This is a genomic window from Flavobacterium sp., assembly GCF_017744675.1.
Classification (GTDB): Bacteria; Bacteroidota; Bacteroidia; order Flavobacteriales; family Flavobacteriaceae; genus Flavobacterium.
Window position 1 is genome coordinate 115,343 of sequence record NZ_JAGIAV010000008.1, and the last position, 57,671, is coordinate 173,013.

Below are 57,671 nucleotides of genomic sequence, written 5' to 3' on the forward strand. Positions count from 1 at the left end.
ACGTTAATATTATTTTTATTAATCGTGTTTGTGATGATTCAGTAAAGCAGTAAGTCCGCTGAATTTTATACCCATGTCAGCACGAAAAGCATTCAACGAATTAAAAGTTCTTTTGATTATTTATAAGTTTATTATTATATATTTGATAATGAATAAACCCTGACCCTTGTCAGACATATCTACCCAATTTTGGAATGATAAGTCTGATGTTGTCAGTAGTACATACAAGTTAGCCGTCATTTTACAACAAATCAACATTAAAATTATGAGATTTACATATTTGCCAAATTTAGGAATCGAAATCCTTTCTGAAAAAATTCTTTGGAACGAATCTCGTGAAAATATAAGATTGAAACTTAATCAAAGTCATAAGGATGATGATATGGAAATTGATAACTCTGATTTTTTTGATGGAGATACATCGTTCAATATAATTCAGAAAAGAGATATTTATCAGGACTTTGAAAATGAGGGAAATTTGTTTTTCTTTAATTATGATGACGAAAATAAACTTAGCGAAATTGAATTTCACATCGGAATAGAATTAACTATTGTAAATACAAAAATTGAGATAGGAGAAGATATAAATAGAGCTATTGAAAAATTAGAATATTCATACTCGGAAAATGATGATGGAAATTATTTTTTCACTGAACTAAAATTAAATATTGCGAATGATGAATATATGGGCGGTGATGGAAACAGTTTATCTTACATCTACTTAACAAAGGATGAATTAGAAAATGAATAAAAAACCGAACGGCTAACAGCTACTACAACAGATTTGGGTAATAGGCTTAATGGAAAAATGGTTTTGTATTTGAGTGATTTGGCAAATCCGAAGAATGAGCTTAATTTAATCCCAAACGCACCTTATTACCAGAACGTTAGCGGTCAGTTTACGAACTTAAAAAAAGAAGAACATTAGAAATGAAAAATTTAATTCTCATTGTTATAATTAACTTTGCTAATCTTTCATTTGGGCAAATTCCGAAAGGGACAATTCAATATAAGTATTATGAATATTGTAGCGAAAATTTAAGCAAATTAGAAAGGTCAGATGTTTATCCTTTTTTTCCAACCGAAGAATTATGCTCTATTAAAAAATGTTTTCGAGGAATCAGTTATCCAGAAATCAATGCAATAATTTACAAACGAATAGTTGAACTTGCTAAAGTAAACTTTGAGAAGAAAATATATTTGTTTTTAATTGAAGGAAAAGGAAGTGTTGAATTAGCTGAAAAGAAAAATAAAAACTTGGAAGACGATGATAATCTAATTTATATAAGTGTTGATGACTTTATAGACGCAAAAGAAATTACTAAAGGAAAAGAACTTTATAATTCTGAAACTACGAAACTGATGAATAAAAATAAAACCGAACCGTCAACAGCTATTACAAGAGATTAGGGGTTTTTAGGCTTAATTTAAAAATGGTTTTGTCCTTGGGAAATTTGTGTTTAAAGAGAAATATCTCTGTTTATTCCCAACCCTTATAGCGCCAAGCGAACGTTATGGAGAGGTTAAAAAATAGATATACGAACTTAAGCGTTCAAGTTGGAACTAAAATTTAATTTTAAAAGCAGAACGAGAATCTTAATTCGTAACAGATCCATGATGGGATTCGAACCAAAATCTCCTTTCAATATAGGCATTTTTAAAATTAGAAGAAAATCTTAAAATTTTTCGAACCACAAAAAAAGCCTGAGAATGCATATTCTCAGACTTTCAAAATTTTTAGTGACCCCGGAGGGGTTCGAACCCCCAACCCTCAGAGCCGAAATCTGATATTCTATCCAGTTGAACTACGAGGTCAGTTTTTTAAAATTTCAATTTTTTAAATTCCAAATTCCAAGCTTAGTATTGGAATTTGGAATTTCTTTTATTGGAATTTTATGATAATAATTTTTTCACAATTGTAGAAATGGTTTTTCCTTCAGCAGTTCCACCTAATTGAGCAGATGCTAATCCCATTACTTTACCCATTGAAGCAATTCCAGAAGCTCCTGTTTCAGCAATGATTTTTGCTACTACAGCTTCTACTTCTTCTTCGCTTAATTGAGCTGGTAAAAACTTCTCGATTACAGCAACTTGAGCCAATTCTGGTTCTGCTAAATCTGGACGGTTTTGCTCTGTAAAGATTCTAGCGCTTTCTTTACGAGTTTTAACTAATCTTTGAAGTAATTTAATTTCTTCGTCTTCAGATAAATCTTCTTTAGATCCAGAAGCTGTTGATGCTAATAATAATTCTGACTTAACAGCTCTTAAAGCCTCTAAAGCTACAGTATCTTTTGCTTTCATGGCGGTTTTAATTTCGTCCATGATTTGTGTTTGTAAACTCATGTTTATGTTTTATTTAAAATAAGCCTAAACTTATTAATTGATATATTAATTTGAAATTGTTCTCGACTATTTACTATAGTTTGTCAGCTAAGTCCATTCGGCTTCGCTCAGTATAAACTTAGTCGAAACCCATTCCGACAAGAAGCCCTTCGACTTCGCTCAGGGTGACAATATTGTTTTTAAAAGTACTATTTAAAAGTCAAATTTTGAAATTCTGTGCGAAGATAAAAAAAATAACCCGAAAATTAAATCCAATTTTCGGGTTACCTAATATTATGATTCTAAAAATTAATCTACGTTATCGTGCAAAAACGAATTGTTTGAACGTAATTGTAAATCATTATTACTGTCTGTTCCAACAGAGATTCTAGAATTAGTATTATTAGACTGAGAATTAGACAAATCTATTCCTAATCTTTTGTAAGCTGGCTCTTTTTCCAACTCATCAATTCTAGAAACATTGTTATGGAATTTATAGTTAAATTCTTTTAGTTTCTTTCTTCTTTCTTCAGCTCTTAAGCGTAAAGTTTCTTCGATAGTCAATTCTAAAGGAGAAACTTCAGAAGTTGTAGAAAAATCAGGCTGACTAGTAAAATCTGGTCTTGGTTTTAGCGTGATGTTTAATTCCTCTGGAATGGTATCCTCAACTATTTTTTCAACTGGTTTAGAAGTCAATAAATCATTTTCAACTTCCATATATTCTTCTAAAGAATATTTAATAATTCCGTTGTCTGAAACTTCCGTTACAGAAACAAATTGCACTGGATCATTTACTTTGATTTCGCGCGTTTCATTTGACAATTCAAATAAAACTCTATTATCTTCAACAACTGGCTCTCTTCTTATAGGCTCTTGTTTGAACAAAGGAAGATCAAAAGAGAAAGTTGTTTGTTCTTCTCTTTCAAATGTTCTTTGTTGCTGCACTGGCTGCTGCTGTACTTGCTGTACTTGTTGCACAACTGGCGCTTCTGGTGTAGAAATTGTAAAATCGATATCTGTAATTGGCGAAACAATTTCGAAAGTTACATCCAGATTTTTGATAAACTCAGACATAACTACTAACTCTTCCTGATTGATAGCTGGAGCAACAGCTTGCGGAGTTGGAGTAAATGTTTCATCGTCGTCGATTAAATCAAAAACAACTTTATCTTCTACTTTTGCTGCAGGTGTATCGACAGTCAAGTCGAAAGAAGCAAGCGGTTTATTCGTTAAATTATGAACACTTCTTTGCTCATCTTCTAACGTATGAATGATTTTCTTTGGTTCTGTATTTACAATTTCATTTTGCTGTTCAACATCAAAACCTGTAGCAATAATAGTTACAGCAATAGCCTCACCAAGAGTTTCGTCTTCACCAACTCCCATGATAATATTGGCATTGTAACCTGCTTCGGCTTGAATATGATCGTTGATTTCTCCAATTTCGTCAAGAGTAATCTCATTAGTTCCAGAAACGATAAGCAACAATACGTTTTTGGCACCCGTAATTTTATTGTCATTCAGCAAAGGAGAATCTAACGCTGAAACGATAGCATCTTTAGCTCTGTTTTCGCCTTCTGCTACAGAAGATCCCATGATCGCAGTTCCGCTGTTTGCCAAAACAGTTTTCGCGTCACGTAAATCGATATTCTGAGTATAGTGGTGCGTAATTACTTCAGCAATACCTCTAGAGGCTGTTGCCAAAACTTCATCCGCTTTTGAGAATCCTGCTTTAAAACCAAGATTTCCGTATACTTCTCTTAATTTATTGTTGTTGATTACAATTAAAGAATCGACTTGCTTACGCAATTTATCGATTCCAATAATAGCTTGCTCCTGACGCACTTTCCCTTCAAACTGAAAAGGAATCGTCACTATACCAACTGTTAATATTTCTCTTTCTTTTGCTAATTGTGCAATTACCGGAGCTGCACCAGTTCCTGTTCCTCCGCCCATACCAGCAGTAATAAATACCATCTTAGTATTTTTATCTAGCATTTTTTCGATATCCGAAATACTTTCGATAGCCGACTGCTGTCCAACGTCTGGATTTGCTCCTGCTCCTAACCCTTCTGTTAAATTAACTCCTAACTGAATCTTATTGGGTACTGAACTATTTTGAAGCGCTTGCGAATCGGTATTACAAACGATAAAATCTACGCCTTTAATACCTTGTTTGAACATGTGGTTAATTGCGTTACTTCCGCCTCCACCTACACCTATTACTTTGATTACATTTGATTGATTTTTTGGTAAATCAAATGAAATACTTCCAAATTCTGAGTTGCTCATCATCTTTTTGGTTTTTTGAAATTCTTATTAAGTACATTTTTTACTTCTTGACTTGGGGCAAGAAATAATCCTTCTCTTTTTATTATTCTGCGTTGTCTAAAAATTCTTTGATTTTGTCGACATATCGATCAAAAAATGATCTTCTTATTTTGGTTTCTGTAGATTCACTTTTAGGTGCCTTCTGACTTACAACTTCTCTTGGCTCTTCAATGGTTTCTACTCTTTCAACGTAGTTTTCTTCAACTTCGTATCGCTGTACTGGCGGAGCGGTTCTGTAAACAATTTTTGGCTGTTCTTGTACCATTTCCATTCTAACAGCGCTTTGCGAACTGTTTTCGATACTGTTCATTACCAATCCTACTGCTGTTGCATATAACGGGCTAGAAATTTCTTCTCCAGAGTTTCCTGCCAAATGCTCATTAGGATATCCAATTCTAGTATCCATTCCTGTAATGTATTCTACCAGCTGTTTAATGTGCTTTAATTGCGCACCTCCACCTGTCAATACAATTCCAGCGATTAGTTTCTTGCGAGGATCTTCGTGTCCGTAAGCTTTGATTTCTGCAAAAACTTGTTCTACGATTTCTACCACTCTTGCATGGATAATTTTTGATAAATTTTTAAGCGAAATTTCTTTTGGCTCTCTTCCTCTTAAACCAGGAATAGAAACGATCTCGTTATCTTTATTTTCGCCTGGCCAAGCAGATCCGAATTTTATTTTTAAAAGCTCAGCTTGTTTTTCGATAATCGAACAGCCTTCTTTGATATCATCTGTAATTACATTTCCTCCAAAAGGAATTACTGCAGTGTGACGAATGATACCATCCTTGAAAATAGCTAAATCTGTCGTTCCGCCACCGATATCGATAAGCGCAACACCAGCTTCTTTTTCTTCTTGACTTAAAACCGCATCAGCAGAAGCTAATGGCTCTAATGTCAATCCAGACAATTCAATTCCTGAACTCTGAATACATCTTCCAACGTTTCTAATAGAAGACGCTTGCCCCACTACAACGTGAAAACTAGATTCTAGTCTTCCTCCGTACATCCCGATTGGCTCTTTAATCTCAGATTGCCCATCGATTTTGAACTCTTGCGGTAAAACGTGAATAATTTCTTCTCCAGGCAACATCGCCAGTTTATTTACCTGATCGATTAGGAGCTGAATATCTTTTTCGCCAATTACTTCCTCAGGGTTATTTCTGCTGATGTAATCAGTATGCTGAATACTTCTTATGTGCTGTCCGGCAATACCTACCACCACATCTTTGATTTTGTATCCTGAATTATTTTCTGCTTCGATTATCGCTTGCTGTATCGATTGAATCGTCTGCGTAATGTTGTTTACTACTCCTCTGGCAACACCCAAACTTTTGGATTTGCCAATGCCCAAAATCTCCAACTTACCATATTCATTCTTTTTGCCAATCATGGCAACGATTTTGGTTGTTCCAATATCTAGACCTACTGCAATGTTATCTTTTTCCATTTTCTATTATTTAGTGCAAACTACTTGTTCCGTAAACCTAAGGTCAATTTTTTTGTATTTGTATAACGAACTATCTAAAACCGCTTTTTGAAAGAAGGCTTTATAGTTTCTAAATTTCTTATCAACATTCATCGTTCTTCCAAAATCTATGAAGTAATCATAGTTACGATTAAACATTTTTAAGCTTCCATTCGGCATAATCTCTATAGCAATGATGTTTTTTTTCAAAAACGCATCGTCATAAATTGTGCGAAATAAAGCTGCTAAATCTTCGTTATTTTTTGCATTTATTGCCCCTGAAACAAGAGGAACTCTCGCAGTGAAATTGTCTGATAAGGGCATTTTATTACCCTCATAGTCAATATAAAAAGAAGCGCCGCCATCATAAACTCTTGCTATGGGCGTCTTCTGTTTTACTACTGCTTTTAGAACTCCATCAATACTTACAAAAACATTTGACTTTTCAATCATCTCTTGCGTATCGAGGGTTTTCTCTATCTTATTCAAATCTAGTTCATCTTTTCTAATACTGGAAGCGTCTCTTTTATTTTCTATCAACAATTTATTAACCGTCTCTGGCTTCACAAAAAGCGTATTTTCTCCTACAAAAACAACCATCGATTTTTTCAGTTTTCGATCGCCATTTCGATGCTGAGCAAACGAATAAAGAAACAAAACCAATCCGAAAATTAGTACTAATCTGATATTAGCCCAATTAAATATTTTCATTTAAAATCTTTTTAATTGACGGAACCATTTCTCCCAGATCACCAGCTCCAATTGTTACAATAATAGGTGCATCACTGGCTTTGATTTCACCTAATAAATCTTCTTTTGCAACAATTTTTTTGTTCGAATTTGTCATTTTACCCAAAAGCCACTCAGAAGTCACTCCTTCCATCGGAAGCTCTCTTGCTGGGTAAATATCCATCAAAAACACTTCATCAAACTGAGATAAGCTTTCGGCAAATCCGTCAACAAAATCTCTTGTTCTGCTAAACAAATGCGGCTGGAAAATTGCCAATACTTTGCGTCCTGGATATAATTCTCTAACTGCTTGATGAACAGCATTTATTTCTGTCGGATGATGTGCATAATCATCAATATATACTAATTTTTCAGTCTTTATTTGATATGAAAAACGTCTTCTAATCCCGTTGAATGAAGCAATGGCTTTTGCAATAGAGTCGGTTGGGGTGCCATAAGTTTTAGCCATTGCAATAGCCATCAATCCATTCATTAAATTGTGCTTTCCAGGTAGTCCGAAACGCAAATCTTTCATAATTTCTGATGGTGTCTGCACATCAAAAACATAAGCCCCGTCTTCTATTCGAACATTATAAGCCTTGTATACAGCATCTTCGTTTATAGCGCATTGAACACCGTCTAAAGGCAATTCTTTGGTTATAAAGAGATTATTTTTATCTTCAACTTTAGAAGCAAATTCTCTAAAGGAAGCTTGAATCGCATCGCTAGTTCCGTAGATATCCAAATGATCGGCATCCATAGAAGTCACACAAGCAATATTTGGATGCAAATGCAAGAATGATCTATCAAACTCATCTGCTTCTACCACTGTTACCGTTTTACCGCTTCCAATCAGATTTGAATTGTAATTTTCTACGATTCCGCCAATAAAAGCCGTTACGTCTGCACCGCTTTGAAATAGAATATGCCCTAAAATGCTAGACGTTGTGGTTTTTCCGTGCGTTCCCGCAACCGCAAAACAGAAAGTATCTTTAGTAATGATTCCTAAAACTTCTGCACGTTTTTTAACCTCGTAATTTCTTTCAATAAAATAATTCCATTCTGAATGTGTTTTTGGAACCGCTGGCGTATAAATCACCAAGGTGTTCTCTACATAATAATCACTCGGAATTAAATTAATATTGTCTTCAAAATGAATATCAATACCACTTTCAATCAATTCATTAGTTAGCATAGAAGGCGTTTTATCGTAGCCTGAAACTTGTTTTCCAATAAACTTGAAATAACGAGCCAGGGCACTCATTCCGATACCTCCAATACCAATAAAATAAACGTTTTGTATTTGATTTAAATTCATTTCTTTTTTGCTTTAAGCATTAAGCTTTAGGCTATAAGCCTGCAACTTCATTTTATTTCTTAATTAACTTTATAATCTCTGCAACAATAGCTTGAGTTGCTTTTGGCATTGCCAATTTTTTAATATTATCACTCAACTGTTTTTGTTTTCCATGATCTTTCAGCAGCGCTTCAAAAACAATGCTAAACTGACTATCAAGCTCAGATTCTTTCAACAAAATCGCACCTTTTTCGTCTACAATTGCTTGCGCATTTTTAGTTTGGTGATCCTCAGCAACATTCGGAGACGGGATAAAAATCACCGGTTTTCCCACAATGCATAATTCTGACACCGACGAAGCACCTGCACGTGAAATTATGACATCTGCTGCTGCGTAAACAAAATCCATTCTTTCAATAAAATCAACCACTTTTACATTCGGCTGATTGTATTTTTTATAATCTTCAAAATATAATTTCCCGCATTGCCAGATAACTTGCACGTCTTGAGAAAGAAAATTTTGCAATTCTTTTTCGATTAGCTGATTGATTCTTCTCGCGCCTAAACTTCCTCCTAGAACCAATAATGTCTTTTTATTCGGATCTAAACCATAGAATGCAATTGCTTCGTCGCGTTTGCTTTCAATATCAATTAAATCCTGACGAACAGGGTTTCCCGTTAGAACAATTTTCTCTTTTGGGAAAAAGCGTTCCAAATTTTGATATGCCACACAAATTGCATTGGCTTTTTTGCTCAACAATTTATTTGTAATTCCTGGATAAGAATTCTGTTCCTGAACAACGGTTGGAATTCCTGCAGAACCCGCGGCTTGCAATAAAGGTCCGCTGGCGAAACCGCCCGTTCCAATTACCACATTTGGCTTGAACTTTTTAATAATTCTTTTTGACTCTAATAAACTGCTTGCCAACTTTAGCGGAAACATTAAATTCTGTAAAGTCAATTTTCGCTGTAAACCTGCAATCCAAAGGCCTTTTATTTCGTAACCTGCCTGAGGCACTTTTTGCATCTCCATTTTATCTTTGGCACCCACAAAAAGAAATTCTGCATCAGGAAATTGTAATTTTAATTCATTTGCAATTGCAATCGCAGGATAGATATGTCCTCCTGTTCCTCCTCCGCTAAGTATGAATTTATACTTTGTCATCTCTCTAAGAATTACAACTTTTTAAAAAATTATTATATATTAACTTTACTTGTTTAAAACCGCATTCATTGGGTTTCTTGAATTATCTTCTATTGAATAGGCTGGTTCTTCATCATAAATCTCTTGAGGAATCACATCGTCTTCTGCCAATTCTTTATCGATTAATCGCTGTAAAGCTTCTTTTCTTTTTTCTTTTTCTAATTTTTCTTCTGCGATTTCATCTTCCTTTTTAGTCACGCTAATGATGATCCCAAGCCCAAGGCAAGTCATCCAAATCGAACTACCTCCACTACTAATTAAAGGAAGCGTTTGCCCTGTAACCGGCAATAATTCTACTGCAACCGCCATATTAATCATCGCTTGAAATATCATCGGAAACCCAACACCAACGACGACTAATTTTCCGAACAAGGTAGGCGCTTTGTGAGATGCAATTACAAATCGAAACAGAAGCAATAGATATAAAATCACGATTGAAACTCCTCCCACTAAACCGTATTCTTCTACAATAATGGCATAAATAAAATCGGAAGAAGATTGTGGCAAAAAGTTTTTCTGAACACTTTTTCCTGGACCTAATCCTCCTAATTTTCCAGATGCTATTGCAATCTTTGCTTTTTCAATCTGATAATCGTCTTCGTCTGGTTTATCTGTGGTAAAGTTTGCTATACGACTTTCCCAAGTAGAAACCCTGCTAAAGAATCTTGAATCTGGAAACGCTTTCGCCACCAAAAGAAAGAATGCCAGCATTGCAACTCCCGAACCTATGATAAAAGCAATATATTTTAACGGATATTTTCCAATAAATGTTAGCATTAAAACCATTGAAAAAATCAAAGCTGTCGTTGAAAAGTTCGCTGGTAAAATAAGCGCTAACGTAATAAAAACCGGAATCCAAAGCTGAATTAACGAGGTTTGAAAAGGCTCATTTTCTTCTTTCGTTTTAGACAAATAACGCGCCACATAAATAAACAGAACGATTGCCGCTAATGTTGATGTTTGAAACGTGATTCCGATAAACGGCACCTGAATCCAACGGCTTGCATTTGCTCCTGCAATTACAGTTCCTTTTAAAAGTGTATAGATTAATAAAATCCAAACTACTGGAAGCGCAATTTTAGAAATCGCTCTAAAATAATGATATGGCACTCGATGCACCCAGTAAATGATCAAGAACCCAATACAGATATGCGCTAAATGCTTAACTAAATACCCTAACGTATTTCCTGTTCCGTGCCCGATATAAGCCAAATTACTACTCGCACTAAAAACAGGCATAAACGAAAACAAAGCCAATAAAGCCACGAATGACCATATTACCCTATCTCCTTTTAATTTGTTCACTAACTCCTTCATTGTTTTTAGTTTCAAGTTTTACTTGTTTCAAGTTTCAGTCCCGATAGCTATCGGGACTGAAACTTGAAACTTTTTTCTACAAGTTATGTACTGCTTGTTTAAATTGTTTTCCACGATCTTCATAATTTTCGAATAAATCGAAACTTGCGCAAGCTGGAGACAACAAAACCACATCTCCTTTTTCTGTTAATCTTTGAGCAGTTTTTACTGCATCATTCATATTGTTTACTTCAACCATAATATCAACTACGTTTCCAAAAGCATCGATAATTTTACGGTTATCAATTCCAAGACAGATAATTGCTTTTACTTTCTCACGTACCAATGACATTAGTTCGTTGTAATCGTTTCCTTTATCAACACCTCCCACAATCCAAACTGTTGGCGCATTCATACTGTCTAAAGCAAAGAATGTGGCATTTACATTTGTCGCTTTTGAATCGTTGATATATTGAACATTTTGTATTTTTAATACCTTCTCTAAACGGTGTTCAACTCCTTGGAAATTAGATAGACTTTCACGAATTGTTGCATTTCTAATTTGCATCAATTTAGCTACAGAGCTTGCTGCCATGGCATTTTTCATATTATGTTTTCCTTCTAACGCAATGTGTTCTGTATCCATTGTAAACTCTTCTTGGTTGATTTTTATTTCCATTTTGTTGTTATTTATAGAAGCCCCTTCATCAAATTTTTTCGTCAATGAAAAAGGAATTAATTTCGCTTTTGTTTTGTTCTTTTTTAACCATTCTGTACTTGCTTCATCATCTGCATCGTAAATGAGATAATCATTTTCAGTCTGGTTCATCGTTATTCGGAACTTCGAATTGATATAATTTTCATATTTATACTCATACCGATCTAAATGGTCCGGACTTATATTGGTTATTATCGCAATATCGGGTCTGTAATTTATTATTCCGTCTAACTGAAAACTGCTTAATTCAAGAACGTATGCATCAAATTTATTTTCTGCTACCTGCCAGGCAAAGCTCTTTCCGATATTTCCTCCCAATCCTACATTCAATCCTGCATATTTCAGCAAGTGGTGTGTTAGCATTGTAGTGGTTGTTTTACCGTTACTTCCTGTAATCCCGATGGTCATTGCTTCTGTATAAGGTATCGCAAATTCAATTTCCGAAATCACTTTTACTCCTGCCGCAATCAGCTTTTTTACTATCGGAGACTTGTCTGGAATTCCTGGGCTTTTCATCACCACATCAGCATTTAGAATCAAATCTTCTGTATGCTGCTCTTCTTCCCAGGCTATTTTATTAATGATAAGAACTTCTTTATAACTCTCTTTTATTTTTCCGAAATCAGAAACAAAAACATCATATCCTTGTTTCTTCCCGAGGATCGCAGTTCCAACACCACTTTCTCCTCCACCTAAAACCACTAGTCTCATCTATCTTAATTTTAGGGTAATAATTGACAATATGGCTAACATCACAGCAACAATCCAGAAACGGGTTACGATTTTACTTTCGTGATATCCTTTTTTCTGATAATGATGATGCAAAGGTGACATCAGGAAAATTCTTCGGCCTTCACCAAAACGCTTTTTGGTATATTTAAAATAAGTTACTTGAATAATTACGGAAGCACTTTCTGCTAAGAAAATTCCACAGAATAAAACAATCAAAATTTCTTTACGCACTGCAATTGCTAATACTGCAATAATTCCTCCAATAGTCAAACTTCCTGTATCTCCCATAAATACAGATGCCGGAAACGAATTGTACCAAAGAAATCCGATAAGCGCTCCAACAAAGGCAGAAATAAAGACCGTCATTTCTCCCGAATTGGGGATATACATGATATTCAAATAATTAGAAAAAATGATATTACCAGAAACAAACGTAAATATTCCGAGGGCGAGGACTGATATGGCGGAGGTTCCTGCCGCGAGTCCGTCGATTCCGTCAGTTAAATTAGCTCCATTTGAAACTGCTGTAATAATGAAAATAACAACCGGAATAAACACTAGCCAAGCCCATTTCTCGTAACCATCTCCCATAAAAGATAATACTTCAGCATAATCAAATTCGTTGTTTTTTACGAAAGGAATTGTAGTTGCTGTAGATTTCTCCTCAACTCCTGCAGGCACAACAACTGTTGAATTTGCAGCAGTTTTAAAAATATCTGCACGACCCGTATCTGTTCTTACTGTAACAGCAGGATTAAAATAAAGAACTGCCCCAACGATGATTCCTAGACCAACTTGACCAATAACTTTAAAAATACCTTTTAATCCTTGTTTGTCTTTTTTGAATATTTTAATGTAATCGTCAACAAAACCAATTGTTCCCATCCACAAAGTAGTTACAATTAGCAAAACAATATATATGTTGTGCAATCTTGCAAATAATAGAACTGGAATAAGAGTTGCAAAAATGATGATTAATCCACCCATTGTTGGCGTACCAGCTTTTTCATTCTGACCTGCCAAACCAAGCTCGCGAACTGTTTCTCCAACTTGCTGACGGCGCAAAAAGTTAATTACTCTTTTACCATAAATAGTCGACAAAAGCAACGAAAGCATAAATGCCAAAGCTGATCTAAATGTGATGTACTGGAAAACTCCTGTCCCGGGAATGTCCAATGTTTTATCAAAATATTCAAATAAATAGTACAGCATATTTCTTTATTTTTTTAAATTCTAATTCGAATTAAATTCCAATTTTTAAATTCCAAACTCCAACATTGAATTGGATTCTGAAATTTGAAATTTCAATTTTGTTATTTATTTAGTTGCTTTAAAATCTCTTTTACCGTCTCCATATCATCAAAATGGTGGCGAACTCCATTTATCTCCTGATAGGTTTCATGCCCTTTTCCTGCAATTAGAATGATATCTTTTGGCTGAGCCAATTGACAAGCGGTTTTAATGGCTTGTTTTCTATCTGTAATTCGCAGCATTTTTTTATAATTATGAGGCTCAACTCCTTGCTCCATTTCATCCAAAATAACTTCTGGATCTTCATTTCTAGGATTATCTGAAGTCAAAACCGCTTTATCGCTCATATCCGAAGCAATCTTTGCCATAATCGGACGTTTTGTTTTATCGCGATTCCCTCCGCATCCAACAACAGTGATCAATTGTTCGTTTTTGGTACGAATATCATTTATGGTTTTCAAAACATTATCAAGCGCATCTGGCGTATGTGCATAATCCACAACCGCAGTAATTCCGCCATCCGATACGATATATTGAAAACGACCCGAAACACTTTCTAAATCAGACAATAAACGCAACGCTTCCAGACTATCAATTCCAAGTTCTATAGCTGTTCCGTAAATCGCTAAAACATTGTATGCGTTGAAAGTGCCTATCAGTTTTACCCAAACTTCATTATCGTTAATTTTTAGAAGCAAACCTGATAATTGGCTTTCTAAAATCTGAGCTCTATAATCTGCATAAGACTTTAAAGCATAAGTCAGTTTTTTAGCCACTGTATTCTGAAGCATTACTGATCCATTTTTATCATCAATGTTTGATAAAACAAAAGCGGATTTTGGAAGCGAGTCGAAAAATGACTTTTTAACGTCTCTATATTCTGCAAATGTTGGATGGTAATCTAAATGGTCATGAGAAAGATTCGTGAAAATTCCTCCCACAAAATGCAACGCTTCTGTACGCTTTTGGTGAATGCCATGCGAACTAACTTCCATAAAACAATGCGTCACTCCAGCTTCAACCATTTCATTTAAATAATGATTGATTGTCAAAGAATCTGGCGTTGTATGTGTTGCCGGATATTCTGTTGTATCAACTACGATTTTTACGGTCGACAGTAATCCAACTTTAAAGCCTGCTTTTTGAAACAATTGAAACAATAACGATGCAATTGTAGTTTTACCATTTGTACCAGTTACACCAACTAATTTTAGTTTTGAAGAAGGATCTGCAAAATAATTAGCTGCCATAAAAGCCAAAGCCGTATTGGTGTCTTTCACCTGAATATAAGTCACACCATTCGCAACATTTGCTGGAAACGTATCGCAAATAATTGCTTTTGCCCCAAGCTGAATTGCTTTTTCTATGTAATCATGTCCATCTGAAAGTGAACCGCGAATAGCCACGAAAACATCATTTGCTTCTACTTTACGTGAATCAAACTCAATTTTCTGGATAGCCACATCTGTTGAACCTTTTACAGATTCAATGGCTACTTTATATAATATGTCTTTTAATACTTTCACGATAATTCCAATACAATAGTTGTGTTTTTACTAATACTGGTTCCTGCTTGAATCGATTGATTCTTCACTTTCCCCATTCCATTTACTTTCACTTTCAAACCTAAATTCTCCAGTAAAGCAATCGCATCCATCCCTGGCATTCCTTTTAAATTAGGAATCTGATTCATCTTTTTATTGGCCTCAACCGTATATTTATCATAACTAGCATCCTGTTTCGGAATTCTAGTGTCTAATTTTTTAATTCTATTTGTTGAAGGCGCGTCTGTAAAAATCTTTTGTGCAATTCTTTTAAAGACCGGTCCTGCAACATCCGCTCCATAATAATTGTTCTTAGCCGTATTTGGTTTATGAACCACTACAATGCAAGAGTATTTTGGATGATCTGCTGGAAAATATCCTACGAAAGAAGACGCATAATACAACGCTGATTTTCCTTCTTTCCCTCCATAATTCATTTGAGCCGTTCCGGTTTTTCCCGCCATAGAAAAGTCTTTAGAATACAGCTTGGAACCCGTTCCTTTTTTTACCACATTTTCTAAGACCGCTTTTACTTTTTTAAGCGTTTCAGGCGAACAGACCTTTGGATTGATTACTTCTGTGTCAAACTTTTTTATGGTATTATTCCATTCTTTAATTTCTGAAACAAATTGCGGCCTTACCATTACTCCATTATTCGCAATCGAATTATAAAAGGCTAAAGTCTGCATTGGCGTAACTGAAACCGAATATCCAAAAGCCATCCACGGAAGCGAAATCCCTGACCAGCTTTTATCTCCTGGATGCGGAACAATCGGTCTGCCTTCTCCTTTAAAGTGCAATCCTAACGGTTTATCTAAACCAAAACTTCTAATATGATTCACAAACTTTGACGGATTGCTCTTGTAATTATCATAAACCGCCTGAACCATTACCGTATTGGACGAAAGTTCAAATCCGCGCGCAAGTGAAACTTTTCCGTAACCTCCATGATGCGAATCGCGTACCGATCTTCCATAATATTTAACAACACCATTGTGACTGTCGTAAACCGTACTTGTATCGGCTACTTTGTCTTCTAAAATCGCCATTAAATCGACCAATTTAAAAGTCGATCCTGGTTCGTGAGATTCTGCAATTGCATAATTTGTGGTCTCATAATACGAGCCGTCTTCTGCTCTCCCTAAGTTTGAAATCGCTTTAACGTAACCCGTTTCTGTTTCCATTACCACAACACAACCATGATCTGCTTCATAATCTTGCAATTGTTTCAGCAAAGCGTGATGCGCAATATCTTGAATGAAAACATCTATAGTCGAAATCACATCATAACCGTCAATCGGGTCTACCTCGTTAACATCACGAATAGGTTTCCATTGTCCTTTTGCGATTTTTTGTTTTAGGATTTTACCATCTTTTCCGTTCAAATAGTTTTTAAATGCCCATTCAATTCCTTTTCCTACTTCTACTCCAGTTGCAGGATCAATACGGTCATAACCAATTGTTCTTTCTGCAATTTTCCCGATCGGATGTTTTCTAACCGTTTCTTGTTCAACAATAATTCCGCCTTTGAAAGCTCCTAAATTGAATAATGGAAAACCTTTAATTTTTACATATTCAGTATAACTTAAGTTGCGAGCAATCAAATAATAACGATTTTTATTCTCGCGTGCTTTTCGTAATTCTTTCTGAAAATAACTACTTGGCTTATCTAAAACTGTTGCCAATGAATCTGACAATGGTTTTACATATTTTTCAAAAGTTTCTGTTTTTGGCGCTTTTGCATCAAAACGAATTTCATAATTCGGAATTGAAGTGGCCAGCAAACTTCCATCAGCAGAATAAATATTTCCTTTGTTGGCAGGAATTACAAAGTTTCTCACAGTACGCTGTTTTGCGAGTTTTCTGTAATAATCTCCTTCAACCCACTGAATATTGGTTAATTTAACAACAATAGCAATTGCCATCAAAAAGATGAAAACTGCTACGAGGTAAATTCTGTAGGATATATGTTTATCGTCTACTGCCATATTCTTTTAAAGAAACTTTTTTCTTCTTCTTTTTTAACTTCTATTTTCACTGGAGGAACTGTCGACGGAAAAATTTGCTTTTCTAACATTTTATCCGAAATGGTTGACTCCATTTTTAACTTCATCAATTCTGAACGTCGATCTACAAATTCAGATCTTAGCTCTTTTACTTCATTATTTAATTTCGCGATTTCAAAAACCTTTTGTTCGTATCGCTGTGTATTGGCAATCATCAAAATGGCCAGCAAAATTATAAAGACAATAAATCGCCAATTTTTTACTGCATCTTCATGAATCAGAAATCTTGCTTTTAATATGCTAAATACACCACTTTTCATTATTTCCTACCTTAATATATATTATAGCTTTTCTGCAACTCTTAATTTGGCACTTCTTGCTCTATTATTAATCTTGATTTCTTCGTTGTCTGGAACAATCAATTTTCCGATAGTTTTGAATGGAACTGAAAAGTTTCCGTAAAAATCTCTTTCTGGTTCTCCTTCAAACATTCCGTTCTTTATGAATCTTTTTACCAAACGATCTTCTAAAGAATGATACGAGATTACCGAGAATCTTCCTCCTGGTTTTAAAACCTCCAACGACTGCTCGATAAATTCTTTAAGAACGTCCATTTCTTGATTTACCTCAATTCGAATTGCCTGATAAATCTGAGCCAAGACTTTGTTTCGAACTTTCTCTGGCAAAAACTTTTTCAGAACATCCTTTAACTCTTCGGTTGTTTTGATAGGATAATCTTTTCTCGCCTCTACAATTGTTCTTGCTAAAACTGGCGCATTCTTCAACTCCCCATAATCAAAAAAAACACGACGTAAATCCTGTTCTTCATATTCGTTAACCACCCGATAAGCATTTAAATCATTTCTTTGACTCATCCGCATATCTAACTCGGCATCAAATCTTGTAGAAAAACCTCTTTCAGGAACATCAAACTGATGTGATGAAACTCCCAAATCTGCTAAGATTCCATCTACTTCTTTTACTCCGTGAAAACGTAAAAACCTTTTTATGAACCTAAAATTCTCGTTTATCAGAGTAAACCTTTCATCAGGCAATGCATTGGCAAGCGCGTCTTCGTCTTGGTCAAATGCAAACAGCCTTCCGTTTGGTCCTAATCTTTTTAAAATCTCTTTTGAATGACCACCGCCTCCAAACGTAACATCTACATACACACCATCAGGTTTAATATTTAAACCATCTACTGTTTGATGAAGCAAAACCGGATTATGATATTCCATCTTCGTCGTCATTAATATTTCCCATTACTTCTTCGGCTAAATCTGCAAAATCCATATCTTCGCCGCTTATTGATTTTTCGTATAAATCTTTATCCCAAATCTCCACAATATTAACCGCAGATGAAAAAACCACATCTTTAGAAATACTTGCAAACGTTACCAAATCTTTTGGAACAAGCAATCTCCCTAATGCATCAACCTCAACCACTTTAACACCAGCAGTAAACCTTCTAATGAAATCGTTGTTCTTTTTTACAAAGCGATTAAGCTTGTTGATTTTTTTCATCATCGCATCCCACTCTACCATAGGATACAATTCTAAACACGGCTGAAAAACAGAACGCTTCAAAACAAATCCGTCTTGAAGAGAAGCCGCCAACTGCTTTTTTAAAGGGGCAGGCATCATTAGCCTTCCTTTAGCGTCGACTTTACACTCATATGTTCCAACAATTGTGTTCAAAAAAACTAGTTAACATGTTATACAGCAAAAATATAAAAAATATTACCACATTTTACCACTTTATACCACTTTGTTAATAAGTTTAACCACTTTGCTACCACTTTCTGTAATCTGCATTTAATCAATACCTTAACTATTAATTAACAGATTCTTAAATACGTTATTCATTCAAAAAAATAATGCGCTAATTTTCTTAAAAAATTGATTATAATGCATATTTTTTAACATATCCAGATTTTAACAAAATAGGCTTTAAATACTGATTTTTAACCTCTTACAAGTTCGACTCAAATTATCTAGTTAAAAAATGACATCAAAAATTCATTTTTGTGTAATTAACCCTATATTTGTCGAAATTGAAATTGGCATTAGATTAGATGGACAAACACTATAAAAAAGAAGGCAAATACAGCTATTTTGAAGCTGGAGAAGGTACTCCAATCGTTATTCTGCATGGTTTGATGGGAGGCCTAAGTAACTTTGATGGTGTAGCACAATATTTCCCAACGAAAGGATATAAAGTTGTTATCCCAGATTTGCCAATATATACCCAAAGTATTTTAAAAACGAATGTGAAAAGCTTTGCAAAATATGTAAAAGACTTTATCACTTTTAAAGGTTTTGACAAGGTTATTCTTCTAGGAAATTCTCTTGGAGGGCATATCGCTTTATACCACACAAAACTTTATCCCGAAAAAGTTGCTGGACTTGTAATTACAGGAAGCTCTGGACTTTACGAAAGCGCAATGGGAGACAGCTACCCAAGAAGAGGCGATTATGAATACATCAAAACAAAAGCTGAAGCCGTATTTTATGACCCAAAAATTGCCACTCCTGAATTGATTGATGAAGTGTACGCAACAGCAAATGACCGCATCAAATTAATCAAAACTTTGACTATTGCAAAAAGCGCAATTCGTCATAATATGGCAAAAGATTTGCCAAAAATGGACGTTGAGACTTGTATTATTTGGGGAAGAAACGATTCTGTAACCCCTCCAAATGTAGCAGAAGAATTCGATAAATTATTGCCAAATTCAACGCTATACTGGATTGATAAATGTGGACACGCCGCAATGATGGAACACCCTCAGGAATTCAATGAAATTCTTGAAAAATGGCTTACTGAAAAGAATTTTTAGCCATTAAATTTTATTTTTTTTTAGGAGGTTTTAAAACGAGAGACTATGAAAATTAACACCGCCGAATTTATTATCAGCAATTCTGACGCATCAAAATGTCCTAAGGATTTTTTACCAGAATATGCCTTTATAGGAAGATCAAACGTAGGTAAATCATCTTTGATAAACATGATTACCAACAATAAAAACTTAGCAAAAACATCTTCAAGACCTGGAAAAACACAATTAATCAACCACTTTAAAATCAACAGCAATTGGTTTTTGGTCGATTTGCCAGGTTATGGTTATGCAAAGGTTTCGAAGAAAACAAAATCAGTTTTTCAAAAGTTCATTACGGATTATTTCGAAAATCGAGAACAATTAGTTTGCGCTTTTGTTTTGATTGACATTCGCCACGAAGCTCAAAAGATTGACATTGAATTCATGTCGTATATGGGCGAGAGCGAAATTCCGTTTTGCATTATTTTTACTAAAGCAGATAAAATCGGCAAAACAAAAATAGATTCGCATATTGCAGCTTATAAAAAACAGATGTTTGCCAACAACTGGGCCGAAATGCCACAATATTTTATAACCTCATCTACAGAATCTATCGGAAAAGAGGAGCTTTTGTCTTATATAGACGAAGTAAACCAAGAGGTTTTTAAAAACAACAGCGGATTTTTAAATTCAATTTAAAAAGCTAAATTCCAATAAAAAAATCCCAAATTCCAAAGTAGTAAATTGGAATTTGGGATTTTTTATTTATTAGAACTTTAAAAGTTTATTTTGTCAATTCTAGTTTTTCTGCAAAGTAATCGCAAAAATCTTTCATGGTATCCGACATTTTTTCGTCGTCTGTTGCACGCTTAAAAGTGTCTGACATTGCCACCAAAGTTTGGTGGAAGAAAATCTTCATTTCGTCTACCGGCATATCTTTTGTCCACAAATCGATACGCATGGTTTCTTTTGCTTTACTATCCCAAATAGACAGCATTATTGCTTTTGCCTCTTCGGCTTGAACTCCGCCATCTTGCGCACTCCACGTTAATTTTTCAGGAACGCGGTTTTCATCCAATTCTATATTAAATTTAATCTCTGAGTTTATATTTGCCATTATTTCTTAGGTTTATATTTTGATTTTTCGAAGATTTCTTTTGGCTCAAGCTTAAACAATTCAGCCAAAGAAACATCACTATTATTTTTCATGTAAGAACGTACCATCTGCCAGCCAATCCAAGCTCCCACTCGCCCTGGAGAATCGTTATCTATTTCTAAAAAGAATTTTGAAAAAGGTGCTGGAGCTATAAATCGCCCTCTCAATTTCGGATCGTCGCTGTAAAGCATTTCATTTTCTATGAAATAACGCCACATATACGCTTCGTTTTCTTCACACCATTTTATCTGCTCAGGAGTGTACCCCATTTTTTCTGCATCTGTATATTCTGGAATCAGAAGATCTTTTGCATAAAGCTGTTTTCCTTCAAAAACCATTTGGGCAACCAAGCTCTTATCTATCGAATTTGGAATATTTCGATAAGAAAAACTAGAGACCACATCTGGCATAATCTGTCTTTCTTCAAAATTCTCTTTTAAGTAGTTCGGAAATTCGTAAAATTTATGATTTTTTCCCAAATACAATTCTAAAGCTACAACTACAAGACTATCTGCATAAATCGATTTTGCATTATAGTCCATTTCTCCAATAACCGTAATTACCTTCGGAATTTTAGTTTTAGGAAAATAATACTTTACGTGCTGGAAAAGCTCATTAAACTCTTTGCGAACAGGCTCAAAATTGCTGTATTTCTTCTGAACTTCTTCATAAACTTCTCTCCAAATCGGATCGTTCATTTTCTGAATCCAGACATTATCATCATTGCCTGGAAAGAAAAAAGGATATTGTTTTTTTATTTTTGCAAGATCTTGCGGTTTGGTTTCAAAAAACACCTTATCAAATCGTTCTACTTTAATATCAACAGGAATTTCTTCTACTTCTTTTTCAACCTTACTTTTTTGGTTGCAAGACAAAAAAAACAGGCACAGAACCACTGCAAAGCGATAAATTTTCATTTTATTTTAATTAGATTTGTGTTATCAGAATTTTAAGTAATTGCATACTCAAAATAATTCTGCAAATATACATCCCTGCATCTTAAAACTTAAACTATTATGGCTAAAAAAAGCACAATTCAAACAGAAAAAGTAAATACGCACATTGTAGAGTGGTTAAAAAATTATGCTACTAATGCAAAAGTAAACGGTTTTGTAATTGGAATCTCTGGAGGTGTAGATTCTGCAGTAACCTCAACTTTATGCGCACAGACAGGACTGAAAATTTTATGTGTAGAAATGCCAATTCATCAGGCAGAAAGCCAAGTTTCAAGAGGAAGAGAGCATATTGACCAACTAAAAAAACGATTTCCAAATGTTTCTGATGTTCAAACTGATTTAACGGGAGTTTTTGAATCTTTTAAAAGCGCTGTACCTTCAACAGATGATACAGCAAAAGTAAATTTAGCTTTGGCAAACACTCGTGCTCGCATTAGAATGACTTCTTTATATTATTTAGCAGGAATTCATGGTCTGCTTGTTGCCGGAACAGGAAATAAAGTAGAAGATTTTGGTGTAGGTTTTTACACAAAATATGGAGATGGAGGTGTCGATTTGAGTCCGATTGCCGATTTAATGAAATCTGATGTATACGCTTTAGGAGAATTTTTGCAAATTCCACAATCAATTTTAACAGCAGCACCTACTGATGGATTATTTGGAGATAATCGTACCGATGAGGACCAATTGGGAGCAAGTTATGATGAACTAGAATGGGCAATGTTGGCCGCGGAGTCAGGAAAGACGGCATCTGACTTTGAAGGGAGAGAAAAATCTGTCTTTGAAATTTATAAACGATTAAACACCAGCAACAAGCATAAAATGGATCCAATTCCAGTTTGTTTGATCCCAAAAACGTTAAAATAAGAATTTTAACATTTGTCTGCAATTAATTACAGAATTTATTTATTAATTTTACAGTTCCAAAAACATGAACAATTCTAAAAAAGGTAAAAATTATGATTAAAGTATGTCTAGCAGACAATCATCCTGTTACGCACTTTGGCGTTAAGTCTTATTTCAAAGACCACGATCAAATTTCAATTGTTGCCAACGTAGGCAATTTTTCAATGGTAAGAGATATTCTTCAAACGAAGGAGATCGACATTTTAATTCTAGATTTAGAGTTAGAAGGTCTTTCAAGTATTTTTGAAATTAAATCTATCCTAAAGAATTTCCCAAAAACAAAAATTGTTATTTTCAGTGATCTTGCTGAGCAAATGTATGCTCCAAATGCAATTAAAGCAGGAGTTTCCGGGTATGTACACAAAACAGAAAAACTTGAAACATTAGGTCATTCTATTATTAAAGTACACGAAGGAAAAATTATCATCAACGAAACAGTACGCAAAAACATGGCACTTATTGCTAAACAAAGCAAAAGCGAGCGTCTGTACAGAAAATTATCTAACCGTGAAATCGAGGTTTTACGTTATTTAAGTGATGGTAAGAAAAATAACGAAATCTCTAAAATCTTAAACCTGAACGAAAAAACGATCAGTACTTACAAACTGAGATTATTAACTAAATTGAACGTTACTAATTTAGTTGACTTAGTAAACAAAGCGAAGACTTTAGAAATTATTTAATTACAAGTCGAAAATCTTAACTTTTTAAGAAATCGGAAACTTTATAAAAACTCTATCTTATCTCAAAATAAGATAGAGTTTTTTTTCTTTTTAGTGGTAAGGCACTACTACTCGCCCTAATTTTTTCGAAAAGTTATTCAGCAGTTTAGAATAATCGATAACCATACTCAGAATTTCTGAATTGTCTTCCTGCGGATTGGTTAAAAGAGAGTTTTTTAATTCTGCAATAATGCCAGAAACCAAATACCATCTCATAGAAAATATAGTATCTGAAACATTCTGTTCGATGGTTTCGCTTTTATGCTTCGGAAAAATATTCTGTCCTTCCCAATTATGAATGGTTAGCCTTTCGTCTTCCATTAAAATATTGGTTACTTCCTGAGCAAATTCTGGCTCCAAATGCATTAAATATTTATCTAAACTAAAAGTCTCATTTTGATTATAAAAATCAATAATATTCTTATAAATATTTTGAAATAGAGCATTAGACAACTCTACTTCATCTTCCTGAAGACTTAAATATATTTTTTCGAATACTTTATATTGTCTTTTTTCAGAAATTTCTTTTACGTTTCCTTCTTCATCTGCTTTCAAGAAAACATCCTCAAAATTTTCTACTACACTTCCGTACAATAATAAAATTTCAATAACCTTTCTTTCAAAACCGTATAAAATATCTACTTTTTGATTTTGCTCTTGCGGATAATATCCTGGATCTCCTGGATAATCATAACCTTCTGGCGGTCCTGTTCTTGGATCTTCTGGATCTCCTCCTGAAAATGTGCCTGCATGCGGAGGCTGATTTCTAACAACTTCAAAAGGTTTATGCTCCTGTTTCTGCTTTTTATTAGCATCGGCTATATCTTTTTGAATCAGCTGCGCTAAGGTACTCGTTAACACCTGTTCAGAAATATCCATGATTCGGGCACATTCCTGAATATAGACTTCACGCTGAATTCGGTCTGGTATCTTAGAAATACTCGTAACCATATCGCGAATCAGATCGGCCTTTTTTATCGGGTCGTTTTTAGCTTCGCCCATTAAAATAGAAGCCTTAAACTGGATAAAATCTTTACTGTTATTTTCTAGATAAGCAACTAAATCGTCGTGCGAATTTTTTCGTGCAAAACTGTCTGGATCTTCTCCCTGAGGAAAAGAACAAACACGAACATTCATACCTTCTTCCAAAATCAAATCAATTCCTCGAATGGCCGCTCGCAAACCAGCCGCATCTCCATCAAAAAGTACGGTGATATTTCTTGTAAGACGATTGATCAAACGAATCTGATCTGGCGTTAATGCTGTTCCAGAAGATGCCACAACATTTTCGATTCCTGCTTGACTAAACTGAATCACATCGGTATAACCCTCAACTAGGTAACAGTTGTTTTGTTTGGCTATAGATTGCTTAGCATGATAAATTCCGTAAAGAACTTTACTTTTATGGTAAATATCGCTTTCTGGCGAGTTCAGGTATTTTGCTGCTTTTTTATCATTGGTCAAAATACGTCCGCCAAAACCTAAAACACGTCCCGACATACTTTGAATCGGAAACATTACACGGCCTTTAAATCGATCGAAAGGTCGGTCTTCTCGCGGAATTGTTAAACCTGTACTTTCAAGAAATTCTAATTTATAGCCTTTCCCCAATGCTTCTTTTGTTAAAGCATCCCAAGTTTCTGGAGAATATCCTAAATTGAATTTTTTGATAGTTTCATTCGTAAATCCCCTTTCTTTAAAGTAAGATAGACCAATCGCCTTTCCTTCTTCAGAATTTACCAAAACATCCTGAAAATATTTGGCTGCAAATTCAGAAACCAAATACATACTTTCACGAATGTCTGTATTTGCTTTTTCGGCTTCTGTCTGTTCGGTCTCTTCAATTTCGATATTGTATTTTTTAGCTAAATATCGAATGGCTTCTGGATAGGTAAATTGCGAATGCTCCATTAAGAATTTAACCGAATTCCCTCCTTTTCCCGTACTAAAATCTTTCCAGATTCCTTTTGCTGGCGACACCATGAAGGAAGGAGAACGCTCGTCTGAGAATGGACTTAAACCTTTAAAATTACTTCCTGCGCGCTTTAAATTTACAAAATCGCCGATAACCTCCTCTACTCGAGCAGTTTCAAAAACAGCGTCAATGGTGGTTTGTGAAATCAAAGTGTTTTAAATTTTAAAAGTTGAGAGCTAGCAAAAATACGCAAATCTTGTTGGAATTTTACTCATTTTTTAAATCAAAAAAGCATCTCACTAGAGATGCTCTTTTCACTAACTAAACGACCAGTAATTTTAGTTTAAATCTACACGAAGTCCTAACGAAATGTTATTCTCTTTTACTAGATTATTCTGAAATAATGGGTTTAAATCATATTTAAAATACAAACTCAATTCTCTATAACCGATATACGAACTCAGACCGTAAATGAAATTATTTACATTGTAATCGCCTTTTATAGTGGTTTTGTATTTTAAATCTTCTTCTTCAAATTTTAAAATCTGTTTTGATTTTACGTTGATTCCGGCATAACCTCCAACTCCAAAACGAAAACTTTTATGTGTCTTAAAATAGGTTTTCCCGTTGCGTTCTATGGGTCTTGTAAAATCAAATTCTAAATGTACTGGCACAACCAGATATACATTCCTGAAACGAGATTCGGTCAAATGAACTTGATTTTCTACTAGATTAGTCTGTTCTCCATCTACAACAAAACTTCTGTTATCTGTCGGGCGTATATTGTTGTACATTAATGAAAGTCCGTATTTCGCATGAAGCAGATTATCGTTTTTCATTAATCTTGAATTATAGGTAAAACCCCATTCGTAAAAATGCGACCCCATAAATTTATAATTCGAATCCTGAAGTTTTCCATCTGCCAACATATTGTTTAGTCCCATAGCAAATACAAATTGCGAGGTTGTTCTTTTTTCGCTTCGAATAGAATCTTTATGATGGCTATATGATTTCCATCGAATCATGTAGATTTTAGCAGAATCTTCTTTTATTTTTCCGTCTACTTTTTTCTGAACCAAATCATTTAATTCATTTTGAGCTAGTGTCACTTTTTCTTCTATAATTACCGCTCTTGCTTCGGCCAATTCCTTTTTGCGTTTATCAGCTTGTTCCTGTGTAATTTTCCCTTCAGACAATTGCACATTTACAGCTTCAACTTCTTCCTTTAAAGTCTCTTTTTCTTCTTTTGTGATTTTCTCTATTTTATTGGCAATTCTTTTTGCTTCAGACTCAAAAGTCTCCTGTCCTATTACTTTGCTCACTACCAAAAAGAAGAAAAGTATAAGATAAATGGTAAAATTTTTCATGATTGATTGTTTTAAAATGATTGAATATTTGATTGATGATGATTTTTTTAATTATAAATTGTTAATCAAGAACGCTACTTTTTGTCTTCCTGATTTCTGTTGGTTATAGCTACCTTAACTTCTTGAAGATTTTTGTTCACCTTAGTAATTACTTTTTCTCTAAAAGAAAGTTCCAGCTCGCCATCTACCTGATTTAGCAAATCGGCAGCATTGATTTTTACTTTTGCTTTTTTGTTCTGATTTTGTACTAAGACCTTATTTTCGGCTGTTTCTAATAATTGGTCGACACTTTCTTTTTTTGAAGTTTCAGCAACTGCGGTTTGATTGTTTGTTGATTGTTTTTCTTGATTGTTTTTGATGATGATTGAAGACTCCTCTATTGGATTTGATTCGTTTTTAATAATTTTATTTGAAGTTTGTCCCGAAACTCTCGGATTACTTCTTTCGTTTTTAGTTACTGAAGTTTTTTCTGCAATTGCAGTTTTTGTTTTAGCCAAATCAATAGCATTTAAAATCGGTTCTGTTAGTGATTCTTCTTTGATGTTGGTTTTGGTTTCTTTCTCTTTTTCAACAACTACTGTTTCTGGTGTTTTAATCGCCTTTTTATTTTGATTGAAAAACAGCATTCCAACCAATAAAAACCCAACCAGACTAGCCGCAATAAACAGCCATTTTCTTTTTGATTTTTTCGACTTAAGTTTAATTGGTTCTTTCTCTTCTGCTATACTCAACATTGCATCTAATCGATCCCAAGCTTTGTTGCTTGGTTCAATTTTACGTTGGTTTAGTTTTTCACGGAAATCCTTTTCAAAATTATTCGGTTCCATTATCTTGTTTTTTTAAAATAGTAATTTGTGTTTGCAGCATTTTTCTAGCGTGCGACAATTGCGATTTTGATGTTCCTTCGTTTATTCCTAACATCTTGGCAATTTCATTGTGTTTATAACCTTCAATCGCATATAAATTGAAAACCATTTTGTAGCCGTCTGGCAAAGCATCAATTAAATATTGAATTTGTTCTACAGTAAACTGACTGTCGATTTCGTTAAAGCTTTCTTCAACAAAAAATTCATCTTCGGTAAATTTTACTTTTTTCTGAACTCTTAAATACGAAATGCATTCGTTAACCATAATTCGGCGGATCCAGCCTTCAAAACTTCCCTTGTGTTCAAACTTGCTTATATTGGTAAACACTTTCATGAAAGCTGTTATCATTACATCTTCTGCCAATTGAATGTCCTTTATATATTGACGGCATACACTTAACATTTTTGAAGAAAACTTACTATAAATCTGTTGCTGCGCCTGACGATTGTTCTCGGCAGCCAGCTTTATGATTTTAGTTTCTTCTTGATGTAACTGAATAATTTTCATTAATAAGCTTTCGGTTTTTGGTTTTAGAAACAGACTTCTATTAGCATAGACGATTGTCGATTTGAAATGGTTGCATGAGGTTTGAAAAATTTCAATAAAAAAACTCCAAATTCCAAGACACATCAATACATGACTGATTTACAACGAAGTAAACCAATTCTCTGATTGACAAATTTTCTGATTATCTAATTAAAAAAGATTATTTCTTTCTTTCAATAACATAATTGACCATCAAAGTCAAAGCGTCTTTGTATTCTGAATCTTCGAAGTTTTGAAGTAATGCAAGTGCTTCTTGCTGAAATTGCACCATTTTGTTTTCGGCGTAAGCCAAACCATTATTGTTTTTTACAAAGGCAATCACTTCTTTTACGCGTTTTTTGTCTTTGTTGTGGTTTTTAATGGAGTTTATAAGCCACTTTTTTTCTTGAGGAGTACAAGTATTTAAAACATGAATTAAAGGCAAAGTCATTTTTTGCTCTTTAATATCTATTCCGGTTGGTTTTCCGATTGCTTCGTCGCTATAATCAAATAAATCATCTTTGATCTGAAAAGCCATTCCGATCAATTCGCCGAATTTGCGCATATATTCGACCTGAATATCATCTTCGATTACGGCTTTCGCGCCAAGCGCACAACAAGCTGCAATAAGCGTTGCGGTTTTCTTTCTGATGATTTCGTAGTAAACGTCTTCGGTAATATCCAGTCTTCTTGCCTTTTCTATTTGAAGCAATTCTCCTTCGCTCATTTCGCGAACGGCTACAGAAATAATTCTCAGTAAATCGAAATCGCCATTGTCAATAGAAAGCAATAATCCTTTAGACAATAAATAATCTCCGACCAAAACGGCAATTTTATTTTTCCAAAGCGCATTGATTGAGAAAAATCCGCGGCGGCGATTGCTGTCGTCTACAACATCATCGTGTACTAAAGTTGCGGTGTGAATTAATTCGATTACTGAAGCTCCGCGATAGGTTCTTTCGTTTACCGTACCGCCAGAAACCATTTTTGCAGTAAGAAAAACAAACATCGGACGCATCTGTTTTCCTTTACGGTTTACGATATAATAGGTGATTCGGTTTAATAAGGCAACCTTAGAGGTCATCGACTCATGGAACTTTTTCTCGAAAAGTTCCATCTCGTTAAAAATAGGCTGCTTTATTTGAGATGTAATATTCATTTAGACTCCAAATATACTATTTTAAATAAAAATACGTTGTCTATTTTAAGTTAGGATTTAAATATTTTATGTCTTAATCTGAAAAAAAACTCCAAAAATAGCTCTAACTAATACTGATTTGAATTCATTGACTTAAAAGAAGAACCCAAAACTATTTATTTATGAAAACAAAACTTTTATTAATTAGCACTTGTATTACTATGTCTTTTTTCATTGGCTGTAATTCTGATGAAAAAACAAATGACGGATCGACAGCAAAGATTACCAACGACGAGATTATAGCCAACTCTAAGATCGATGCTTCTGTTGAGGATGTTACTAACATTGCCGAAGATCAATTTAGCGCTCAGCTGAATGTAAATTCAAAACCAAGCGGGACAATAAAAAATTATCTTCCGAGCTGTGCCACAATTACTACGGTTTTAACCAATAACACTTGGACAAAAACGGTAGATTTTGGTATGGAAGGCTGTACGCTCAATAACGGAAATACGGTAAAAGGTAAAATGGTTGTTTCTTTTTCAAACGATTTTACTTCTTCTACCCAAACTATCAGCTATACTTTTGAAGGTTTTTACCATAATGGCAAAAAAATTCAGGGAAGCAAAAGTATTGTGAGAACTATTAAAGAAACCAATATATTAGTAACGCCACATCCTGTTTCTACAGCTGCTATAGATTTGACTATTACTTTTGATGATGGAAAAGTTTACACTAGAAAAGGGACTTTGATAAAAGAAATGACTTCTGGTTATGATACTTGGTTTGACTGGGACGACAATGTGTTTGTAGTTACCGGAAGCGGCTCTACAACTTTTCCTAACGGAGATACTTTCTCAGCAGAAATTACAACTCCTTTAGAATTTAATGCGGCTTGCAGAAAATCTTTTGCTGTAAAAGGAATCGTTTCTATAACTAAAAATGGTGCTACGGCAACTATCGATTATGGAAACGGAGAATGCGATACTCTTGCAAAAGTTACTAAAGACGGAGTTACAGAAGAAGTAGATTTGAAAAAATAAATTGTCTATTTTGTCCAAAAAAAAAGCATAAAAACAAGTTTCTCGTTTTTAATGCTTTTTTTTTGTATTCAAATGTCCCGCTGGGACATTATTAACATTACCATTATTACTACCGACCAAATGTTATCCACCAAATTCTACCGACCAAATACTCCTAGCGGAGTATATCTTGAAGTACCTTGATTCTTTTTTTATTACCAATCTTACCTTCCTAGCGGAGTATGTTTATGCTTCTTTGTTGGCTAATTGACCGCAAGCGGCGTCGATGTCTTTTCCTCGGCTTCTTCTCACTTTTACTACTACTCCGATATTTTCTAGTGCTTTTATGTACGCCATGATTGATTCTTCTGAAGCTTGCTGGAATTCTCCATCATCAATTGGATTGTATTCAATTAAATTGACTTTACAAGGCACGTATTTACAGAATTTCACCAAAGCATCAACAGAAGCTTTATCGTCGTTGATTCCTTTCCAAACTACATATTCGTACGAGATTTTGCTTTTGGTTTTTCTATACCAATATTCTAAAGCTTCTCGCAAATCTTTTAAAGGAAAGTTTTTACTGAAAGGCATAATGCGAGCGCGAGTTTCGTCTATAGCAGAGTGTAGAGAAACTGCCAGTTTAAACTTCACATCATCGTCTGCCATTTTCTTGATCATTTTCGGAATTCCTGAGGTCGAAACCATGATTCGTTTTGGAGACATTCCCAAACCTTCTTCTGAAGTAATCATGTCAATTGCTTTAATGACATTGTTATAATTCATTAAAGGTTCTCCCATTCCCATAAAAACAATATTCGAAAGCGGATGATTATAGTACAAACGGCTTTCTTTATCAATAGCCAGAACTTGGTCATAAATTTCACCTGGTTCTAGATTACGCATTCTTTTTAATCTTGCTGTAGCGCAGAAATTACAATCTAAACTGCACCCAACCTGACTAGAAACACAAGCAGTAGTTCTAGTCTCTGTCGGAATTAAAACAGATTCAACCACAAGTCCGTCATGAAGCCTTACGGCATTTTTTACCGTTCCATCACTACTTTTTTGCATTGTATCAACCTTAATGTGATTGATTACAAAGTTATTTTCAAGCATAGACCTTGTAGCTTTTGCCACGTTTGTCATGTCTTCAAAACTGTGAGCGCCTTTGCTCCATAACCATTCGTAAACCTGATTTCCTCGGAAAGCTTTATCTCCATTTTCAACAAAAAAATCGCGAAGCTGTTCTTTTGATAAGGCTCGTATGTCTTTTTTCTCCATTTGCATGCTGCAAAGTTAACTTATTTCCAGTATTTTCTAAAACTTAAAGCGCTTTACGGCTTTTTTCTTGATTTTTTCTCCCAAAAAATAGATTAAAAAAAGCGATAACATTCTTTTTCAACAAAAGAAACACAATCCACTAATAATAAACCATTTAAACTTAAATCTTATTTCAAAAAAGATACAATCTCAGCAATAATAGACCTTCACGCTCTTAACTATAACTATTTAATAAAACTTTAGCCATGATTTTTATCATTCCGTTTTCTACGCGCGCGCGATAATTTTGGCCTAAAAAATAAGGATAGCTTTTGATTCTTTTACCACTAAGAAGATCTTAAAGCTTCCTCATTTGAATGATTAACCTATACTTTATCTACATGAAAACAATTCAATCATTTTTACTGACTGTAATTTTTACAGCAATAGCATTACAAGCAAATGCACAAAAGAATTATAGCGTAGCCGCAAACTCAACTTTTGAAGTAGCAGGAACTTCTACAGTACACGACTGGGTAATGAAATCTACTGAAGGGACAGGAATGGCCAATTTAATAGTTAAAGATTCTAAGCTTGCCAGCATAAACAGTTTAAAGGTTTCATTATTGGCCGAAAGCTTAAAAAGCTATAAAGAAAGTATGGACAAAGTCGCTTATGAAGCTCTAGATACCGAAACCCATAAATATATTGAATACATTTTAAAATCTGCTGAAAAGATAGATGAGAACACCTGGAACTTAACAGGAGTTTATACTATTGCAGGTGTAAGCAAAGAATATAAAACTCAGGTAAAAGTAACGACAAGCCAAGGAAAAATTATTCTGCAAGGTTCTAACCAAATTACTTTTGGCGATTTTGAAATGACTCCTCCTAAAGCTGCTCTTGGAGTTGTAAAAGCAGGAAAAGATTTAACTGTAATCTTCAATATCATTTTAAGCTAAAAAGAACCAGTTTCTATTCTTAAAAAAACATCTTTTTTAAGATTTCATTTTTTCTAATCAAATGTTAAAAACTAGCATTTTGACAAAACTCTGTATTGTTTTTTGCTTTGATAACGGAATCTAAAAAAATGAAAACGTTGTAGTTATTAAATAGCTATTTAATAAAATTTTAACAATGACTTTTATCATAAAATAAGCTGATATATAGGCTGATCTTTGATACAAGTTAAAATAACAACTCTTAGTACTAAAAGAAACAAGCCTATATCTTAACTTATTTTTTACAATAAAAACATGACAAAAATGAAAACTAATAAAACAAAATTATTCGCTCTTGTTGTTGCAATTTTAGGAATTACCTCATTTGCTACAGCACAAAAATCATACACCTTAGATAGCAAATCAACTTTTTCTGTAGCGGGCACCTCTACACTTCATGACTGGGAAATGAAATCGGCTTCTGGAACTGGAACAGCCACTTTAAACATTGCTAATGGAAAACTAACCGACATAGAAGCTTTGACAGTTACTCTTTTGGCAGAAAGTGTAAAAAGCGAGAAAAAAAGCATGGATAAAGTGGCTTATGAAACCCTAAAAACAGATAAAAACAAACAAATTAAATATGTTCTTAAATCTGCTGAAAAAGTAAATGAAACTACTTGGGAACTAACGGGAACTTACACCATTGCTGGAGTTAGCAAAGTTTATAAAACATCTGTAAAAACTACTGTTACAAAAGATGGATTAAACCTTCAGGGATCTAATAAAATCACTTTTACAGAATTCGGAATGAAGTCTCCAACAGCAATGCTTGGAACAATAAAAACAGGGCAAGACCTGACTATAAAATTTAATTTAAACTTTAATTTATAAGCCATGAAGAAGATTTATATCCTACTTATTACGGTAATCAGCACCTTTACCGTCCAGGCACAAGTGAGCTTTGGAAATATGCAAAACCAAATTTCTAGAGGTAAAGATGGTATCAACGTTTTTGACGTTCAAAAAGACAATAGAGAATTTAAAGGTCTTAGTATTGACCTTGGTGGAGCTTTCAATATGGATTTTCAAGCAACAAATTCATTCAACGACCAACCTAATAACATTACGACTATAACTACTACAGCTGGGGGTACTACCACTAGATCAATTACAGGATATCGTTTAATGAATACCGAAAATAATTTTACGCTTCCCGCTGCTGATATGTATATTGGCGCTCAATTGTTTGATGGAGTAAGAGTAAATTTAGATGTTTATTTAGCTTCAAGACATCACAATGATTCTTATGTGAAAGGCGGTTACTTGCAAATTGACAAATTAGACTTCATCAAAAAAGACTTCTTAGCCGATTTCATGAAGTATGCTACCATTAAAATTGGGCAAATGGAGAACAATATTGGTGATGCTCATTTCAGAGGTTCTGATAATGGTAATACAATACGAAATGCATTTGTTGGAAATAACATCATGTATTCTTTCACTACAGAAATGGGTATGGAGGTTTACTACAATAGAAATGGTTTGGTAAGTATGTTAGGTGTTACAAACGGTAATTTGAATCAAAGTAACGAAGAAGTTTTCTACCCTTCTGGTCCAAATGCAAATACAACACATAGTCCTTCAATCTTAGCTAAACTTGGTTATGACAAACAGCTTAATGAAGATTTAAGAATAAGATTAACTGGTTCTTATTACCATAATGCAAATCTTGGTAATGCAAACATTTACTCTGCTAATAGATCAGGATTTGGTTATTGGGGTGTATTGAATAATAACGCTTATAAAAATACTATTACTAAGACCGATGCTAACGGTACTGTTATTTCTACAACTACTACTGATATTCCTACTAGTTTCAGCAAGACATCTACTCCAGAGGCAACGTTTAACCCTAATTTCAAAAATTGGGCTACTACCTACATGATTAACCCTTTTGTAAAATACAAAGGACTTGAATTCTTCGGAACTATCGAATTAGCTTCAGGAGGAGATAAAGCTGGTACTGACGACAAACGTACCGCTAATCAATATGCTTCAGAGCTTATTTACAGATTCGGAAAAACGGAACAATTCTATATCGGAGGAAAATACAATACGGTATCTGGAAAATTATCTAATGCCGATGCTAAAAAGGTTACTGTAGATAAATTTGAAGCAAGTGCTGGCTGGTTTATGACTAAAAACATTTTAGCTAAATTAAACTATGTTAATCAAAAATATAAAGATTATTCACAATTTACAGGAGATCCTGCTACTGGAAATCTAAACAACTTTTATGGTGGTAAATTTGAAGGTTTAGTATTCGAAGCAACAATTGCATTCTAATATAAAAAAAATGAAAACAAGATTTTCAATCTTAATTATGGGTTTAGCAATGTTCTTTTTACTAGGAAGTGCTAAACCCACTTTTTTTGCAGAAGATACGGCTGTGGTAATAAATAAAATAAAAATAGAAATCACAGGCCTATCAACTGTAGGCAAATACAATTGCTCTAATACATTTGCCATAAAAGACACTGTCTTTGTAAATTCAGTTAAAAAAAACACGTTTAATACCGACATCAAAATGTCAAACTTTGATTGTGGCAACAAAATCATGACCAAAGATTTACAGGGCACCGTAAAGGTTAAAAAATTTCCGAATAGTACGGTTTCTATCAGCGACATAAAACCTATCGGAAAAAATTACAAATGCAGACTCAACTTTTACATCACAGATAAAACCCTAAAATACAAGGATTTCATTTTATACAATACAGACGATAAAATTCAAGGAACACTAAATTTAAAATTCTCTGATATTGAATTGGAAGCTCCAGTAAAAATGGCCGGATTGATTAAGGTTAAAGATGATATTGTAATTAATTTCAGTTTGTATAAAAACTAATTTTTAGCACAAAAAAAATTCTGCGGCAGACACAAAAAATTAAAAATTTGGCACAAGAATTGTTTTGCTCTCAAAAGAAAAAAATAATCTTACAAAGAGCTCAATCATTTTAAAATTTGTAATTTTATTTTTCAGCCATTTAACCTTTAAGTTTTATCAACCTAAAAAAAATTGAAATTATGAAAAAACAAATTTTAAGCTTAGCTGTTATCGCTTTATTAGCATTTGCTGTTCAATCATGCGAGAAAAAAGAAAACAAACCTGCAGAAGACGAATTAACCCTTGGAAACAAAGTTGATTCTCTAACAACAGATATCAAAGAAGTAAAAGATAGCGCAGTAAGCAAAGCCGAAACTACAGCTACAAAAGCAAAAGATGCTACAGAAAAAGCGGCAAACGATGTAAAAGACGCAACTAAAAAAGCAGCAGATGATGTTGAAAAAGCAGCTAAAAAAGGTGCGGAAAAAGTAGAAAATGCGGCTAAAGCAGCTAAAGACGGAACTGTAAAAACAGCTAAAGATGTAAATGAAGCTTTGAAAAAATAAATTTCATTTAAATCCGAAACAGAAACCATTCGTAAATCGAATGGTTTTTTTATGCCCAATACTAAGTGTATATTTTTGTATTTTTGCGATTAATTACAAGATACTACAACATGCATTTTATATCGCAAGAATTAGAAGATTATATCGAACAGCACTCTGAGAAAGAACCAGAATTGCTGGCGAAACTTAATAAAGAAACTTATCAAAAAATACTTCTGCCAAGAATGCTGAGCGGTCATTTTCAAGGCCGTGTTTTAAGCATGCTTTCAAAATTGATTCGTCCTGTAAACATCCTCGAAATCGGAACTTATACCGGTTATGCAGCGCTATGTTTATGTGAAGGAATGCAGGAAAATGGACAATTGCACACGATTGATATCAAAGAAGAATTAGTTGACTTTCAAAGAAAATATTTTGATATGTCTCCTTGGGGAAAACAAATTTTTCAGCATTTAGGCGAAGCGGTAAACATCATCCCGGATTTAGATTTAAAATTTGATTTGGTTTTTATTGATGCCGATAAAGAAAACTACTTGAATTATTGGGAAATGATTGTTCCAAAAATGAATAAAGGTGGCATCATTTTATCGGATAACGTTTTATGGAGCGGAAAAATTCTAGAACCAGTTCACCCAAATGATATAAGCACAAAAGTACTTTTAGAATACAATCAGCTTTTAAAAGACGATCCGAGAGTAGAAACGGTTTTATTGCCAATTCGTGATGGATTGACGGTTTCGAGAGTGCTTTAGATTATAAGTTTCTAAGCTGCTAAGTCTCTAAGATTCTAAGTTTTTTTATGTTTAAAAGCAATTAAAATGACTCATTTACACCAGATAGATTCAGAAGGATTTTCAATAATAAATAATGTTTTTACAGAAAATGAAATTGAAAATATAATTTCATTGATCGAAAACAAAACAGCAAGCAATGAAGAAAATGCGACTTTCAGAAAATCACAAGACCTATTTGCTATTAGACAGTTTCACAAAGAAGTTCCGGAGACTCTTCCGCTAATTTTCAATAAAAAATTGCAGGAAATCATAAAATCTACTTTTGGAGAGGGATTTTTTATAACGAAGTCCATTTATTTTGATAAGCCAGAAAAATCGAATTGGTTCGTAGCTTATCATCAGGATTTAACGATTTCTGTTGATCAGAAAATTGAAGCTGAAAATTTTGAAAATTGGACGGTAAAACAAAATCAATTTGCAGTACAGCCACCGACAGAAATATTAGAAAACAATTTCACAATAAGAATTCATATTGACCACACAACAAAAGACAATGGTGCTTTAAAGGTTATCAACAACTCGCATTCAAAAGGAATTTTGAGAATTGAAAATCTCGATTTTGAAAACGAAAAAGAAACAATTTGCGAAGTTGAAAAAGGTGGCATCATGATCATGAAGCCTTTATTATTTCATGCATCTAACAAAACCACAAACAACGAACGCAGAAGAGTCATTCATATTGAATTTAGTAAACAACAGCTTCCAAATGGATTGGAATGGAGTGAAAAAACAATTCTCAATTAGTTTTTTTTTAGGTTCTAAGCTACTAAGGTTCTGAGATGCTAAGTTTTTTTCTTTAATAAAAAAAGGCTTTAGCCAAATACTCATTTGTATTTTTGGCTAAAGCCTTTTTTTTATGTCAATATTATATCTCCAGCTAAAGCTGGAGACAACTCAAAATATATTTTAATTCAGTTCAAAAACTTAGCACCTTAGTATCTCAGAACCTTAGCATCTTTTAAAAAAAAGCTATCCCGGAAAATATTGTGGTTTCAATTTTCGATATACTAAATAAAGAAGTGATCCGAAAAGTGCTCCAAAGAAATATCCAGCTAGAATATCGCCAGGAAAATGCAATCCTAAGTAAATACGGCTATAAGCAAAAATTAAAGGCCATAGAAATAAAAAACCTAAATATTTGAAGTGGCGCTTTAAAACTAAGTACAAGAAAGTTGCCACCGCCATAGTATTTGCAGCATGTCCAGAGAAAAAACTAAAAGATTGTCTCACCTGAACCACTCTAATAATGGAGTTAACCTCTGGATCATTACAAGGGCGCAAACGCTGGAAAGTATGTTTGAATAAGTTGCAAGTCTGATCTGTAAAAGCAATTAGAACTGCTATAAAAAGCAGTAAATACAGGGTTTGTTTTCCTCCTATTTTTTTATAAATAAGGTAGAATAGAAATAAGAAAAATGGCGTCCAATACAACTGATTGGTAATGATAAGCCATAATTTATCGTATGTTTCAGAACCTAATCCGTTAAGAAAGATTAAAAGATTTTTATCTAATTCCTGTATTTTTTCGAGCATTACATTTGGCGTTTAATAGGTCCTGATAGAGTGTTAATATCTTCTTTCACTTTTTCGATTTCAGTTGCAGTATCTCCTAAAAGATTTCCTGTATCTCCAAGTAAATTTGATTTTGCATTATTAATTTCTGCATTGATATTTCCGGTAATATCATTCAAAGCTTTTGCATCAAGGCCATTTGCCTCTGCTCCTTTTTGAATTTCGCTTTTAATATCATTCGTTGCATTTTTTAATTGAGCCATGGCTTTCCCCATTGTACGAGCAATTTCAGGCACTTTATCAGAACCAAAAAGCATTAGTACTATAAACAGTATGAAAACCAATTCTCCTCCTCCTATACCAAACATAACTTTTATTTTTGTTCTCGCAAAGATATTAAACTTTTCAAGTTAGAGTTTTAAAATTAACTTAAAAAGTCCTTTAAAACACACTTCCTAAAAAGAAAAAAGTCCATCAAGCTTTTAAACCTGATGAACTTTTCATTCTTGTTTGTATTTTATTTAGTCAAATTTTGACTTTGTTTCCACTTTTGGCCAAGAGTTATTGGTTACATCAATATCTGCTGTTAGCAATTGTGGGTCAACTTGAATGCTCTTAATTGCTTTTGTAGTAGCGTAAACTTTTCTAGCAGTATCATTACCTTTTCTCCAGATTTGCGCTGGGTATTTGTAATTATCTTTAGAACCGTCTTCGTAAGTAATCTCAACTAAGACAGGCATAATCATTCCGCCTGGTTTATTAAATTCTACTTCGTAGAAATATTTAGGAGATTTAATGCTTGCTTTTTCTTCAGCAGTAAAAGTCTGATCCACATAATCTGCCAAAGTTTTAAAATCTTCTACTTTTAAAGCTTTTTTCTTAGAATCGCTTACTTCTGCATTATCTCCTGCAACTAAATAAACAAAAGGTCCTTTCTCGTATCCAAAACGCCCTTTTCTTACTTTAACATCTTTAATATCTGTAGTTGGAGTGTCTGAAACATAATATTGTTTTACATCTTTAATTCCGATATCTACAAAATCTGTTGAATAGAACCATCCTCTCCAGAACCAATCTAAATCTACTGCAGAAGCATCTTCCATAGTCCTAAAGAAATCCTCTGGAGTTGGGTGCTTAAACTTCCATCTGTTTGCATACGTTCTGAATGCGTGGTCAAATAATTCTCTTCCCATAACTACTTCTCTCAAAATATTAAGACCTGTAGCTGGTTTTCCGTAAGCATTATTTCCAAATTGGTGAATAGTTTCAGAGTTTGACATAATTGGCTCTAAAAACTTTTGATCGCCACTCATGTAAGGAACAATATTTTTTGCAGGCCCTCTTCTTGAAGGAAAATTAGAATCTAATTCCTGCTCTGCTAAATATTCTAAAAATGAATTTAAACCTTCATCCATCCAAGTCCATTGGCGCTCATCTGAATTCACAATCATTGGAAAGAAAGTATGCCCAACTTCGTGGATAATAACACCAATCATTCCGTTTTTCACTTCTTTGCTTGTCACTCCGTTTTCATCTGGACGACCATAATTCCAACAAATCATTGGGTATTCCATTCCTTGATCTTCTGCTGAAACTGAAACCGCTTTTGGATAAGGGTAATCAAACGTATGTGAAGAATAGCTTTTTAAAGTATGAGCCACAACCATTGTAGAAGTTTCTCCCCAAAGCGGGTTAGATTCTTTTGGATAAACAGATTCTGCCATAACGGTTCTGTTTCCAATTTTTACTGCCATTGCATCGTAAATGAATTTTCTAGAAGAAGCAATTCCGAAATCACGAACATTTTTAGCACTGAATTTCCAAGTTTTTTTCTTTTCAGAAAATCCTTTTTCTGCTGCTTCTGCTTCTGCTTGCGTTACAATAACCACAGGTTTATCAAATGATTTCTGTGCTTGCTCATATCTTTTTACTTGTTCAGCAGTAAATACTTCGCTTCTATTCATTAATTCTCCTGTTGCATCAATCACGTGATCTGCAGGAACTGTAATGTTTACGTCGAAGTTTCCGAAAGGAAGAGCAAACTCTCCGCTTCCCCAGAATTGCATATTTTGCCATCCTTCAACATCATTGTAAACCGCCATTCTTGGATAGAATTGTGCTATTACATATAATTTATTGCCGTCTTTTTCAAAAAATTCATATCCTGAGCGACCGCCTTCTTTTCTGTAGTTATTGATATTATACCACCATTTGATTGAGAAAGAAATTTTTTCTCCCGGTTTTAAAGGTGACGTCAAATTAATACGCATCATGGTTTCGTTGATCGTATAAGACATTGGGCTTCCTTTAGCATCTTTAACTTGTTCAATATTAAAGCCGCGCTCTAAATCTTTTTTCAAATATTTAGAAGAAAAACCATCAAGCGGCAAAACCTGACTGATTTTATCACTTTCTGCCAATGAAGTCTGCGTATTTGCTCTAGCCTGATTTTGATCTAATTGTACCCATAAATATTCCAGAATGTCTGGCGAATTATTGGTATAGGTAATCGTTTCAGATCCGCTTAATTTTGAATTCTTATCATCCAATTCAACATCAATTTTGTAATCGGCTTGCTGTTGGTAATAAGCTGGCCCTGGAGCTCCAGAAGCTGTACGAAACATATTTGGCGTTGCCAGCAAATCGTACATTTGGCTAAACTTATTCGTGTCGTACTTTCCCTGTTGTCTAGTAGGTGTGGTTGTTGCTTTATCCTGCGCTACTAACATTGCAGGAAAAAGTAATAATAATGAAAGTTTTTTCATAAAAATTTAATGGTAATTTCTTTAGGCTGTGAAAATAGTAATTAAAACATTAATTTTACAAATACATTAATATTTTAACAATTCTTTCCTTGAAGATTCTGTAAAAAGGACACTTCTTTTTGTATCATACGCTGAAATATGTGTAATGTTTTGCTGTTCTGAGTTCCAATCTACCAAAATTGTATTTGAAATTTCAAGCGTTTTGAATTTATCAACATCCTTAATTCGGGAATAGCAAACCAAAACATCATCAGCTTCGACTTCTTTAGACAAAAAAGTTATCGCTTTTGACTGTCCATTGACTTTAATTAAAAAATGCTCAGACAAGTATTTTTTCAGTAATTCAACATCCGCTGGAGTTTCTTTGCTAGTACCTACAAAAGTTTTTTTGTGATACTTTTTCTCCATTGCATTATTCAAATCATCAATAAAAATGCGGGAAGTAATTTGCAGCATTTTCTTTTCTGCAGCATAATTTACCTGAAAAACACCAACATAAAATTTATGAAAAGCAAATGCTGAAGACAATACAAACAAAACTCCCAGCAAAGGGAAAACTAACTTTTTTTTCATTTTTGAGCAGTCTCAGCCTTCTTAAAATCTTTATTTTTATTGATCATAAAGTCCATTAACTGAAACTTCTGATCTGGATCTACCAATTGTTTAGAGCGAGGATCGTTTGAGCAATACATTAGAAAAAGCTCTAACTCATCATCTTTTAGATTAAGCGTTTTAGAATAAAAATCTTTTGTAAAATTGTCTTTTGCATATTCTACAAAAGCAATATCGGTAACTTCTTCTTCTTTTACCTCATCTTTCTTACTCAAAAGCTTTTTGACATCTTTAAAGATTCTAACAAAATCAGTTCCATATTTTATGGTCTGATCAGATAGCATTGCCGTATTTTTTGCGGTAGACTGATTATCGTCTTCAAATTGCATATCTACATATTTCTGAGAACCTCCCTGAAGCGATTTTACCTTTAAATCCTTATGAACCACAACTTCTTTAAGCTGGTTATTAACCAAATCTAATTTTACTTTTAAAAGAATTTCAGCACAATCTTTTTCGGTTAAAACTATTTTTTTGGATTGAAACGACAGGCCTGAAAACAGCAGCGTATCTTTGGGTTGCGCAACAATATCAAACAATCCGCCAGAACCAATAAATGTTCTCACATTAGCATTAATATTCATTACATAACCACTTTCGATGGCTAAAAAATCATTTATAACCTGACCGTGTAATGGCTTCCTGAAACCGTTTTGCCCTAATACAAACTGACAAAATAAGCAGACAACGAGTATTCCTAATTTATTTTTCATTTTCGAGAATTGTTAGATATTTTCTTGCTAGATCTGTGATTAAAAACATACTCATTGTTTTGTTTTTAGTATTCAAAGATACAGCAAAATCAGCATCATCTACACAAAATAATTGAAATCCTTTTATATCATCTACCGGAATTTTCAATCTATCGGTATAATAGTTCTCTTCAAAAAGATACTCCAGCTTTCTAAAAAGAATTTCCTTTTTCTCTACATTCGCTTCTTTTTTTAGCATCGCAGTTCGTCCTGAAATTTTATTTAACAGCTTGTCAACAGACGTTGAAGTAGCGGTATAAATCTTCCGTTCTGCGGGCGTATATTTTTTTTGTCCGTACGGAATTATCCCTAAATTTTCAGCTGTTATATTGGCATTTTCATTGACAATTACTTCCTTTAATTCAACTTCTTTGGCTGTCATTTTTACAACTAAAGAATTATTGGCCAAATGCTCTGGAGTTATTCTAAGTTTAACAGGATCTAAATTTACAGCCGAAAAAACCAAAACGTCACCTTCTCGCACAGCAATCGAAAAATTACCATCAGGATCTGAAACTGCAGTTGCTTGAGTAGCATTATTTATAATATTCACTCCTTCAACCGAAGAAGATTGCTCCTGCACCTTTCCTGTCAAAAGTTTAAAATCATTTTTTTGTCCAAAACCAATTTGAACAGCAAAAAGAAAAACAAAAATTGATATGACCCTACTTACTCTCACCAGCAATCATTTCTTTATACTTTACAGCCAATTCTCCTAAAAGAAACTCTGTAGAAGTTTTATTTTTAGAATTCAAAATCACGGTAAACTTATCATTCTCAATAGCATAATATTCAAAACCCTTTACATAATCTGCTGGAATTTTCAATCGGTCAGTAAAATGATCTAGGCTAAACATATTTTCCAGAAGACGCATAAAAAATTCCTTTTTCTCAACTGCAACTTCTTTCTTAAGCATAGCCGTTCTGCCTGAGAAAAAATTCAGTAACGGATCTGCTGAAACAGAACCTCCAGCCATCGTTCCGCCATTTGCTGTAGCATTTAGCGCAGTAGCTGTCTGTAATTTACGTTCTGCCGAAGTATATTTCTTTTGTCCCATCGGAATTATGCCCAAACTTTCAGCATTAATATTATCGTACCGCTTTACTATCACTTCTTGCAATTGATACATAATCATAGTAAGGTTGACCGTAAAATTAAGATTCGAAAAATCTTCTTGTTTCAATAAAATTCTTTTTTCTTTAAAACTTATCGAAGAAAAAACCAGAATATCATCTGCTTTTGCAGAGATTGAGAAAGATCCAGATGCATCTGTTGTTACCGTTTCTTCTGTTTGCGCATTAATGACATGAATGCCTTCCAAATCTGAAGTATTGGAAACTACTTTACCATTAAAAACAGAACGATCTTGAGTTTGAGACCAGCAAGCTTGTCCCGCTACAATAATTAAAAAGCAAGTAATTTTCTGAAACAAAATAAAATCAATTAAAAATATTCTTAAAACGGTAAAAATATCTCAAGTCGGTCCAAATTTAATATTAACGACTTGGTAAATATATGTTAATTAAAACAGCAAAAACTTAGACAAAAACAGAGTTTTTAATATCTTTAACAACCAAAATTTGAGTTTAAAAAATCATGAAAAGCGTAATTATTGCAAGCACTTCTACATTACACGGAGGCAACTACTTAGAATATCTTTTACCTACTTTAAAAACACATTTTAAAAACTGTAAAACCATCTTATTCATACCTTATGCCCGTCCTGGCGGTATTTCGCATGACGAGTACACTAAAAAAGCGTCAGAAGCTTTTGCAACCATAAACATTGAAGTGAAAGGAATTCACGAATTTGAAAATGCACAGGATGCAGTAAAAAATGCTGAAGGAATTTTTACAGGCGGAGGCAATACTTTTTTGCTTGTTACGCAGCTTTACAAAAACAACATCATGCAGTTGCTTTCTGAAACAGTAAAAAACGGCACTCCTTACCTTGGATCAAGCGCAGGAAGCAATATTTGCGGTTTGTCAATGCAAACTACAAACGACATGCCTATTATCTACCCGCCTAGTTTTCAAACTTTAGGAATAATTCCATTCAACTTAAATCCGCATTATTTAGATGCCGATTTACAATCTAAACACATGGGAGAAACTCGCGAAACGAGAATTAAAGAATTTCACGCATTCAATTCTATTCCGGTTTTAGGCTTAAGAGAAGGAAGTTGGCTAGAAGTAAAGGGCGAAAAAATTACTTTGAAAGGAGATTTGACCGCTCGTTTATTTAAACAAAACGAAATTCCGACAGAGCTAGAAACAGAAAGCGACTTAAGCCATCTGAAATAATTTTATTTTAAACCATATAAGTAATATAAGTTCATTTAAAACTAAGCTCAAAAAAACTGATAATTTCTTATATCACTTATATGGCAAAAAAACCGAATAAAAACAAAAAAGCCTCAAACATTTGTTTGAGGCTTTTGAAGAGCGAAAGACGAGGCTCGAACTCGCGACAACCAGCTTGGAAGGCTGGAGCTCTACCAACTGAGCTACTTTCGCATTAACCGGGTGCAAATTTAAAAAATTTAATTTTTAAAACAAATAAAAATCAAAAATTTTATTTTCACAAAAACAAAACTAAAAAGTTTGTTTTCTAGAGCGAAAGACGAGGCTCGAACTCGCGACAACCAGCTTGGAAGGCTGGAGCTCTACCAACTGAGCTACTTTCGCATTGGTTCGGCAAAGATAGAAAGAAAGTTCAGTTAAAAACAAGCTTTTCGGCAAAAAAATTTAATAAAAAACAACAATTATTTATAACTGATTTAAAATTAAAAAGTTATAAATGCAATATTTTTAAAAAAAATCATGATTACAATTAGAGAAATTACATCCAAAGAGACTTATCCTGTTCGCCAACCTGTTTTAAGAAAAGGAAAACCTATAGAAACTTGCGTGTTTGAAGGCGATGATTTGGAAACTACTCATCATTTTGGGTTATTTGAAAATGAAAATTTAACAGGAATTATTTCGTTATTCGAAAAAATCAATCCTATATTTGCGGCACAAAATCAAGCGCAAATTCGAGGAATGGCTGTTTTAGAAACCCATCAAAAAAAGGGATTTGGAGAGGCTTTGGTAAAACATTGTGAAACCTATTGCGATGAAAATCAAGTCGATTTGATTTGGTTCAATGCCAGAACAGCCGCTGTTGGTTTTTATCAAAAAATGAACTACCAGCCAGTAGGCGAAGCATTTGATATTAAAGATGTTGGCGAACATTATTTGATGTTTAAAAAATTATAAAATGAAAAAACTCTACTTTTTAGTAGTACTATGCCTTTTAGTGGGCTGTAAAAAAGAAGACCCTAAACCTAAACCTATTATCAAAAAAAAGGTTCCAGCGATTATACTTACCGATGGAAGAAAAGTTGAGATAGATACCGCTATTATAGGAACTTTTAAAAGCGAAACTTTAAAACAATTTTACGCCGCTTCTGAAAATCAGACGGTATGGGGAAATCTTAAAAAAAGAACTTTTGTTTTATCGCAATTAGAAAAATCAGCCGAACTAGGCTTAAATCCAGAGGATTACAAAATATCTGAGCTAAAAAAATTGGAACGCAAAGTGGCCTCGCTTAGCGATAAAGATTTGGCAGCTTACGATATTTTACTGACTTATAATTTTGAAAAATATCTCAGCCATATTTACAAAGGCAAGCTAGATCCTAAAAAATTGTATACCAATTGGGATCTGGAAGAGAAACCATTTGACGCTAATTCTATTTTAATTAAAGGTTTCAATAAAAATAAATTAGATAGCATTATAGAAAACATTCAGCCCAAAACACAAACCTACAGAGAGCTGCTAAAAGCGCTTGAAATCATAAATACTTTTCCAGATGACCATGTAAAAACGATTGAATCTGTTGAGAAAATTGTTTTAAACGATACAAACCCTGCTTTAATAAACATCAAAAAAAGGCTTTTGTATTGGAATGATATGACCGGAAAAGATAGTCTTACAACGATATATGATACAAAAACTTTTGAATCGGTAAAGAGATTTCAAGAAAGGCATGGCTTAGCCGCAGACGGAGTTATTGGAGTTGGAACTATCCGCGCTTTAAACTATTCTAAAGAAGACAGAAAGAAACAAATTATTGCCAATTTGGAGCGATGGAGATGGTATCCGTCAGAATTAGCCGAAAACTATTTTATTATTAATATTCCCGATTACAGTTTAAATGTTGTAGAGAGTCAAGACACTACTTTGGTTAGAAATATTGTGGTTGGAACAAGCAAAAGAAGAACGCCTATTATTACTTCTTTTTTAAAAACAGTTGTTTTTAATCCGACTTGGACTGTTCCTCCAACTATTCTCAAAGAAGATGTAGTTCCCGCAATGAAAAGAAACCGAAATTATCTTGCCAATAAAAACATTACCATCTATGACACCGCTGGAAAGGTAGTCTCGCCAATGGCATGGAACGAAAACAAACCGAACAATTATCGTTATGTTCAGAGTCCAGGTTATGACAATTCGTTGGGATTAATGAAAATTTTGTTTCCAAATCACCATAGTGTTTATCTTCACGATACCAATCATCGAAATATCTTTGGGCGCAACAACCGCTCGATGAGTTCTGGTTGTGTGCGTGTTGAAAACCCACTAGAACTTGCCCAGCATATATTGGATGTTGACGGAAACTGGCCTCAAGACAGAATCGACACCATTATTGCAAGCAAAACCACTATGAGTTTTAAAATAACCAAAAAGTATGCTTTATACCAATGGTATTGGACAGCTTGGAGCAAAAAAAATCAGCTCATTTTTAGAGCTGATATTTATGATTTAGATTCGGATTTATATGCGCAATTAAGAAATTAGCCTCTCCTCCATCTCGAAACTTCTTGACGGATGATAGATATATAAACACGATTTGTCTTTTATTAATTGAATAATTTCATTTGTCAATTCAACTGGAACTGCAGGACAGCCTTGGCTTCTGCCTAATCTTTTATGGTCTCTGATGAAAGATTCAGATACGTAATCTGCGCCATGCATTACCACGCCTCTTTCGCGAGCATTGTCATTTACGCCATTTTCTAAACCATCCAAACGCAAAGAAGCACCGTGCTTTCCTTGATAGATTTCGCCAGTAGCATAAAATCCTAAACTACTTTTAAATGATGAATTAAGATTTGAAAATGCTGAAGCAAATTCTTCTCCAGTATTTCTTCCGTGCGCTACAAGCGAATTAAACAAAATGGTATTGCTAGTTAAATCTATCACCCACAAACGTTTCGTGTTTGATGATAAACTAAAATCAATTAGTGTTAGAATATTTTTCTTGATCACTCCTTTTTCTTTCAACAAATAAAATCCTTTTAAAGCTTCCGAAAAAGTTTTAAGTTCTGGCATTTTAAAATTGTTTGAATTTAATGAGTTATAAACGCTCTCGATTTTAGAATCTACTGTAACCTTCTCAACTTTAGCAATTGTCTTTACAGTGGCATTTTTCTGAAGTTCGGCAGTGTTTTTTGAATCTTTTCCAAAAGACAATAGCAAAAACACAAATAAAGGATAAATTTTGTAAATCATTGAATTTCTTTAGGTTAAACAAAAATTTGGGTATCGCAAAAATATAAAAAAATCACGCCTTGCAAAATACAAGTCTGATTTTCAGGCCTTTTTTGCTTAAACTTTAACATTATTAACATAATATTGCTTTTTCTGTAAGATTTTATCTCACCGTAACATTCTTAATGTTTCAGTCCATTTTCTTAAAAAAAGAAAAACAAAATGAAAATCTTGAAACTTAAATCATTAAATGCAGAATGTAATCGATCGAATATCTTCTATATTGAAGCATCTTAAAACTCATCTTCCATAATTCTGAATACTTTATTGGCAATAATGCCGTCAAAAACAAAGTCAGAAAAAGAGCTTAGTCTGAATTAATTTTAAAAAATAAAGACTTCTGCAATTAAATTAATATTTTTTCTCTGCCTTCATTTTATTAAACATAAATGTAACAAAGCCTTCTTGCCTATTTTAGAAATGACTTATCTTTGTAGAAAACAAAAAGTAATGAACAAAAAAGTTATCCTTATGATTTTAGATGGTTGGGGAAAATCTCCTGACCCTAAAGTATCTGCAATAGACAATGCAAATGTTCCTTTTATAAACAGTCTATACAAAAATTATCCTAGCGCACAACTTAGAACCGACGGATTAAATGTTGGTTTGCCAGAAGGCCAAATGGGAAATAGCGAGGTTGGACACATGAATCTTGGTGCAGGAAGAATTGTATACCAAGATTTAGCCAAAATAAATTTAGCTGTAGAACACAAAACTTTAGCAAAAGAGCAGGTTTTGATTGATGCTTTTACTTATGCTAAAGACAACAATAAAAAAGTACACTTTTTAGGATTGGTTTCAGATGGTGGTGTTCACTCACATACTTCACACCTTCGCGGATTAATCGATGCTTCTCAAGAATACGGTTTAGATCAGGTTTATATTCACGCGTTTACAGACGGACGTGATGTTGACCCTAAATCTGGAGGGAAATATATTCACGATTTAGAAGATTATATTAAAGACACTCCGGTAAAAATTGCTTCTATCATTGGCCGTTACTATGCAATGGACCGTGACAAACGTTGGGAGCGTGTAAAATTAGCTTACGATCTTGTAGTGAATGGAGTTGGAACTCCTTCTAAAAACCCTGTTGCAAGTGTTTTGGACAGTTATGCAAAAGATGTAACAGACGAGTTTATCGAACCTGTTGTTATTGTTGACGAAAATCAAAAACCTCTTGCTACAATTGTTGAAGGAGATGTTGTCATTTTCTTTAACTTTAGAACAGACAGAGGCCGTGAACTTACTGAAGCACTTTCTCAGCAAGATTTCCACGAGCAAAACATGCACAAACTAAACCTATATTATGTAACATTGACAAACTACGACGAAACGTACCAAAACGTAAAAGTGGTTTACAACAAAGATAATATTACAGAAACTCTAGGTGAAGTTTTGGAAAAAGCGGGTAAAAAACAAATCAGAATTGCCGAAACGGAGAAATATCCGCACGTAACATTCTTCTTCTCTGGTGGAAGAGAGACTCCTTTTGAAGGTGAAACTAGAATCTTGAGAAATTCTCCAAAAGTAGCCACTTACGATTTAAAGCCAGAAATGAGCGCTTACGAATTGGCAGATGCTCTTGTTCCTGAATTAAACAAAGGTGAAGTTGATTTCGTTTGCTTAAACTTTGCAAACGGAGACATGGTTGGTCACACTGGAATTATGGAAGCTGCAATTAAAGCTTGTGAAGCAGTTGACGCTTGCGCGAAAAAAGTAATCGACGCAGCGCTTGCTAACGATTATACAACAATCGTAATTGCAGATCACGGAAACTGCGAAACCATGATTAATCCTGATGGATCTCCAAACACGGCTCACACAACAAACCCAGTGCCGATTATTTTAGTTGATAAACAGCTGAAAAGTATTCAAGATGGTGTTTTAGGCGATATTGCTCCAACAATTTTAGAATTAATGGGAGTTCAGCAGCCAAATGCAATGACTTGTCATTCGCTTTTGTAATATTTACACCATATAAGTAATATAAGTTCATTTAAACAGAACTTAAAAATCTCGCAAAGACGCGAAGTCGCAAAGAAATTTATAAACTTTGCGCCTTTCCGACTTTGCGAGATTCTTTTTTCTAAACCAAAAGCAAATGATACAATTGCTCGACTCCATAAATCACTAGCCCAATAATTCCACCAACTAATGTTCCGTTGATTCTAATGTATTGAAGATCTTTTCCGATTTCTAATTCTAATTTTTCCGAAACCTCTTTTCCGTCCCAACTTTTTACAGTTGAAGAGATCAAATCTCCGATTACTTTTTTGTTATTTAAAAGAACCGACAACAAATCATTTTTAATAAAATTATTAATCTTATCAATCATGATTGGATCTTCTTTGATTCCGTTACCAAAAGTCTGAATCAATCCAGCAATACTATTTTTAATAGAAGAATTGTCGCCTTTGTTCAAATCGTTTGTGATGGATAATTTTATTTCATCCCAAATTCCGTTGATGTAATCTTGAACTTCTTTCTTTCCAACAAAACCCAAAATAATATCATTGATTTTAATTCTCATTTCTTCCGAGTTTTTTACTTTTTCTAAGAAGTTGAAAATGTATTCGTCAATTTTTAAACGCACGGCGCTTTCTGGTTTTTTAGCTTCATTTAAAAAGTCTTGGAGTCCGTTAAAAACACCTTCTGTAATGCTTTTATCTGCTAACCCAAAACTTAATAGTGGGGTTGAAGCTTTTACTTTTTGCCTAATTAAATCTTTATTGCTAGTCAGCTCGTTGCTCATCACTTCGAGAAGATTTGTCAGCATTTGATTTTTTAAATCTCCTTTCTGCAAAGGCTCTAATGCCAAAGCTACCCAATCGCCAAAATTTATCGCTTCAATTTTTTCCTTAAACTGAACCTGAATAAATCGTTTGACATCTTCGTCTTTAATAGTTCTTAAAATTCCAGGAATGATATTTACCGCAACAACATTGGCAATTTTATTGGCATTTTCTTCCTGCGAAATCCAATCTGAAGCTTTTACTGCAAAATTGAATTCGTCCAATTTAATCTCCATTTTTTCGCGGTCTAAAAATTCCTCAGACACAAAATTCCCCAAATTCTCCCCTATTTCGTTTTTCTTGGTCGGAATAATTGCCGTATGCCAAATCGGAATTCCCATAGGATGGCGAAAAAGTGCCACAACAGCAAACCAATCGGCAATTCCGCCCACCATAGCCGCTTCGCTAAAAGCTTGCAGTATCGGAATTTTAAAATAAATCGCAATTAAAAACAAAAGCACTGCAATACCCAAAAGCCCTAAAGCATTTCCTTTCATTTTCTTAAGGGCCTTTACTTTAGCTATATCTCTATCTGTAATAGTTTCCATAATTATAAGCGTTTACATCTACTAATTTATGGCTTTTTTCTCAAACACTTTGCCTCGATCGATTGTTTTGATAGCCACGAATTCACGAATTTCTCTTTTTACATTTAAAATCTAAATTGGTAAAATTAAATTTCACCAATTTAGATTTGCAATAATTCGTGAATTCGTGACGAAAAAATTTTACATAAAAAATGAGATAAAAATTGTACTTTTGCCAACTGAAAATGGGAAAAATATGATTATCCAGAAAACTAGAGAGGAAATCGAATTAATGCGCGAAAGTGCTTTAATCGTATCAAAAACATTAGGAATGATTGCTTCTGAAATTAAAGAAGGAGTAACTACATTATATCTTGACAAACTAGCGGAAGAATTTATTCGTGATCACGGCGCAGTTCCAAGTTTCCTTGGATTGTACGATTTCCCGAACTCGCTTTGCATGAGCCCAAATGCTCAAGTTGTTCATGGTATTCCTAATAATATTCCTCTAAAAAATGGTGATGTTATTTCGGTTGACTGTGGCGCTTTTAAAAATGGTTTCCACGGAGATCATGCTTACAGTTTCGAAATTGGAGAAGTTGCTCCAGAAGTGAAAAAACTTCTACAAGTAACTAAGGAATCTCTGTATGTTGGAATTAGAGAATTTAAAGCAGGAAATCGCGTAGAAGATGTTGGAAACGCGATTCAAAAATATACAGAAGCTCACGGTTACGGAGTTGTTCGCGAATTGGTCGGACATGGTGTCGGGCAAAAAATGCACGAAGAACCGGAAATGCCAAACTACGGAAAACGCGGACGCGGAAAACTTTTTGTTGAAGGAATGGTGGTAGCAATCGAACCAATGATCAACATGGGAACCAGAAACATCAAACAATTGAAAGATGGCTGGACAATCTTAACTGCCGACGGAAAACCTAGCGCACACTTTGAGCACGATGTAGCTTTAGTTGACGGAAAACCAGAATTATTATCTACTTTCCAATACATCTACAAAGCTCTAGGAATCGAAAGCAACGAAGAAGACGAATTCAGACAAGTGCCTCTTGTATTATAACACGAATTTCACAAATTAACACGAAATAATATTTTGTCGAAATTTCACTGAAATGAAAGAATGAAAATGAGTGATTTGTATTTAAAAGAGGAATCCTATAAAATTATTGGAATTTGTATGGAAGTCCATAAAATTTTAGGGAAAGGACATAGTGAAAAGGTTTACGGCGATGCTTTAGAATATGAATTTCAACGAAACAAAATTCCATACAATCGAGAATTAAGATATAATATCACTTATAAAGACATTATATTGCCTAGTTACTACTTTGCAGATTTTGTCATTTTTGATGAAATTATTTTAGAGCTTAAAGCAATTGCGGAATTATCCACAAGTGAAATAAAGCAAACATTAAATTATTTAGCTGCCTCAAAAAACAAATTAGGCTTATTGGTCAATTTTGGAGAAGATAGCTTAAAATACAAAAGAATAATACTTTAAACCCAAATCAAATGTTCGTGAAATTTCACCGATACGTTAATCCGTGTCAATTTGTGAAATTCGTGTTCAAATTTAATTAACAGTGAAGAAACTTTTTAAATTAGTACTTAATACAATCCCGCGTCCATTATTAATTCGTTTGAGTTATGTGGCGCGTCCAATTTTAGCTTTCTCATTAAGAGGAGATAAATTTACAGATCCTATTGATGGAAAAAGCTTTAAATCGTTTTTACCTTACGGATACGGAAAACAGCGTAACAATGTGCTTTCGCCAAGCACGCTTTCTTTAGAAAGACACCGTTTGCTTTGGCTGTATTTAAACGATCAGACTGATTTTTTTACAGCGCCTAAAAAAGTATTGCACTTTGCTCCGGAACAAGCTTTTTACAAAAGATTCCGCAAGCAGAAAAATCTGGATTATACCACAACCGATTTACTTTCACCCTTGGCAGATGTAAAAGCAGATATCTGTAATCTGCCTTTCAAGGACAATGAATATGACGTTATTTTATGCAATCACGTTTTAGAACATATTCCAGACGATACTAAAGCGATGCAGGAATTATATCGAGTTTTAAAACCAGGCGGAATGGCGATTTTGCAGATTCCTCAAGATTTATCTCGCGAAGTTACTTTTGCAGACGATTCGATTACAGATCAAAAAGAACGAGCTAAAATCTTTGGACAATACGATCACGTTCGTGTTTACGGACGCGATTATTTCGATAAATTAAGAAGCATTGGTTTTATTGTTATCGAAGAAGATTATACCAATAAAATTGCACCAGAATTGGTTGAAAAATACTGTTTGGCAAAAGGAGAAATTATTCCGCTTTGCTTTAAACAGGAAAACTAATTTTTTTCACCAGATAAGTAATATAAGTTCATTTAAAAGGAGTTTTCAAAATAGCAATAATTTGAAAACTCCTTTTGTTTTTTGCCCAAAACCTAAATTATAAGCCTAACCAAATCCCAATATTTTGCAACCTACAAAATCCTTTCAGTTCTGTTTTGACATCAGTTTTGAAAAAAATCTGAATGCCTATATCCCAACAGCGTATATTGTCGAAAACACCAGCGAAATCAAATATCTAGACAAAAAAGCAACCAAAGGCGTGCTCGAAAGTTTTGGTATTGATTATGAAAATCTCGACCCAAATTCAAAAAAAATTCTCACCATCTGCGAATCTTTGAAACCTGAATTTATATTCAAAAAATTCAGTGCAAAAGTAAAATCAGCAAAAACAATTGCCGATCTTCAAAAAGACTCTAAAATTGAATTTGCTATTCGCCAGCATTTAAAACTCAATTTAAGTCCGTTTTACAGCTTAATCGTAAAAGAGCAATACCCGCTATCTATTGATTTAGGCCCAGAAAAGGATTTTTATCGTTCGAGAGTTAGCATTGATCCTTTGGATTTTGAACCACAGATTCAATTTGACAAACATTCAGAAGGAATCACCTACACCCTTTCTTTAAAAGAAAATGAAACTACATTTTTGCCAATGGACAATAAAGCGGTTATTCTTTCTGATGAACCAGGCTGGCTGATTGTCAATAAAAAACTAGGACAATTAAAAGAATTAAACGGCAAGAAACTTACTCCGTTTTTAAAGAAAAAGTCAATCGAAATTCCTTCAAAATTGGTTGATGATTATTTTAAGAATTTCATTCCAGAAATAGCTAAAAAAATTGATATTGAAGCCAATGGTTTTGAAATTGAACTTCGTGACCAAATCGCTTCTTGTTCGATTCAGCCTGTTTTCGATTTCTTTAAAAACTGTTATTATCTTAATCTTTATTTTGATTATAACGGATATGTTTTTGATGGAAGTAAAACGAAAAAAACACATTCTTTTGTTGATTTCAGCGTAGCCAATGAACCTCGAATCATTCAGTTCAAGCGAAGCGCTGATGAAAATTTATACGTTGAAAAACTAGCAGAAATTGGTTTAGAAAAAATCAAAAATGAATTGTTTGGATTAAATTCTGAGGCTGAAAATTCAGATCCTTACATCAACATTCAATTGATTATTGACCACAAAGAAAAGCTGAAAGATTTAGGTTTTACTATTGAAAATCTAAAACTGGAAAGTAAAGAAATCATAACCGAAAGCCATACCATTTCTGCTTCAAAAGAAACGACCGGAGATTGGTTTGATATTAAAATTATTATCACAGTTGGAAACTATAAAATCAATTTCAGCGAAATTATTCCAAACATAAAAAGCAAAGAAAGACTTTTTTCATTACCTGACGGAAACTATTTCTTGATTCCGCTGGAATGGTTTAGCAAATATGGCTCTTTGGCGAAATTAGCGAAAACAGAAAATGGTGTTTTGCTGTTGAGAAAAAGCAATTTTACTGCTTTAGACGGAATTTCAGAAATTGACAATGATTTAGATCAAATTCACCAAGCTGAATTTACAGGTTCAGATTTGATAAAAGCAACTCTGCGACCGTATCAAGTTGACGGTGTGAAATGGCTTTTAGGACACTTCAATTCTAACATGGGAGCTTGTTTGGCCGATGATATGGGACTTGGAAAAACGTTACAAACTTTGTCTGTTCTTGTTTCTGTGCAAGAACAATTAGGTTTTACTACTAAAACGACCAATTTTGATTTATTTTCTAACGAAACCACTATCGAAAGAGAACCACTAAAAGCTTTAATTGTTTTGCCTTCTTCGTTGGTTTTTAACTGGTTTAATGAAGCTGGAAAATTCACGCCACACTTTTCGAAAATGCAATATGTGGGTAATGACAGAAAAGCTTTAGCAAGTAGAATTAATTCAACCGATTTGATCTTTACTAGTTACAGCATCATCCACAGAGATATTTCTATTTTAGAAAAATACGATTTCCGTTATCTGATTTTGGACGAAAGCCAATATATCAAAAACAAAAATTCTAAGATTTTTAAAGCCATAAATAAAATCAGCACCGGACATAAAATTGCCTTAAGTGGAACACCGATCGAAAATTCGCTTGACGATTTATGGTCACAAATGCAGTTTATCAATCCAGAGATTTTAGGCAGTTATGCTTTCTTCATGGAGAATTTCAAAAATCCGATTGAGAAAAAGCAAAATGAAGAAGTTTTAGCAGAATTAAAAAATCTTATCCAACCTTATATTTTGCGACGAACCAAAGAACAGGTTTTAAAAGATTTGCCAGAATTAACAGAGCAGATTTATTATTGTGATATGGATCCTGAACAGGAAAAATTATACGAGAAAGAAAAATCTAAAGCTCGTAATTTCTTACTTAAAACAGATGGTTCTCCTGATAAAATCAGCATTATTAATACTTTGATGAAATTGCGCCAATTGAGTAATCACCCAAAAATGGTCGATCAGGAATCTGAAATTGATTCTGGAAAATTTATTGCCGTTACCAATTATCTAGAAAACTTAGTAAAAGCAAAACAAAAAGTAATCATTTTCAGTTCGTTTGTAACCAATTTGAATTTCTATACCGATTGGTGCAAGGAAAACAAAATTGAATATTGTGAAATAACTGGTGAAACGCCAGCAGATAAAAGAGAACAGCAAGTGAAGATGTTTCAAGAAAAAGAAAATCCGCTGCTATTTTTCATTTCATTAAAAGCCGGTGGAGTTGGTTTGAATATTACGAAAGCGTCTTATGTATTATTTCTGGATCCTTGGTGGAATCCTTTCGCAGAAAAGCAAGGTGTTGCACGTGCACACAGAATTGGGCAGTTGAATAAAGTAAACGTAATTCGATTTATTTCGAAAAACACGGTTGAAGAGAAAATCATCAAACTGCAGGAAAACAAAAAATTATTGTCTGATTCTCTTTTGGAAGAAAGTTACATCAATGATGAAATTGAAGGCAACTTAGAATATATTTTGGGCGCTTAATTGTTAAACCTAATAGATTGGCATCTTTTTCGTTGTATAAAATTGTTATATTTACAAATCTTACAACGAAATACGATGCCTAAATTTTTATTTACAAGCTTTATATTCCTTTTTATTTTCACTTTAGCGAAAGCTCAAGAAAAAGAAATTGATCCTCCGTATAATATTAAAACCGTTTCTTTTATTCAGAATGGCAATAATGTTCCGCCAATTTTCGAATTAGGCGATGCATTTACATTTCAATTTGACGATTTATTTGGTAATGAAGCCAATTATTACTTTGAAGTTATTCATTGCGATTATAACTGGTTTCCAACAGATATTCCAAAAACAGACTATATTGTCGGCATGGATAATCAGAGAATTACAGATTTTTCAAATTCGTTTAATACACTTCAAGTATATACGCATTACAAACTTACTTTTCCGAATCAGTTTACACAGCTATTGAAACTTTCGGGAAACTATATGCTTCGAATTCTTAACGAAGACAGGGAACTCGTTTTTTCTAGAAAATTTATTTTATACGAAAATCATTGTACTGTTGGAGTGCAAGTAAAAAGAAGCCGTAATCTTAGTAACATTGATTATAAACAGAATCTTGAATTTGCAATTTTATCCAATGACATTGCTTTTCAGACTCCATTACAGAATGTAAAAGTGCTTTTATTGCAAAATGGAAATTTTCATACCGAGATCAAAAATATTGTACCTCAGTATACAATCGGCAATCAGCTCGTTTACAAATATGACAAAGAAACCCAATTCTGGGGCGGTAATGAATTTTTGTATTTTGAAAACAAAGACATTCGCTCAGCCAGTAATAATGTGGCCAAAATAGGTTCTAACAATGATATTTATAATTCATTTTTATACACGAATGCGGCAAGGGGAAATCAGATCTATACGAATTATGAAGATGTAAACGGAAACTTTGTAGTCAAAAATATTAACGGCTCAAAC

The 57,671-nt window shown here is 33.9% G+C and carries 54 protein-coding genes and 3 tRNA genes (1 of these 57 cut by a window edge); 23 read left to right on the forward strand and 34 right to left on the reverse strand.

The genetic code is table 11. From position 1 onward, the window contains the following. Positions 1-265: 265 nt before the first annotated feature. Complete coding sequence (locus tag J7574_RS21675) at positions 266-751, forward strand: hypothetical protein (protein ID WP_290973833.1); 486 nt, start codon at positions 266-268, stop codon at positions 749-751. Positions 752-930: 179 nt separating this feature from the next. Beyond that, the gene (locus J7574_RS21680; protein ID WP_290973836.1) at positions 931-1,410 is read left to right on the forward strand and encodes a hypothetical protein; all 480 of its coding nucleotides are present in this window, start codon (positions 931-933) and stop codon (positions 1,408-1,410) included. 331 nt (positions 1,411-1,741) lie between these two features. On the opposite strand, the gene J7574_RS21685 is transcribed toward J7574_RS21680, so the two are convergent. The 15 genes from J7574_RS21685 to J7574_RS21755 form a co-directional block, all read right to left on the reverse strand. Beyond that, positions 1,742-1,815, reverse strand: a tRNA-Arg gene (locus J7574_RS21685). 78 nt (positions 1,816-1,893) lie between these two features. Continuing rightward, a complete protein-coding gene (locus J7574_RS21690) occupies positions 1,894-2,343 on the reverse strand; it encodes a GatB/YqeY domain-containing protein (RefSeq protein ID WP_008467137.1) in 450 nt (149 codons plus the stop codon). A 288-nt stretch (positions 2,344-2,631) separates the two neighbouring features. Then, positions 2,632-4,617: a cell division protein FtsZ gene (ftsZ, locus tag J7574_RS21695; RefSeq protein ID WP_290973842.1), complete on the reverse strand. Its 1,986-nt coding sequence runs from the start codon at positions 4,615-4,617 to the stop codon at positions 2,632-2,634. Between the two features lie 79 nt (positions 4,618-4,696). Further along, entirely contained in the window at positions 4,697-6,103 is a 1,407-nt protein-coding gene (gene ftsA / locus J7574_RS21700) for a cell division protein FtsA (protein ID WP_290973846.1), read from the reverse strand. A 6-nt stretch (positions 6,104-6,109) separates the two neighbouring features. Further along, on the reverse strand, positions 6,110-6,832 hold the full coding sequence (locus J7574_RS21705; RefSeq protein WP_290973849.1) for a cell division protein FtsQ: 723 nt from the start codon (positions 6,830-6,832) through the stop codon (positions 6,110-6,112). Further along, positions 6,819-8,168 carry a UDP-N-acetylmuramate--L-alanine ligase gene (gene murC, locus J7574_RS21710; protein WP_290973852.1) on the reverse strand — a complete coding sequence of 450 codons (1,350 nt, stop codon included), beginning with the start codon at positions 8,166-8,168 and terminating at the stop codon, positions 6,819-6,821. The genes J7574_RS21705 and murC overlap by 14 nt, the downstream gene beginning before the upstream one ends. A 52-nt stretch (positions 8,169-8,220) precedes the next feature. Further along, a complete protein-coding gene (murG, locus tag J7574_RS21715; protein ID WP_290973855.1) occupies positions 8,221-9,312 on the reverse strand; it encodes an undecaprenyldiphospho-muramoylpentapeptide beta-N-acetylglucosaminyltransferase in 1,092 nt (363 codons plus the stop codon). 45 nt (positions 9,313-9,357) lie between these two features. Further along, entirely contained in the window at positions 9,358-10,668 is a 1,311-nt protein-coding gene (locus J7574_RS21720; protein ID WP_290973858.1) for an FtsW/RodA/SpoVE family cell cycle protein, read from the reverse strand. Positions 10,669-10,744: 76 nt separating this feature from the next. Then, entirely contained in the window at positions 10,745-12,076 is a 1,332-nt protein-coding gene (gene murD, locus J7574_RS21725) for a UDP-N-acetylmuramoyl-L-alanine--D-glutamate ligase (RefSeq protein WP_177210807.1), read from the reverse strand. Further along, complete coding sequence (gene mraY, locus J7574_RS21730; RefSeq protein ID WP_290973865.1) at positions 12,077-13,309, reverse strand: phospho-N-acetylmuramoyl-pentapeptide-transferase; 1,233 nt, start codon at positions 13,307-13,309, stop codon at positions 12,077-12,079. A gap of 101 nt (positions 13,310-13,410) precedes the next feature. Further along, on the reverse strand, positions 13,411-14,874 hold the full coding sequence (locus tag J7574_RS21735) for a UDP-N-acetylmuramoyl-L-alanyl-D-glutamate--2,6-diaminopimelate ligase (protein ID WP_290973868.1): 1,464 nt from the start codon (positions 14,872-14,874) through the stop codon (positions 13,411-13,413). After that, entirely contained in the window at positions 14,871-16,880 is a 2,010-nt protein-coding gene (locus tag J7574_RS21740; RefSeq protein ID WP_290973870.1) for a penicillin-binding protein, read from the reverse strand. The genes J7574_RS21735 and J7574_RS21740 overlap by 4 nt, the downstream gene beginning before the upstream one ends. After that, positions 16,871-17,218 carry an FtsL-like putative cell division protein gene (locus J7574_RS21745; RefSeq protein WP_008467159.1) on the reverse strand — a complete coding sequence of 116 codons (348 nt, stop codon included), beginning with the start codon at positions 17,216-17,218 and terminating at the stop codon, positions 16,871-16,873. The genes J7574_RS21740 and J7574_RS21745 overlap by 10 nt, the downstream gene beginning before the upstream one ends. A 21-nt stretch (positions 17,219-17,239) precedes the next feature. Next, positions 17,240-18,148 carry a 16S rRNA (cytosine(1402)-N(4))-methyltransferase RsmH gene (rsmH, locus tag J7574_RS21750; RefSeq protein WP_290973875.1) on the reverse strand — a complete coding sequence of 303 codons (909 nt, stop codon included), beginning with the start codon at positions 18,146-18,148 and terminating at the stop codon, positions 17,240-17,242. Further along, positions 18,123-18,596 carry a division/cell wall cluster transcriptional repressor MraZ gene (locus J7574_RS21755; protein WP_290973878.1) on the reverse strand — a complete coding sequence of 158 codons (474 nt, stop codon included), beginning with the start codon at positions 18,594-18,596 and terminating at the stop codon, positions 18,123-18,125. The genes rsmH and J7574_RS21755 overlap by 26 nt, the downstream gene beginning before the upstream one ends. A gap of 377 nt (positions 18,597-18,973) precedes the next feature. Between J7574_RS21755 and J7574_RS21760 the strand changes: the two genes are divergently transcribed. Beyond that, positions 18,974-19,738, forward strand: a complete 765-nt coding sequence (locus J7574_RS21760; protein WP_290973881.1) for an alpha/beta hydrolase — start codon at positions 18,974-18,976, stop codon at positions 19,736-19,738. 45 nt (positions 19,739-19,783) lie between these two features. Next, positions 19,784-20,416, forward strand: a complete 633-nt coding sequence (gene yihA / locus J7574_RS21765; RefSeq protein WP_290973884.1) for a ribosome biogenesis GTP-binding protein YihA/YsxC — start codon at positions 19,784-19,786, stop codon at positions 20,414-20,416. An 85-nt stretch (positions 20,417-20,501) separates the two neighbouring features. Here yihA and gldC read toward each other — a convergent pair whose 3' ends face one another. After that, positions 20,502-20,834 carry a gliding motility protein GldC gene (gene gldC, locus J7574_RS21770; protein WP_008467164.1) on the reverse strand — a complete coding sequence of 111 codons (333 nt, stop codon included), beginning with the start codon at positions 20,832-20,834 and terminating at the stop codon, positions 20,502-20,504. Next, positions 20,834-21,790, reverse strand: coding sequence for a gliding motility lipoprotein GldB (gldB, locus tag J7574_RS21775; protein ID WP_290973889.1), 957 nt, complete (start codon positions 21,788-21,790; stop codon positions 20,834-20,836). The genes gldC and gldB overlap by 1 nt, the downstream gene beginning before the upstream one ends. Before the next feature lie 99 nt (positions 21,791-21,889). On the opposite strand from gldB, the gene nadE reads away from it, so the two are divergent. Then, positions 21,890-22,696, forward strand: coding sequence for an NAD(+) synthase (nadE, locus tag J7574_RS21780; protein WP_290973891.1), 807 nt, complete (start codon positions 21,890-21,892; stop codon positions 22,694-22,696). Between the two features lie 92 nt (positions 22,697-22,788). Next, positions 22,789-23,418, forward strand: a complete 630-nt coding sequence (locus tag J7574_RS21785) for a response regulator transcription factor (RefSeq protein ID WP_008467169.1) — start codon at positions 22,789-22,791, stop codon at positions 23,416-23,418. Between the two features lie 90 nt (positions 23,419-23,508). Here J7574_RS21785 and dnaG read toward each other — a convergent pair whose 3' ends face one another. The 5 genes from dnaG to J7574_RS21810 form a co-directional block, all read right to left on the reverse strand. Next, positions 23,509-25,581, reverse strand: coding sequence for a DNA primase (gene dnaG / locus J7574_RS21790; RefSeq protein ID WP_290973901.1), 2,073 nt, complete (start codon positions 25,579-25,581; stop codon positions 23,509-23,511). Positions 25,582-25,710: 129 nt separating this feature from the next. After that, positions 25,711-26,739 carry a hypothetical protein gene (locus tag J7574_RS21795; protein ID WP_290973905.1) on the reverse strand — a complete coding sequence of 343 codons (1,029 nt, stop codon included), beginning with the start codon at positions 26,737-26,739 and terminating at the stop codon, positions 25,711-25,713. A 74-nt stretch (positions 26,740-26,813) separates the two neighbouring features. Continuing rightward, entirely contained in the window at positions 26,814-27,566 is a 753-nt protein-coding gene (locus J7574_RS21800) for a hypothetical protein (RefSeq protein WP_290973908.1), read from the reverse strand. Next, positions 27,553-28,113: an RNA polymerase sigma factor gene (locus J7574_RS21805; protein ID WP_290973911.1), complete on the reverse strand. Its 561-nt coding sequence runs from the start codon at positions 28,111-28,113 to the stop codon at positions 27,553-27,555. The genes J7574_RS21800 and J7574_RS21805 overlap by 14 nt, the downstream gene beginning before the upstream one ends. 199 nt (positions 28,114-28,312) lie before the next feature. Then, positions 28,313-29,290 (reverse strand): polyprenyl synthetase family protein, encoded by a 978-nt coding sequence (locus J7574_RS21810; RefSeq protein ID WP_290973914.1) that lies wholly within the window; start codon positions 29,288-29,290, stop codon positions 28,313-28,315. 161 nt (positions 29,291-29,451) lie between these two features. On the opposite strand from J7574_RS21810, the gene J7574_RS21815 reads away from it, so the two are divergent. After that, the gene (locus J7574_RS21815; protein WP_290973916.1) at positions 29,452-30,312 is read left to right on the forward strand and encodes a hypothetical protein; all 861 of its coding nucleotides are present in this window, start codon (positions 29,452-29,454) and stop codon (positions 30,310-30,312) included. A 225-nt stretch (positions 30,313-30,537) separates the two neighbouring features. Here the strand turns inward: J7574_RS21815 and rlmN are convergent, their stop codons facing one another. After that, positions 30,538-31,581, reverse strand: a complete 1,044-nt coding sequence (gene rlmN, locus J7574_RS21820) for a 23S rRNA (adenine(2503)-C(2))-methyltransferase RlmN (protein WP_201998417.1) — start codon at positions 31,579-31,581, stop codon at positions 30,538-30,540. 374 nt (positions 31,582-31,955) lie between these two features. On the opposite strand from rlmN, the gene J7574_RS21825 reads away from it, so the two are divergent. From J7574_RS21825 to J7574_RS21855, 7 genes are all read left to right on the forward strand, one after another. Then, positions 31,956-32,516: a YceI family protein gene (locus J7574_RS21825; RefSeq protein ID WP_290973923.1), complete on the forward strand. Its 561-nt coding sequence runs from the start codon at positions 31,956-31,958 to the stop codon at positions 32,514-32,516. Between the two features lie 303 nt (positions 32,517-32,819). After that, positions 32,820-33,389, forward strand: a complete 570-nt coding sequence (locus tag J7574_RS21830) for a YceI family protein (RefSeq protein ID WP_290973926.1) — start codon at positions 32,820-32,822, stop codon at positions 33,387-33,389. A gap of 3 nt (positions 33,390-33,392) precedes the next feature. After that, on the forward strand, positions 33,393-34,844 hold the full coding sequence (locus tag J7574_RS21835; RefSeq protein WP_290973929.1) for a hypothetical protein: 1,452 nt from the start codon (positions 33,393-33,395) through the stop codon (positions 34,842-34,844). Between the two features lie 10 nt (positions 34,845-34,854). After that, the gene (locus tag J7574_RS21840) at positions 34,855-35,406 is read left to right on the forward strand and encodes a hypothetical protein (RefSeq protein ID WP_290973932.1); all 552 of its coding nucleotides are present in this window, start codon (positions 34,855-34,857) and stop codon (positions 35,404-35,406) included. Positions 35,407-35,585: 179 nt separating this feature from the next. Then, positions 35,586-35,951 carry a hypothetical protein gene (locus tag J7574_RS21845; protein WP_290973935.1) on the forward strand — a complete coding sequence of 122 codons (366 nt, stop codon included), beginning with the start codon at positions 35,586-35,588 and terminating at the stop codon, positions 35,949-35,951. A 110-nt stretch (positions 35,952-36,061) separates the two neighbouring features. Beyond that, positions 36,062-36,703, forward strand: a complete 642-nt coding sequence (locus tag J7574_RS21850) for an O-methyltransferase (protein ID WP_290973938.1) — start codon at positions 36,062-36,064, stop codon at positions 36,701-36,703. 66 nt (positions 36,704-36,769) lie between these two features. After that, positions 36,770-37,489: a phytanoyl-CoA dioxygenase family protein gene (locus J7574_RS21855; protein ID WP_290973941.1), complete on the forward strand. Its 720-nt coding sequence runs from the start codon at positions 36,770-36,772 to the stop codon at positions 37,487-37,489. Between the two features lie 225 nt (positions 37,490-37,714). Here the strand turns inward: J7574_RS21855 and J7574_RS21860 are convergent, their stop codons facing one another. The 7 genes from J7574_RS21860 to J7574_RS21890 form a co-directional block, all read right to left on the reverse strand. Continuing rightward, a complete protein-coding gene (locus J7574_RS21860) occupies positions 37,715-38,278 on the reverse strand; it encodes a phosphatase PAP2 family protein (RefSeq protein ID WP_290973944.1) in 564 nt (187 codons plus the stop codon). Then, entirely contained in the window at positions 38,278-38,625 is a 348-nt protein-coding gene (locus J7574_RS21865; RefSeq protein WP_290973947.1) for a twin-arginine translocase TatA/TatE family subunit, read from the reverse strand. Before J7574_RS21865 ends, J7574_RS21860 begins: the two co-directional genes overlap by 1 nt. Positions 38,626-38,778: 153 nt before the next feature. Next, on the reverse strand, positions 38,779-41,022 hold the full coding sequence (locus J7574_RS21870) for a M1 family metallopeptidase (protein ID WP_290973949.1): 2,244 nt from the start codon (positions 41,020-41,022) through the stop codon (positions 38,779-38,781). A gap of 66 nt (positions 41,023-41,088) precedes the next feature. Then, the gene (locus J7574_RS21875; protein ID WP_290973951.1) at positions 41,089-41,595 is read right to left on the reverse strand and encodes a DUF6702 family protein; all 507 of its coding nucleotides are present in this window, start codon (positions 41,593-41,595) and stop codon (positions 41,089-41,091) included. Beyond that, on the reverse strand, positions 41,592-42,347 hold the full coding sequence (locus tag J7574_RS21880) for a hypothetical protein (protein WP_290973954.1): 756 nt from the start codon (positions 42,345-42,347) through the stop codon (positions 41,592-41,594). Before J7574_RS21880 ends, J7574_RS21875 begins: the two co-directional genes overlap by 4 nt. Next, the gene (locus J7574_RS21885) at positions 42,337-43,065 is read right to left on the reverse strand and encodes a carboxypeptidase-like regulatory domain-containing protein (protein ID WP_290973957.1); all 729 of its coding nucleotides are present in this window, start codon (positions 43,063-43,065) and stop codon (positions 42,337-42,339) included. The genes J7574_RS21880 and J7574_RS21885 overlap by 11 nt, the downstream gene beginning before the upstream one ends. After that, positions 43,052-43,819 carry a carboxypeptidase-like regulatory domain-containing protein gene (locus tag J7574_RS21890; protein ID WP_290973960.1) on the reverse strand — a complete coding sequence of 256 codons (768 nt, stop codon included), beginning with the start codon at positions 43,817-43,819 and terminating at the stop codon, positions 43,052-43,054. The genes J7574_RS21885 and J7574_RS21890 overlap by 14 nt, the downstream gene beginning before the upstream one ends. Before the next feature lie 164 nt (positions 43,820-43,983). Here J7574_RS21890 and pepE point away from each other — a divergent pair, with 164 nt between their 5' ends. Then, entirely contained in the window at positions 43,984-44,691 is a 708-nt protein-coding gene (gene pepE / locus J7574_RS21895; RefSeq protein ID WP_290973963.1) for a dipeptidase PepE, read from the forward strand. A gap of 140 nt (positions 44,692-44,831) precedes the next feature. On the opposite strand, the gene J7574_RS21900 is transcribed toward pepE, so the two are convergent. Both J7574_RS21900 and J7574_RS21905 read right to left on the reverse strand, forming a co-directional pair. Continuing rightward, positions 44,832-44,904, reverse strand: a tRNA-Gly gene (locus J7574_RS21900). Between the two features lie 98 nt (positions 44,905-45,002). Next, a tRNA-Gly gene (locus J7574_RS21905) sits at positions 45,003-45,075 on the reverse strand. A gap of 135 nt (positions 45,076-45,210) precedes the next feature. Between J7574_RS21905 and J7574_RS21910 the strand changes: the two genes are divergently transcribed. Beyond that, positions 45,211-45,648, forward strand: a complete 438-nt coding sequence (locus J7574_RS21910; protein WP_290973965.1) for a GNAT family N-acetyltransferase — start codon at positions 45,211-45,213, stop codon at positions 45,646-45,648. A gap of 1 nt (position 45,649) precedes the next feature. Then, positions 45,650-47,233 (forward strand): L,D-transpeptidase family protein, encoded by a 1,584-nt coding sequence (locus tag J7574_RS21915; protein ID WP_290973968.1) that lies wholly within the window; start codon positions 45,650-45,652, stop codon positions 47,231-47,233. Here J7574_RS21915 and J7574_RS21920 read toward each other — a convergent pair. Then, positions 47,222-47,947: a murein L,D-transpeptidase catalytic domain family protein gene (locus J7574_RS21920; protein ID WP_290973973.1), complete on the reverse strand. Its 726-nt coding sequence runs from the start codon at positions 47,945-47,947 to the stop codon at positions 47,222-47,224. The genes J7574_RS21915 and J7574_RS21920 overlap by 12 nt on opposite strands. 489 nt (positions 47,948-48,436) lie before the next feature. On the opposite strand from J7574_RS21920, the gene gpmI reads away from it, so the two are divergent. Then, on the forward strand, positions 48,437-49,954 hold the full coding sequence (gpmI, locus tag J7574_RS21925) for a 2,3-bisphosphoglycerate-independent phosphoglycerate mutase (protein WP_290973976.1): 1,518 nt from the start codon (positions 48,437-48,439) through the stop codon (positions 49,952-49,954). Positions 49,955-50,075: 121 nt separating this feature from the next. On the opposite strand, the gene J7574_RS21930 is transcribed toward gpmI, so the two are convergent. Further along, positions 50,076-51,329 (reverse strand): DUF445 domain-containing protein, encoded by a 1,254-nt coding sequence (locus tag J7574_RS21930; protein WP_290973978.1) that lies wholly within the window; start codon positions 51,327-51,329, stop codon positions 50,076-50,078. A gap of 235 nt (positions 51,330-51,564) precedes the next feature. On the opposite strand from J7574_RS21930, the gene map reads away from it, so the two are divergent. The 5 genes from map to J7574_RS21955 form a co-directional block, all read left to right on the forward strand. Next, complete coding sequence (map, locus tag J7574_RS21935) at positions 51,565-52,383, forward strand: type I methionyl aminopeptidase (protein ID WP_290973981.1); 819 nt, start codon at positions 51,565-51,567, stop codon at positions 52,381-52,383. A gap of 66 nt (positions 52,384-52,449) precedes the next feature. Further along, positions 52,450-52,824, forward strand: coding sequence for a GxxExxY protein (locus J7574_RS21940; protein ID WP_290974294.1), 375 nt, complete (start codon positions 52,450-52,452; stop codon positions 52,822-52,824). Between the two features lie 82 nt (positions 52,825-52,906). Next, on the forward strand, positions 52,907-53,680 hold the full coding sequence (locus tag J7574_RS21945) for a class I SAM-dependent methyltransferase (protein WP_223709632.1): 774 nt from the start codon (positions 52,907-52,909) through the stop codon (positions 53,678-53,680). Between the two features lie 124 nt (positions 53,681-53,804). Continuing rightward, positions 53,805-56,708, forward strand: a complete 2,904-nt coding sequence (locus tag J7574_RS21950) for a DEAD/DEAH box helicase (protein ID WP_290973988.1) — start codon at positions 53,805-53,807, stop codon at positions 56,706-56,708. Positions 56,709-56,783: 75 nt separating this feature from the next. After that, a protein-coding gene (locus J7574_RS21955; RefSeq protein ID WP_290973991.1) for a DUF5103 domain-containing protein crosses the window boundary here: on the forward strand, positions 56,784-57,671 show its 5' portion. 366 nt of this gene lie beyond the right edge of the window; only the first 888 of its 1,254 coding nucleotides appear in the window; its start codon is at positions 56,784-56,786; its stop codon lies beyond the right edge, outside the window.

Bases quoted from the DNA above. Each gene is read 5' to 3' on its own strand.
- J7574_RS21940 (WP_290974294.1), top strand. From the start codon at position 52,450: ATGAGTGATTTGTATTTAAAAGAGGAATCCTATAAAATTATTGGAATT.
- J7574_RS21810 (WP_290973914.1), bottom strand. From the start codon at position 29,290: ATGAATATTACATCTCAAATAAAGCAGCCTATTTTTAACGAGATGGAA.
- J7574_RS21680 (WP_290973836.1), top strand. From the start codon at position 931: ATGAAAAATTTAATTCTCATTGTTATAATTAACTTTGCTAATCTTTCA.
- gpmI (WP_290973976.1), top strand. From the start codon at position 48,437: ATGAACAAAAAAGTTATCCTTATGATTTTAGATGGTTGGGGAAAATCT.
- J7574_RS21675 (WP_290973833.1), top strand. From the start codon at position 266: ATGAGATTTACATATTTGCCAAATTTAGGAATCGAAATCCTTTCTGAA.
- J7574_RS21825 (WP_290973923.1), top strand. From the start codon at position 31,956: ATGAAAACAATTCAATCATTTTTACTGACTGTAATTTTTACAGCAATA.
- J7574_RS21850 (WP_290973938.1), top strand. From the start codon at position 36,062: ATGCATTTTATATCGCAAGAATTAGAAGATTATATCGAACAGCACTCT.
- rlmN (WP_201998417.1), bottom strand. From the start codon at position 31,581: ATGCAAATGGAGAAAAAAGACATACGAGCCTTATCAAAAGAACAGCTT.
- map (WP_290973981.1), top strand. From the start codon at position 51,565: ATGATTATCCAGAAAACTAGAGAGGAAATCGAATTAATGCGCGAAAGT.
- mraY (WP_290973865.1), bottom strand. From the start codon at position 13,309: ATGCTGTACTATTTATTTGAATATTTTGATAAAACATTGGACATTCCC.
- yihA (WP_290973884.1), top strand. From the start codon at position 19,784: ATGAAAATTAACACCGCCGAATTTATTATCAGCAATTCTGACGCATCA.
- J7574_RS21840 (WP_290973932.1), top strand. From the start codon at position 34,855: ATGAAAACAAGATTTTCAATCTTAATTATGGGTTTAGCAATGTTCTTT.
- rsmH (WP_290973875.1), bottom strand. From the start codon at position 18,148: ATGACGACGAAGATGGAATATCATAATCCGGTTTTGCTTCATCAAACA.
- J7574_RS21855 (WP_290973941.1), top strand. From the start codon at position 36,770: ATGACTCATTTACACCAGATAGATTCAGAAGGATTTTCAATAATAAAT.
- J7574_RS21830 (WP_290973926.1), top strand. From the start codon at position 32,820: ATGAAAACTAATAAAACAAAATTATTCGCTCTTGTTGTTGCAATTTTA.
- gldC (WP_008467164.1), bottom strand. From the start codon at position 20,834: ATGGCAAATATAAACTCAGAGATTAAATTTAATATAGAATTGGATGAA.
- J7574_RS21705 (WP_290973849.1), bottom strand. From the start codon at position 6,832: ATGAAAATATTTAATTGGGCTAATATCAGATTAGTACTAATTTTCGGA.
- J7574_RS21910 (WP_290973965.1), top strand. From the start codon at position 45,211: ATGATTACAATTAGAGAAATTACATCCAAAGAGACTTATCCTGTTCGC.
- J7574_RS21800 (WP_290973908.1), bottom strand. From the start codon at position 27,566: ATGGAACCGAATAATTTTGAAAAGGATTTCCGTGAAAAACTAAACCAA.
- J7574_RS21865 (WP_290973947.1), bottom strand. From the start codon at position 38,625: ATGTTTGGTATAGGAGGAGGAGAATTGGTTTTCATACTGTTTATAGTA.
- J7574_RS21745 (WP_008467159.1), bottom strand. From the start codon at position 17,218: ATGAAAAGTGGTGTATTTAGCATATTAAAAGCAAGATTTCTGATTCAT.
- J7574_RS21740 (WP_290973870.1), bottom strand. From the start codon at position 16,880: ATGGCAGTAGACGATAAACATATATCCTACAGAATTTACCTCGTAGCA.
- nadE (WP_290973891.1), top strand. From the start codon at position 21,890: ATGGCTAAAAAAAGCACAATTCAAACAGAAAAAGTAAATACGCACATT.
- gldB (WP_290973889.1), bottom strand. From the start codon at position 21,790: ATGAAAATTTATCGCTTTGCAGTGGTTCTGTGCCTGTTTTTTTTGTCT.
- J7574_RS21845 (WP_290973935.1), top strand. From the start codon at position 35,586: ATGAAAAAACAAATTTTAAGCTTAGCTGTTATCGCTTTATTAGCATTT.
- J7574_RS21835 (WP_290973929.1), top strand. From the start codon at position 33,393: ATGAAGAAGATTTATATCCTACTTATTACGGTAATCAGCACCTTTACC.
- J7574_RS21760 (WP_290973881.1), top strand. From the start codon at position 18,974: ATGGACAAACACTATAAAAAAGAAGGCAAATACAGCTATTTTGAAGCT.
- J7574_RS21880 (WP_290973954.1), bottom strand. From the start codon at position 42,347: ATGAAAAATAAATTAGGAATACTCGTTGTCTGCTTATTTTGTCAGTTT.
- J7574_RS21860 (WP_290973944.1), bottom strand. From the start codon at position 38,278: ATGCTCGAAAAAATACAGGAATTAGATAAAAATCTTTTAATCTTTCTT.
- J7574_RS21785 (WP_008467169.1), top strand. From the start codon at position 22,789: ATGATTAAAGTATGTCTAGCAGACAATCATCCTGTTACGCACTTTGGC.
- J7574_RS21805 (WP_290973911.1), bottom strand. From the start codon at position 28,113: ATGAAAATTATTCAGTTACATCAAGAAGAAACTAAAATCATAAAGCTG.
- J7574_RS21795 (WP_290973905.1), bottom strand. From the start codon at position 26,739: ATGAAAAATTTTACCATTTATCTTATACTTTTCTTCTTTTTGGTAGTG.
- J7574_RS21720 (WP_290973858.1), bottom strand. From the start codon at position 10,668: ATGAAGGAGTTAGTGAACAAATTAAAAGGAGATAGGGTAATATGGTCA.
- ftsZ (WP_290973842.1), bottom strand. From the start codon at position 4,617: ATGATGAGCAACTCAGAATTTGGAAGTATTTCATTTGATTTACCAAAA.
- pepE (WP_290973963.1), top strand. From the start codon at position 43,984: ATGAAAAGCGTAATTATTGCAAGCACTTCTACATTACACGGAGGCAAC.
- J7574_RS21920 (WP_290973973.1), bottom strand. From the start codon at position 47,947: ATGATTTACAAAATTTATCCTTTATTTGTGTTTTTGCTATTGTCTTTT.
- J7574_RS21815 (WP_290973916.1), top strand. From the start codon at position 29,452: ATGAAAACAAAACTTTTATTAATTAGCACTTGTATTACTATGTCTTTT.
- murC (WP_290973852.1), bottom strand. From the start codon at position 8,168: ATGAATTTAAATCAAATACAAAACGTTTATTTTATTGGTATTGGAGGT.
- J7574_RS21690 (WP_008467137.1), bottom strand. From the start codon at position 2,343: ATGAGTTTACAAACACAAATCATGGACGAAATTAAAACCGCCATGAAA.
- J7574_RS21870 (WP_290973949.1), bottom strand. From the start codon at position 41,022: ATGAAAAAACTTTCATTATTATTACTTTTTCCTGCAATGTTAGTAGCG.
- J7574_RS21875 (WP_290973951.1), bottom strand. From the start codon at position 41,595: ATGAAAAAAAAGTTAGTTTTCCCTTTGCTGGGAGTTTTGTTTGTATTG.
- J7574_RS21915 (WP_290973968.1), top strand. From the start codon at position 45,650: ATGAAAAAACTCTACTTTTTAGTAGTACTATGCCTTTTAGTGGGCTGT.
- murD (WP_177210807.1), bottom strand. From the start codon at position 12,076: ATGAGACTAGTGGTTTTAGGTGGAGGAGAAAGTGGTGTTGGAACTGCG.
- ftsA (WP_290973846.1), bottom strand. From the start codon at position 6,103: ATGGAAAAAGATAACATTGCAGTAGGTCTAGATATTGGAACAACCAAA.
- murG (WP_290973855.1), bottom strand. From the start codon at position 9,312: ATGACAAAGTATAAATTCATACTTAGCGGAGGAGGAACAGGAGGACAT.
- J7574_RS21930 (WP_290973978.1), bottom strand. From the start codon at position 51,329: ATGGAAACTATTACAGATAGAGATATAGCTAAAGTAAAGGCCCTTAAG.